The organism is Streptomyces sp. CB02009 (assembly GCF_001905825.1).
Classification (GTDB): Bacteria; Actinomycetota; Actinomycetes; order Streptomycetales; family Streptomycetaceae; genus Streptomyces.
This window is the reverse complement of record NZ_LIVV01000002.1, coordinates 1-55,395: the sequence shown is the minus strand read 5'-3', so window position 1 is coordinate 55,395 and position 55,395 is coordinate 1. Positions and strand designations below refer to the sequence as shown.

Sequence of the window (55,395 nt, the reverse complement as noted above, 5' to 3'; positions counted from 1 at the left end):
TGTCGGAGGAGAGCCGGACCCGGCTGCTCGCCGAGGTGGACGCGCACGGGCTGACCGCGATGCAGTTCACCGAGGAGGGCTCGCTGACCTACGACCGGACGCTCAAGCACTTCTCGTACCGCCTGGTCGTCGTCTCCGACGCGGAGGACGGCGACGAGATGGCGGGCGCGCTCGCGGAGGACCGGGTGGAGACCGCGCTCGGGAAGCTCGGCCACGGGTACAAAGGGCTGCGGTCGACGGTCACCGACCTCGACACGATGAAGATCAACTACAAGCGCTGAGCGGGGCCGGGGGCCGGCGGGGGCTGGGCCCTGGCGTCGGCAGACGGGCCGCTCGGCGGTGCCGGGGCCTCGCCCGACGAGCCGCTCGACAGTTCCGGGGCGTCGACCGAAAGCCCCGCTCGACGGTGCCTGCCTGGGCTCAGCGGCGTGCCGTACGTACCCGGGGCGGGCAGCTCTCACCCTTCCGTACGACTCCGATCATGACGGTGGTGCGGCGGTCGAGGCCCGTGCCCGCCGCCGGGTACTGGGTGACGACCCGCCATCGCGGCGGCCAGATCACCCGCCGGTCGCGCCCGCTCACGTCGTGGACGTCGAGCCGGGTGCGGCGGTCGAGACGGGTGAAGACCCGCCACAGACCGCGGCCGAGGAAGTCCGGCACCGGCCGGGTGCCGTCGTCGGCCCCGGCCGTCTCCTCCGTCGAGGTGACGGCGACGGCCGCGAGCGCGAGGACGGCACCCGCCCCCACGACGGCGCGCCGCCTCACTTCCGCCTCCGGGCCGCGGCGTAGCCGCCGCACGCGGCGCCGATGAGCGCGGTCGCGAGCAGGGCCAGATAGAGCGGCATGGACACCTCGGGGACGAGGAGCCGGATCTTGACCTCCCGGGTGTTCTGGAAGATGAAGACCAGGGTGACGATGGCGAGCACGGCCATCCCGATCCGGCCCGGGGTGAGGGCCTCGGCGAACCCGGACCCGCCCCCGCCCGATGCCCGTGACGTCTCGTTCGGACTCATGCCCGGCCCTCTCCTCCGTCGTACCGTCGGTCGTACCCGGCCGCAGCCGTGGGACCAGAATGAGGTGAGTGGCGCCTCACCGTGACGGCGAGGAGAGCCGAACGGGTGACTTGTCAGACAACGTGAGCCGACTACCGTGGTGCCGGACACCGTCGGAACCGCGGGAACATCCACCGGGACCGACCGGAATCGAGACGAGGAGCGGCCGTGGCGGTCAGCGGACAGCGGCGGCGCCCGGTCGTGGCGCTCTACGAGCGGATCGCGGACGCCGTCCACGACGGCACCTACCCGCCGGGCTCGACGCTCCCCTCCGAGCCGAAGCTCGCCGCCGAGCTGGGCGTGAGCCGGCCCGCCCTGCGCGAGGCCCTGCTGCTGCTCCAGGAGGACGGCCTGCTGACCGTACGCCGCGGGGTGGGCCGGACGGTCAACGACCGGCCGCCGCGGCGCGGGTTCGAGCACGTCCAGCCGCTGGAGGAGCTGATCGGCGCGGGCACGCCGCTGCGGGTGCGGGCCCTGCTGCGGACGGTCGAGGAACCGACCGACTTCACCACCCAGCACCTGCTCGCCCCGGCCCGCGCGGAGCTGCGGTTCTGGGAGTCCGTGCTGACCGGGGAGGGTACGGCGGCGGCGCTGAGCCACGAGTGGGCGGCGGCCGACGAGCTGCTCGACCGGGTGCACCCGGAGTTCGCCACGGCCCTGCGGGCGGCGGAGGAGCGCGCCGCGCGCGGGCCGGCCGCCTCCATGCTGTCGGTCCTGCTCGGGGCCTCGCGGGAGACGGCGCTCACCGCGCACAGCGGCATCACGGCGACGCTGCTCGGGCGGCGGCGGGGGGATCAGCTGGGGCGGCCGGCGGACACTCCGGCCGTCCTGGTCACCCAGGTCGTACGGGTCGGCGAGACCCCGGTCCTGGCCGCCAAGCACATGCTCCCGACGGGCGCCCCGGCCCTGCCCGTCCTGCAGTCGCACTAGGCGGGTCCGGCCAGGATCCACCGGACCGTCCCGCGGTCGCACCCCACCCCTGTCGGGCCCGTCACAGCGGGCCCGTCTCACGTGGCGTACACTTCCCCGCCATGCACTTGTCTGACAACCCTGCCACGCCTGCCGCCGCCACCGTCTCCGAGTGGATCCGCCGGGCCCCCAAGGCCGTCCTCCACGACCACCTCGACGGTGGGCTGCGCGCCGCGACCATAGTCGAGCTGGCACGGGAGTGCGGCTACACCGCGCTGCCGACCGAGGACCCCGCCGCGCTCGCGGTCTGGTTCCGGGACGCGGCCGACTCCGGTTCGCTGGAGCGCTACCTGGAGACCTTCGCCCACACCTGCGCGGTCATGCAGACCCGTGAGGCGCTCACCCGCATCGCGGCCGAGTGCGCCGAGGACCTCGCGGCGGACGGTGTCGTCTACGCCGAGATCCGCTACGCCCCCGAGCAGCACCTGGAGGGCGGCCTGACCCTCGACGAGGTCGTCGAGGCCGTCAACGACGGCTTCCGCGAGGGTGAGCGCCGTTCCGGCGGTCGTATCACCGTCCGCACCCTCCTCACCGGCATGCGCCACACCGACCGCTCGCTGGAGATCGCGCGGCTCACGGTCGCGCACCGGGACAAGGGCGTGGCCGGCTTCGACATCGCCGGCGGCGAGATCGGCAACCCGCCGGCCCGCCACCTCCCCGCCTTCCAGCACCTGAAGCAGGAGAACTGCCACTTCACGATCCACGCCGGCGAGGCCGTCGGCGCGGAGTCGATCCACGAGGCCGTGCAGGTCTGCGGCACCGAGCGGATCGGCCACGGCGTGCGGATCACCGACGACATCGCCGAGGACGGCACGCTGGGCCGGCTCGCCTCGTACGTCCGGGACAACCGGATCGCCCTGGAGGTCTGCCCGACGTCCAACCTCCAGACGGGCGCCGCGAAGGACTACGCCTCGCACCCGATCGACGAGCTGCGCCGCCTGGGCTTCCGGATCACGCTCAACACGGACAACCGGCTGGTCTCCGGCACCACCATGAGCGAGGAGTTCCAGCACATGGTGGACGCCTTCGGTTACGGCCCCGAGGTCTTCGAGGAGTTCACGGTCGCCGCCCTGGAGGCCGCCTTCCTGCCGCTGCCGGAGCGGCAGCGGCTGGTCGACGAGGTCGTCCGCCCCGGGTACGCGGCGCTCCGGGCCGTCTCGGTCTAGCCCACCCGTCCCTGGACCAGGGGCAGTTCGAGCGTCCCCGGGTTTCCGGGGGCGTCGACGACGGTCACCGGCTTGATGCCGCGGTTCCCGGAGTACGCCGTGTCGCTGCCCGCGATCACCAGCTCCAGCCGGTGGCCCGTCTCGTAGCGGTGGACGACGGCGGGCAGTTCGACCGTGAAGGGGCGCGTGACGTCCGGCACCCGGACCGGTGCGACGAGGCGGTTGACCAGGGTCCTGGTGCCGTCGGGGGCGATGTCGTAGAGCTTGGCGAAGAGCACGAGCTTGTCGGCGGCGTCGCCGGAGTCCTGGACGCGCTCGGTGGCCGGCGAGTCCACCTTCAGGGTGGCCCGCGGGGCGCCGACGAGGTCGACGGGCGCGGTGAGCGGGGCGCTGGTCCAGCCGAGGTGGGTGCCCGCGGTGTCGTACGGCCGGGGGTCGGGCAGCCCGATCATCCCGGCGAGCGACGATTCGGAATGGCTCGTCGGGAGGAGCCGGTTGCTGTACGTACGCGCGCCACGGGCGACCTTCGCGCGGTCGTCGACGAGCTTGCCGTCGCCGGAGAGGTACAGCCGCTGGCTCAGCGCCGGCACCTCGGCGGCGGCGCCGTAGCCGCTCTGCCAGTCCCGGTACCAGGCGAAGGCGGGTCCGGTGTCGGCGGCCCGGTTCTTCCGCAGGTACCGGTCGAACCATCCGAGGATCCGCTGTCCGACGTAGCTTCCCTCCAGGTTGCCCTGAGCCAGGTCGAGTTCGCCGGGCTTCTGGCCGCCGCTGTGTCCCCAGGACTGCCAGATCATCCGGGTGTCGACACCGCGCTCGCGGAGCCGGTCGTAGGTGGCGTTCGCCTCGTTGAGGGTGAACAGGCTGTCGGCCTGGCCCTGGACGATGAGCGTGGGGGCGGTGATCCGGTCGACGTACGAGACCGGGGAGACGCTGCGGGCGTAGGCCAGCATCTTCGCGGTCTCGGCCTTCGGGTAGCGGCCGGAGTTGAGGAGCCGCACGGTGCCGCAGGCGTCGGTGACGAAATGCAGGCAGCGGATCGAGTTGATCCGGCTGGGGTCGAGCGAGGGGACGAGCAGCGGCTGCCCCTCGCCGATCAGGTAGAACCCGTTCGCCCACTGCCACTTGAAGACGCCGGGGGTGGCGCGGTCGGCGGCGTTGGGGGCGAGGGAGTAGGCGAGGTCGTTCCAGGTGATGAGGGGGACGAGGGCGTCGATACGGGGGTCGACGGAGGCGGCGGCGAGCTGGACGGCGCCGCCGTAGGAGCCGCCGATCATGCCGACGCGCGGGTCGCCCGCTCCGTCGCGGGTGACGAAGTCGGCGCGGGTGCCGTCGTCGGCGGCGCGGTCGCCGGCGAGGAAGTCGACGAGCCGGGCGGCGGCGCGGCCGTCGATCTCGGGGTCGTCGAGGGAGATCAGGCAGCCGGACTTCCCGAAACCGAGCCCGGAGTAGACCAGGCCGACGTAGCCCCGCTCGGCGAAGGCCCTGCCGATGGCGTCGGTGGAACCGTCGCTCTTGCTGCCTCCGAAGCCGTTGGTGGCGAGCACCGCGGGCGCGGGACGCGCGGCGTCCACGCCGGCGGGCCGGTACAGGTCGGCGTCGACGGCGCAACTCCGCCCGCCGGCCTCGACGGTGAAGCGCAGCGGGGTGACGCTGTACGGGGCTTCGGCGGCGCTCGCGGGCGCGGCGAGTGTCAGCGGCCCGGCGAGCGCGGCGGCTCCGGCCACGAGCGCGAGGGCCTTGCGGGATCGGGGCACGGCACGGGACACAGAGACCTCCACGCTGAGGACGACGCCGAGCAGCCCACGACTCCTACCGACTGGTAGAGACCCGGGCAGCGCCCATGCTGTGACACGTGTAAGAGCCCGTCAATGCGCCGAACGAGGGTTGTTGACGGAGATTCAGTGAAGGGCCGTGTCGGGGAGGCCCGTACCGTCCCGGGCCTCTCGTCCGCCTCCCCCTCCCCCCACCTCGCGTCGCCGCCCGGCCGCCGCTCAGCGCAGGGCCGGGACGTCCAGGGTGAGGGTGTTCTTCTCCGTGTCCAGGACGGCCGACACGCCGAGCGGCATGGTCAGGGCCGTCTCGCTGTGGCCGAAGCCCAGTTCCTCCACGACCGGGACGCCGAGGTCGCCGAGGCGGTCCAGGAGGACCGCCCGGATCTCCTCGTACGGGCCGCACTCCGCCCAGGAGCCGAGGGCGATGCCCGCGACGCCGTCGAGCCAGCCGGAGCGGAGGAGCTGGGTGAGGATGCGGTCGAGCCGGTACGGCTCCTCCCCCACGTCCTCCAGGAGCAGCAGTCCGCCGCGAGCGGAGGGGCGGGCGTGCGGGGTGCCGAGGTCGGCGGCGAGGAGGCTGACGCAGCCGCCGAGGGTCACGCCGCGGGCGCGCCCCGGTGCCAGGGTCCGGGCCGTGTCCAGGCCGAGCGTGCGCACCGACTCGGGTGTGAACAGTGTGGCCCGCAGGGACTCCTGGGTGCGCGGGTCCGAGAGGAAGGTGCCCGCGGCGACCATCGGGCCGTGCAGGGTGGAGTAGCCGGCCCGGACGGCGAAGGCCTCGTGCAGGGCGGTGATGTCGCTGTAGCCGACGAACGCCTTGGGCCCGGCCTCCCTGATGGCCCGCCAGTCGACGAGGTCGACCATGCGCTGGGCCCCGAATCCGCCGCGCGCGCAGAGGACGGCGGAGACCGAGGGGTCGCACCAGGCCTCGGTCAGGTCGCGGGCCCTGGCCCGGTCGGCGCCCGCCAGGTGGTCGAGGACGGGGTGGGTGTCCAGGACGTGCGGGGCGACGACGGGGTCGAGGTCCCAGCCGCGGAGGATGTCGAGCCCCGCCCGCAGCCGCTCCTCGGGGACGGGCCCCGCGGGGGCGACGACGGCGACCCGGGCGCCGGGCCGCAGCCGCTCGGGCCGGGTGAGCGGGCCGGCCGGGGGCCGGGCCTCCGCCGGGCTGGGGAGGGCGGGGTCGGGTGCTGTCACGTGCGGTACTCCAGGTCGGGCACGTCCGTCCGGGTGATGCCGAAGGTCCGTACGTACAGGGAGAGTTCGGCCTCCAGGGCGCGGACCATCGTGTCGGCCCTGCGGAAGCCGTGTCCCTCCCCCTCGAAGGCGAGGTAGGCGTGCGGGACGCCCCGGCCGGCGGTGCGGGTGAGGAAGCGCTCGGCCTGCGCGGGTGGGCAGATGACGTCGTCGAGGCCCTGGAGCAGCAGGAAGGGCGCGGTGACGCGGTCGACGTGCTCGATGGGCGAGCGCTCCTTGTAGCGGGCGGGGACGTCGTCGAGGGAGCCGATGAGCCCGTGGAGGTACTGGGACTCGAAGTCGTGGGTCTCGTCGGTGGCCCAGCCCCGCAGGTCGAGGATGGGGTAGATGATCGTGCCGCAGGCGTACACGTCGGTGGAGACGAGGGAGGCGGCCGTCGTCCAGCCGCCGGCGCTGCCGCCGCGGACGGCGAGCCGGGCCGGGTCCGCGGTTCCCTCGGCGGCGAGTGCCGCGGCGACGGCCGCGCAGTCCTCGACGTCGACGACGCCCCACTGCTCGCGCAGCCGCTCGCGGTACTCCCGGCCGTAGCCGGTGGAGCCGCCGTAGTTGACCTCGGCGACGCCGATGCCGCGCGAGGTGAAGTAGGTGATCTCCAGGTCGAGGACGAGCGGGGCGTGGCCGGTGGGGCCGCCGTGGGCCCAGATCACATAGGGCGGGAGTTCGCCCTCGGGGCCGGCGAAGCCGGGGTGGTGCGGCGGGTAGATCTGCGCGTGGATCTCGCGGCCGCCGGGGCCGGTGAAGGTGCGGACGCGGGGTCGGGGGTGGTGGGCGGGGTCGACGGCGTCGGTGTGGGCGGCGCCGACGACCCGGGTGCGGCCGGTGCGGGCGTCGAGCTCGACGAGTTCGTAGGAGGTGTGCGGGGAGGCGGCGACGCCGACCACGCGGCTGCCGTGGGCGGCGAGGGTCGGGGCCCATTCGGTCCAGGGGCCGGCGGCGTCGACGAGCGAGCCGCGGTCGGGGTCGAGGATGCCGAGGGCGGTGGTGCCCTTGCCGTGGACGACGGCGACCAGACCGTTCTCCAGGGGCGTGAACCAGTTCAGCCCGATCTTCCAGAGCGGTCCGCCGAACTCCTCGGCGCGGGGGCAGAGCGCGGCCGGTTCCCCGAGGCCGCCGTCGGTGCCGACCTCCGCCCGGTAGAGGTTCCACCAGCCGGAGCGGTCGCTGACGAGGAGGAGCCGTCCGGCCGCGTCCCAGTCGACCTGCGGGATCGACTCGGAAGGCCCGCCCGCGACGGTCGTGGCCCGGTCGAAGGTGCCGTCGGGGGTGACGTCGGCGAGCTGCACCTCGGTGCCGTCCCAGGGCATCCGGGGGTGGTCCCAGCCGATCCAGGCCGCCCTGCGGCCGTCCGGGGAGAGCCGGGGACCGGTCACGAACCGGTGGCGCCCGTCGGAGAGTTCCCGGACGGCCGCGCGGTCGTCGGCGGCGGAGCCGTCGAGGGGTACGGCGACGATCACCCGGCGCACGTCCGTCGGGGCGGGGCCGGTGAACTCCTCCAGGACGCACCACACCTCGCCGCGGTCGGCGTGGACGACCGGGTCCGCCCAGCGCAGTCCGCCGCCGGTCGCGGAGACGGGGGTGAGGGGCCGGGGCCCGGCGCCGGCCGCGGCGTCGGGCTCGTAGGCGTAGAGCCGCTGGTCGGGGAAGTGGCAGAAGACGGCGAGGGGTCCGCCGGCCGGGCGCGGGACCGCCGCCCAGGGGAGGCCTCCGTACTCGATCACCCGGCTGCGGACGTTCCACGGGGCGGGCAGCAGGCTCTCCTCGGTGCCGTCGGCGCGCCGTCGCACGAGGGCGCGCCTGCCTCCCTCGGCGGGGCGTGGCGCGGTCCACCACAGCTCGTCGCCGACGACGCCGGGGTACTCGGGCCGCCCGTCGTGGGCGGCGGCGAGCGCCGCGTCGACGGGTGACGGCCAGCTGCCGTGGGCGGCGATCGTTTTCATCCCAGCTCCCCCTGTCACGGTGTGACGCGAAACGATGACGGTCCTTCGGCCTGTCCTAGGCCGACTTCAGGTAGTGGTCGAGCACTCGGACGCCGAAGTGCAGCGCGTCCACGGGGACGCGTTCGTCGACGCCGTGGAAGAGCGCTCCGTAGTCGAGTTCCGGGGGCAGCCGGAGCGGCGAGAAGCCGTAGCCGGTGATGCCGAGCCGGGAGAACTGCTTGGCGTCGGTGCCGCCCGACATGGTGAACGGCACGACGTGGCCGTCCGGGTCGAAGCGCTCGACGGCGGCCCGCAGCTTCGCGAAGGTCGGCGAGTCGACGGGGGCCTCCAGGGCGACCTCGCGGTGGTGGAACTCCCACTCCACGTACGGGCCGGTGAGCTCGTCCATGGTCGCGGCGAACTCCTCCTCGGTGCCCGGCAGTGTCCGCCCGTCGATGTGGGCGACGGCCTGGCCCGGGATGACGTTGACCTTGTAGCCGGCGTCGAGCATCGTCGGGTTGCTGCTGTTGCGGACGGTCGGCGCGACGAGGGCGGCGGCGGGGCCGAGCTTGCCGAGGAGGAGGTCCACGTCGAGGTGCGGCGAGTGGACGTCGATGTCGATCGCGTAGAGCGCGGCGAGTTCGGCGAGGGCGGCGCGGACGGTGGCGGTGAGCCGGACGGGCCAGGCGTGCGAGCCGATCCGGGCGACGGCTTCGGCGAGGCGGGTGACGGCGTTGGCCGTGTTGACCTTGGAGCCGTGCCCGGCGCGGCCGTGCGCGGTGAGCTTGAGCCAGGCGGTGCCCCGCTCCCCTGCGGCGATCGGGTAGAGGGTGGTGCCGGGCTGCGGGTGGAAGCTGAAGGCCCCGGACTCGCTGATGCCCTCGGTGCAGCCCTCGAAGAGCGCGGCGTGGCGGTCGGCGAGGAAGCCGGAGCCGTCCTCGGCGCTCGCCTCCTCGTCGGCGGTGTAGGCCAGGACGATGTCGCGGCGCGGCCGGATGCCCTGCCGGGCCCAGGAGCGGACGACGGCCAGGACCATCGCGTCCATGTTCTTCATGTCGACGGCGCCGCGGCCCCAGACGACCCCGTCGCGGACCTCGCCGGAGAAGGGGTGGGTGGTCCACTCGGCGGGGTCGGCGGGCACGACGTCCAGATGGCCGTGGACGAGGAGGGCCTCGGCCGAGGGGTCGGTGCCGGGGATGCGCGCCACCACGTTGGTGCGGCCGGGGGTCCGCTCCAGGAGGGTGGGTTCGATGCCGGCGGCGGCGAGGCGCTCGGCGACGTACTCGGCGGCGGGCCGCTCACGGCAGTCGCCGCCGCCCCGGTTGGTGGTGTCGATGCGGATGAGCTCGGAGGTGAAGGTGACCACCTCGTCGAGCGCTGTCGTGTCCGGGCCCCGGACCTCCTCAGCCATACTGCTCCTCCACCGCGGCCGAGACGATCGTCGTGACCGCTTTGAATGTGCGGATTGCCTCGTACATCGTCTCGCTCGTGTAGGCGACGCGCCGCTCCGCGCCGCGCGCCACGCCGGGAACCACCGTGGCGGCCGCGCCCAGATGCTCGGCGTCGAACTCCAGCTCCACGGTGAAGGGGCCGCCGTGGACCGGCTCGTGGCGGACGGCGAGCGCGGCGCCGGTCTTCGCGGCAGCGCGGATGTCGGCGGCGGTTCTGGCCGGGGTCCGGCACACCGCCGCGTACCGCGAGACGTAGTCCTTGACGGCGACCTTGGGTGCCTCCGGCGCGTAGCCGAGGGCGTCCTCGCAGGTCAGGTCGTCGCCGGTGACGAGGACGACGGGCACGCCGTACTCCGCGACCACATGGGCGTTGAGCAGGCCCTCGCTGGCCCGCTCGCCGTTGAGCCAGACGCCGGTGATCGAGTTGGCGAGATAAGTGTGGGCGAGGACGCCCTCGGTGCCGGCGCCGGTGTGGTAGCCGACGAAGGCGATGCCGTCGACGTCCCCGTGCTGGACGCCCTCGACCATGGAGAGGGTCTTGTGCCGGCCGGTGATCATCTCGGCCCGCTCGTCGAGCCGCTCCAGGAGCAGGTTCCGCATGGACCAGTGCGCTTCGTTGATGAGGACCTCGTCGGCTCCGCCGTCGAAGAAGCCGAGCACCGCGGCGTTCACGTCGGAGGTGAACATCGAGCGGCACCGCTCCCACTGGGGCGTGCCGGGCAGCACGTCGCCGGGCCAGGTCACACCGGTCGCGCCCTCCATGTCGGCGCTGATGAGGATCTTCATGACTGGCACCGTACGCGCAGCCCGGCGGCCGTACCACCCCTGTGGAAAACGTCATTGGCCTGGCCCATTGGCGGTCCTCGGCGCGTTCCGGTACGCGGTCCGGTCCGGGTTCCGCCACGGGGTCCGGTGCGGCTTCCGCGCAGGTGCGGGACAGGTCGGGACGTGCGAGGACCCCCTCCGGCGGGGGATTGCGGAGGGGGTCGTTCACGGGGCCCGCGGCCGTGGCGGCCGCGGGCCGCGGTCAGTGCGCCCGGGTGTCCGCCGGGGCGAGCCGCAGGTCGCGCTGGACGGGGACCGCGCCGACGGAGACGTCCGCCGTGTGCGGGGCGTGGTCGCGGGCCTCGACCGACACCACGTACAGGCCCTGCTCGGGAGCGGTCAGGACGTAACCCCCGTCCACGTGGGAGAGCACCCGGTCGGCCTGGCCGCCGTCGCTCGCGAGGAGGGTGATCGCGGCCCCCTCGACCGGGGAGCCGTCCGCCGTGTGGACGAATCCGTGGACGACGAGACCGTCGTGCCCGGTCCCGTCCTCCTCCGGCGGCTCGACGGCGAAGTGCGGCAGGCGCTTCTCGAGCCAGCCCGGCAGCCACCAGTTGGAGGCGCCGAACAGGTGCATCAGGGCGGGCACGAGCACGGTCCGCAGGATGAAGGCGTCCAGGGCGACCGCTCCGGCCAGGCCCAGGCCGAACATGGCGGTGGCCCGCTGGCCGCTCAGCATGAAGGCGCTGAAGACACAGATCATGATCACGCCGGCGGCGTTGATCACCCGGCTGGACTCGGCGAGGCCGACCCGCACCGCGCGCGCGTTGTCGCGGGTGTGGACCCATTCCTCGTGCATCCGGCTGACCAGGAAGACCTGGTAGTCCATCGAGAGGCCGAAGAGCAGGGACAGCATGATGACCGGGAGGAACGCCTCGATCGGTCCCGGCCGTCCGGCGGCGAGGAACTCGCCGCCCCAGCCCCACTGGAAGATCGCCACCACCACGCCGAAGGAGGCCGCGGCGGCGATCAGGTTCATGACCGCGGCGGTGAGCGGTACCACGATGCTGCGGAAGGCGACCAGCAGGAGCAGGAAGCCCAGGGCGACGATGGCGCCGACGAAGGCGGGCAGCTTGCCGGCGAGGGTGTCGGCGAAGTCCTCGCCGAGGGCGGTCCCGCCGCCGACGTACGCGCGCAGGGCGCTGCCCTGTTCCGCGGCGGGGACGACGTCCTCGCGGATCCGGTCGATCAGCTCCGAGGTCTCCTCGGACTGCGGGTTGGTGGTGGGCACGACCTGCACGATGGCGACCTTGGACGTCGCGCCGGTCGGGACCGGGACCACCTGGGCGACGCCCTCGGTGCTCCGCAGCCGCTCGACCAGTCCGTCCAGGGCGGTCCGGTCCTGCGGGCCGGGCACCTCGGCGACCACCTGGAGGGGGCCGTTGAAGCCGGGGCCGAAGCCCTCGGCGAGCAGGTCGTAGGCCTGGCGGGTGGTGCTGGTCTCCGGGTTGTTGCCCTGGTCGGAGGTGCCGAGGCGGAGCGAGAGGGCGGGCACGGCGATGACCAGCATGGCCGCGAAGGCGGCGGCGGCGAGGACGCGCGGGTGCTTCTCCACGTACAGCGACCAACGGGCGGTGAGCCGGGCCTTGTTCTCGGCCCGCGGGCCCTCGGCGGCGAGCCGGCGGCGCTGGCGGCGGCTGAGGACGCGCATCCCGAGGACTCCCAGCATCGCCGGGAGAACGGTGATGGAGGCGATGACGGTGATGACGACGGTGAGGGCCGCCGAGATCGTCACACCGTTGAGGAAGCTCATGCGCAGGGCGAACATGCCGAGGAGCGCGATGCAGACGGTTCCGCCGGCGAAGATGACGGCCCTGCCCGAGGTGTTGACGGCGGTGACGGCCGCCTCCTCCGGAGTCCTGCCCGCGAGGATGCCCTTGCGGTGGCGGGTCACGATGAAGAGGGCGTAGTCGATGCCGACGCCGAGACCGACGAGCATCGCGAGCCAGGTCGACACCTCGGGCACCGTGGTCACACGGCTCAGCAGCGCGATGGTGGCGGAGGCGGTACCGACCGCGAAGAGGGTCGTGATGATCGGCAGGAGCATGCCGAAGAGGGAGCCGAAGGCGAGGAAGAGGACGACGGCGGCGGCGAGCACGCCGACGATCTCGCTGAGGTGCGCAGGGGGCGCCTCGGCGAGCGCCACGGTGGCGCCGCCGACCTCGACCGCGAGCCCGTCGCCGGCCGGGGCCCTGGCCGTCTCGATGAGGGCCTTCATCTGCTCGATCTCGAGCTCGTTGCCCTGCTTGGTGAAGGTGACGCTCGCGTAGGCGGTGCGGCCGTCCTCGCTGATCTGCCCGGCGCCGGCCTCGCCGTAGGGGCTCGCGACCGAGCCGACGTCCGGCTGCGCGGCGACCTTCTCCAGGGCGGCGGTCATCCTCGTGCGGACCTCGTCGTCGCGGACGCTGCCCTCGTCGACCCGCCAGACGACGGTGTCGGTCTCGCCGGCCTGCTCGGGGAAGGCCTCCTGCATCAGCGAGATGGCCTTGGAGGAATCCGTCCCCGGCAGGTCGAACACATTGGCGTACTTGTCACCGAGCGAGCTGCTCGCGCCGATCGTGCCGACCAGCACGACGACCCACAGCGCGATCACCACCCACTTGCGCCGGAAGCACCATCGGGCCCACGTCCCCACGTCCATCACTCCTCGTCCGGTCGAACTCAGGTATTCCTGCCGTCTGTTGATCAGCCTGAGCGGCGGTGGACGGGTGGACCAGAAGCTCCTGGAGTCTCCCCGGGTTCTCACAGGGAACTCTCAACCAGCCGTCAGCCGTTTCCCCAGAAGGACGCGACGGGGCGGCCCGATACTGGGGGCATGGACCTCGACACCAGCAGACCCGCCACGGTGCTCATCGTGGAGGACGAGCCCGGCATCGCCGATGTACTGGGCATCACGCTCAAGTTCCACGGTCTGTCCGTACTCTTCGCCGAATCGGGCAGTCAGGCGCTGGAGTTGGCGGAGCGGCACCGCCCCGACCTGATCCTGCTCGACGTGATGCTCCCCGACGGCAACGGCTGGTCGGTGTGCCGCCGGCTGCGGGGCGAGCGGGAGAGGTCCTGGGACACCGCGATCATCTTCCTCACCGCGCGGGACGCCCCCCAGGACATCGTGAGCGGGCTGGCGCTCGGCGGCGACGACTACATCACCAAGCCGTTCAACGTGGACGAGGTGGTGGCCAGGGTCCGCTCGGTGCTGCGCCGCACCCGGCGGAGCAGCGAGGAGCGGGCCCCCCGGGACGTGCTCCGGCACCTCGACGTCGAGCTGGACGAGGCGACGTTCACCGTACGGCGGGCGGGCCGGCCCGTGGACCTCACCCCGACGGAGTACAACCTGCTGCGCTACCTGATGCGCAACGCGGACCGCGTGGTCACCAAGGAGCAGATCCTGCGCCACGTCTGGAGCTACGACTCGGCCGTGGAGTCGACCGTGGTGGAGACGTACATCAGTTATCTGCGGCGGAAGTTGGACCGGAGCGGCGACGCGCCCCTCATCGTCACGCGACGGGGTGTGGGGTACGGACTGCGGGCGGCGACGGGATGAACGGGGCCGTGAAGACCGCGGAGCCCGCCGCGGCCGCCGCGGTGACGTCGGGCCCGGCCGTCCCGGTGACCACGGGCCCGGCTGCCCCCGTGACCACGGGCCCGTCCGCCCCGGTGAAGTCGGGCTTACGCAGGCCGCGTTCGCTGCGGGGCAGCCTCACCCTCGTCAACGTGGCCCTGCTCGCCCTCGGCCTGATCCTCGCCATGGCCGCCTCGCTCGTCGGGGTGTGGACCATCCTGATAGGGCAGCTCGACGACACCCTGCGGCAGGACGTGCAGGACGTACGGGCATCCTCCTCGCCCTCCTCGCTCCCCTCCCCCGCGTCCGCCGCCCCCGACACCTGCGCCGCCGTGCCCTCCGCGGTCCTGCACCGCTCGGCGCCGTACGCGCTGCTCGACTCCCGCGGCCGGGTGGTCCGTTCCTGCGTACGGGAGTCGGACGGGCCCCGCCGGAACGCCGACGCCCTGGCCGCCTCCGTGTCCCCGGTCGCGCTCGCGGACCGGGGCGAGGGGGCCTCCGTACGGCTGGACGGGGAGGTGTACCGGGTGGGCGCCCAGCGGGTGGCCGGAGACGGCATCCTGCTCAGCACGGCGCCGATGGCCGGGATGATGGCCACGGTGAAGAAGCTCTTCCTCCTCGAACTCCTGGTGAGCGCGGCCCTGTTGAGTCTGCTCGCGCTGCTCACCCAGCGGGCCGCCCGCCGTCGGCTGCGTCCGCTGGAGGACATGGTGCAGACGGCCTCGGCGATCGCGGCGGGCCATCTCGGGAGCCGGATCCCGACCGCGGGCGGCAGCAGCGAGGTCACCGAGCTGCGGACGGCGCTCAACTCCATGCTCCAGCAGGTCGAGACGGCCTTCCGCTGCCGGGAGGAGGCGTCGGACCAGGTGAAGCGGTTCGCCGCCGACGCCTCGCACGAGCTGCGGACCCCGCTCGCCACCATCCGCGGCTACGCCCAGCTGTTCGACAAGGGCATGCTGGGGCCCGAGGAGCAGGAGCGGGCCATCGGCCGGATCGCCTCGGAGGCCGACCGGATGAACCGGCTGGTGGAGGAACTGCTCGCGCTGGCGCGCCTGGAGCAGCAGCCGCAGCCCCAGCGACGGCCGGTGGACCTCGCCCTGCTCGCGCGGGAGGCCGCGGTGGACCTGCTGGCGGTCCAGCCGGGGCGGCCGGTGACGGAGGCGGGGGCGCTCAAGCGGGAGGACGAGCCGGTGCCCGTCCTGGGCGACGAGGGACTGCTCCGACGGCTCGTGGCGAACCTGCTCAGCAACGTCTCCGTGCACACCCCGCCCGAGGCGCCGGTCACGGTGGAGGTGACCCGCGAGGACGAGGCCGTCCTGCTCCGGGTCCGGGACGACGGCCCCGGGATGCGGCCCGAGGACGCGGCGCGCATCTTCGACCGCTTCTTCCGGGCGGACCCCGACCGGGCCCGCAGGACCGGCGGCAGTGGCCTCGGCATGTCGATCGTGCAGGCGGTGGTGCAGGCCCACGACGGGACACTGCGGGTGGAGACCGGGCTCGGCGAGGGCATGACGGTCGAGGTCCGTTTCCCGGACGCCCAGCTCACGACCTGAGGCGGACGCCGGACACACGGCGCACGGCCCGACGCGGGCGGATCGACACGGACGGCGCGGTGCGGCGCGGGCAGGCCTGAACGGGGGGCGGCCCGCCCGCGCCCGCGTCACGGGGCCCGGTGCGGGCCCGGCGCGAGGGTGCCGAAGGCCCGGTCGTAGTAGACGAGGGGTTCTCCGGGGGCGAGCCGGACGTCGTCCACCCGCCCGATCATGATGGTGTGGTCGCCCGCGCGGTGGCGGGCGTGGAGCGTGCAGTCCAGCTGGCCGATGGCCCCGCTCACCACCGGCAGCAGCGCGGGCGTGTGGGCCTGTTCCCCGTCGGGGAACCGGTCGGCGCCGGAGGTCGCGAAGAGCCGGGCGACCGCCTCGTCCTCCCGGCGCAGGATGCTCACCGCGAACTCCTCGCACGCGTCGAAGTCCGGGAACGACGAGGAGGAGTGGGAGAGGCAGACGAGGACGAGCGGCGGGTCGAGCGAGAGCGAGCAGAACGAGGTGGCGGTGAAGCCTCGGGGGCTGCCGTCGGCGGCCCGGGTGGTCACCACGACCACGCCGGCGGCGAACCGGGCCATCGCGGCGCGGAAGTCGGCGGGGTCCACCCCGATCGAGGCGTCGCGGCCGCCGTCGCGCCCGGGGGCGGGGGCGGGAGCAGACGCGGGCCCGGGGGCGGAGCCCGTGGTGGGGGCAGCGGCGGTCAGAGCCTGGGGGCTTCGGCTGGTCACGGCAGCAGCACCACCTGTCCGGCGAAGTTGAGCCCGGCCCCGAAGCCGAGGAGCAGGGCCGCTTCGCCGCTGCGGGCCTCGCCCCGTTCGAGCAGGGCGTCGAGGGCGAGGGGGACGGAGGCGGCGGAGGTGTTGCCGGTCCGCACCACGTCCCGGGCGACGGCGGTGCGGCCGGTGAGGCCGAGGCGCTCGGCCATCAGCTCGATCATCCGCAGGTTGGCCTGGTGCGGGACGAAGGCCCCGAGGTCGGCGGGGGCGACGCCGGCGAGCTCCAGGGCGCGGGCGGCCTCGGGGGCGACCTGCTCCATGGCCCAGCGGAACACCCGGCGGCCGTCCATCCGCATCCAGGGCCGGCCGGTCTCCTCGGGGGCCTCGGCGAAGGCGTCCCAGCCCGCGGTCATGCGCAGGGCGTGGGCGTGGGCCCCGTCCGCCCGCCGGACGACCGGTCCGATGCCGGGGGTGTCGGAGGGGCCGACGACGACGGCTCCGGCGCCGTCGGCGAAGAGGAACGAGATCGTACGGTCCTCCGGGTCGACGATGTCCGTCATCCGCTCGGCGCCGATGACCAGGACGTGCCGGGCGCTGCCCGCGCGGACCGCGTCCGAGGCGACGGCGAGGGCGTGGCAGAAGCCGGCGCAGGCGGCGGACAGGTCGATCCCGGCGGCGCGGTGCGCGCCGAGCTCGTGGGCGACCCGGACGGCGAGCGGCGGGGTCTGGAGGAGGTGGGACATGCTGGCGAGGAGGACGAGATCGATGTCGGCGGCCGGCACGCCGGCATGGGCGAGTGCCTTGCCGGCGGCGGAGACGGCCATGACGTGCAGGGTCTCGTCGGGCTCGGCGAACCGGCGTTCGCGGATGCCGCTGCGGGTCTCGATCCACTCCTCGGTGGAGTCGATCCGCGTGCAGATCTCGGCGTTGCCGACCACCCGTCGCGGCCGGTGACCGCCGACCCCGAGGATGCGGCTGTGACCGTGCGCGGGGGTGCGCAGGCTGACTGGGGGCATCGTCGACTCGTTTCCGCGGCCGGCGCTCGGCCGGTTGCCGCTGTGCGGTGAGGTGCGTGCGTACGGCTCCGCCCGGATGCGGGGGGGGTGGGTCGGGGCCTCTCGTTCGGGTCGGGCCGGATCGGCTCTGATCCGGCCCGGTCGGGCGGGGGCGGGTCGCGTCAGGTCGGATCCGGGGTCCCGGCGTACCGGCGCAGTGCGGTGAGGAGTTCGGCCTGGCGCAGGACGGCCGGGTCGGGGGCGGACCGGTCGCGGACGGCGGCGACGAGCGCGGTGAGGGCGCGTTCGACCTGGTCGGCCGGGGCGAGGGGGATGTCACGGCTGCCGTCGGGGCCGTGCAGCCGGACGAGCGGGGTGAGGTCGGCGGGTGGGGTGTAGGCGCGGTCGACGGTGATCCGGCCCGTACTGCCGTGGAGCTCGTAGCGGGCCCGGTAGGCGTGGGCCATGCCGAAGGTGAGCTGGGCGGTGACGCCCTCGGGGGTGCTGAGCAGGGCGGCGCCCGCGGTGTCGACCCGGCGTCCGGTTCCGGCGGTGAGTGCGGCGCCGGTGACGGCGAGCCGGGGGCCCAAGAGGTGGAGGGCGGCGCGGAGCGGGTAGATCCCGACGTCCCACAGGGCACCGCCGCCGAGTTCCGGGCGGTGCCTGATGTCGTCGTCGGGTGGTTCGGGGACGGTGAACGTGGCGTGGAGGGAACGGAGTTCGCCGATGGCGCCGTCGGCGACGAGGCGTCGTACCGCCTCGTGCTGGGGGTGGTGGACGAAGAGGACGTTCTCGACGAGGGCGAGGCCCCGGTCGGCCGCGCGGTCGAGGAGCCGGCGGGTGTGCTCGGCGTCGAGCGTCAGCGGCTTCTCCGCGAGGACGTGCTTGCCCGCGTCGAGGGCGGCGGCGACCCAGGTCTCGTGGAGGGCGGCCGGGACGGGGGCGTAGACCAGGTCGACGTCGTCGGCGGCGAGCACGGCGTCGTACCCGGCGGCGGGCCGGCCGCCGAAGCGCTCGGCGACGGCCTTGGCCCGGTCCGGGTCGCGGCTGCCGATCACCGCGATCTCCAGGTCGGGGTGGGCGGCGACGGCGGGCAGCATCCGGCGGACGGCGATGTCGGCGCAGCCGAGGAGGCCGAGGCGCAGCGGCCCGCTCATCGCGGCTCCCGGGTGGCGTGCAGGCAGGCGAGCAGGGTGCGGGCCTGGACGTTGACGTAGTGGCCGTGCCGGACGAGGGAGGTGAGCTGGCCCTCGGAGACCCAGCGGAAGCCCGGCGGCGGGTCCGCGGCGAGGGTCGCCTCGTCGGCGTCGACGAGGAGGTAGCGGCTCTCCGCGTTGAGGAAGCGGCCGCCCTCCTCGGAGTGGACGGCCTCGTAGCGGATGCGTTCGGGGGCGGCCGCGAGGACCGCGTCGAGGAACGGGGGCCGGTCGGCTCCGGTCAGATGGGCGTGGTTGTCGGGGGTGTACTGGACGGTGGGGCCGAGTTCGACGGTGTCGAGGAAGCCGCCCTCGACGCGGGCGTGGGCGAGGACGTGGCGGACGCCGCCGGCCTCCCGGACGAGGAAGGCGGTGACACCGGTGGCGACGGGCTCGAAGAGGGGCTGGCTCCAGCGGGTCACCTCGCGGTTCCCGGCCCGTACGTCGACGGCGACGACGCGGAAGTAGCGGCCTTCCTCGTGGTCGATGGAGTAGGCGCCGCGGTGCCAGCCGGAGGTCTCGGCGAGCGGGATGCGCCGGGTGTGGACGTCGTGCCGGGAGCGTTCGGCGGTGAACCAGGACAGCAGTTCGACGTCGGAGTGGAGGGCGCGGGGGTCGCCCGCGTGCGGCAGGCAGGACAGGACGGTCCTGGCGTCCATGTTGACGGTGTTGGACTCGTGGAGGAGGGCGTTGATCTGACCGAGGGTCAGCCAGCAGAAGTCGTCGAGGAGGGGGACGTCGTCGACGGCCTCCACGATCATGTTGCGGTTGGACTTGCGCAGGAACCACGAGCCGTGTTCGGACTGGAGGACGTCGGCGAGGACCCGGCCGTGCCCGGGGCGGACGAAGTGGTCGATGTACTTCACGTCGGCGCCGCGGTGCACCTTGGTGTAGTTGCTGCGGGTGGCCTGGACGGTGGGCGAGAGCTGGAGCAGGGTGCGGTTGCCGGGCTCCATCTTGGCCTGCATGAGGAAGTGCAGGACGCCGCCGAACTCCTTGACGACGATGCCGAGGATGCCGACCTCGGGCTGGCTGATGATGGGCTGGCGCCACTCGGGGAACGGTCCGTCCTGGTGCGTGACGTGCATGCCCTGAACGGTGAAGAACCTGCCGCTGCGGTGTCCGAGGTCACCGGTGTCCGGGTCGAACGACCAGCCGTCGAGTGCGCTGAAGGGGATCCGCTCGACCCCGAAGACGGTGGCTTCGGCGCGTTCGGCGAGCCAGCCGGTGATGTCGCGGGGGCCGGGGGCCCGGCCTGTCCGTTCGCGGGCGGAGCGGGCCAGCCGGGCGGCGATGTCCGTGTCCTCGCGTGAGGTCAGGGGGGCGCCGTCGAGGAGGGTGCGCGGGGGGCGTGTCGGGGTGGCCCGGCTCATCCGCGGGCCTCCACGAACTCCTTGACGGAGTCCACCACGTAGTCGATCATCTCGTCGGTCAGCCCCGGGTAGACCCCGATCCAGAAGGTCTGGTCGGTGATGACGTCGCTGTTGACGAGCGAGCCGACGACCCGGTGCGGCTGGTCGATGTAGGCCGGGTGGCGGGTGAGGTTGCCGGCGAAGAGCCGTCGGGTGCCGATGCGGCGGCCTTCGAGGAAGTCCGTGAACTCCGCGCGGGTGAAGGGTGCTTCGACGTCGACGGTGAGGGCGAAGCCGAACCAGCTGGGGTCGCTGCGCGGGGTGGCGCTGGGCAGCAGCAGGTGGGGCACGCCGGCGAGGCCGTCGTGCAGCCGGCGCCAGTTCCGCTTGCGGGCGTCGATGAAGGCGTCGAGCTTGGTGAGCTGGGAGAGGCCGAGGGCGGCCTGGATGTCCGTCGCCTTCAGGTTGTAACCGACGTGCGAGAAGATGTACTTGTGGTCGTACCCGGCCGGCAGGGTGCCCATCTGGTACTGGAAGCGCTTGAGGCACTTGTCGTTCTCGCCGGGCTCGCACCAGCAGTCCCGGCCCCAGTCGCGCAGCGACTCCACGATGCGGGCGAGCGCCAGGTTCGAGGTGAGGACGCAGCCGCCCTCGCCCATGGTGAGGTGGTGGGCCGGGTAGAAGCTGACGGTGGTGAGGTCGCCGAAGGTGCCGGTGAGCTTGTCGTCGTAGCGGGATCCGACGGCGTCGCAGTTGTCCTCGATGAGGAAGAGCTCGTGCTCCTCGGCGAGTTGGGTGATCTCGGCGACCTCGAAGGGGTTGCCGAGGGCATGCGCGATGATGATCGCCCGGGTCTTGGGTCCGATGGCGGCGGCGACCCGGTCGGCGGTGGTGTTGTAGGTGCCGAGGTCGACGTCGACGAAGACCGGTACGAGGCCGTTCTGCAGGATCGGGTTCACGGTCGTGGGGAATCCGGCGGCGACGGTGATCACCTCGTCGCCGGGCCGCAGCCTGCGGTCCTCCAGGTGCGGGGAGGTGAGGGCGGACACGGCGAGCAGGTTCGCCGAGGAGCCGGAGTTGGTCAGGTGGGCCTTGCGGCGGCCGAGCCGGCGGGCGAAGGCCGACTCGAACTTGCGGGAGCTGCGGCCCGCGGCGATCCGCATCTCCAGCGCGGCCTCGACGAGCGCCAGCCGGTCCTCCTCGTCGAGGACGGCTCCGGACGGCCAGATCTCGGTGACGCCGGGCTCGAAGCCCCGGTCGGCCTGCTGCTCCTGCTCCTGGTGGTACTTGCGCACCTCGTCGAGCACAAGCGCCCGGTGGTCGCTCATCGCGTTGTCCTTCCTGCCGTGCCGTTGCCGGCGGATGAGGCCGCGAGGAGGTCCCGCAGCGCGTGGTCGAGGGAGTGGCCGGGGTGCCAGCCGAGCAGTGCGGCGGCACGGGTGATGTCGAGCTGCTGCCACTCCGTGTCGTGCCGGGCCGGCGCTCCGGGCACGGTCTCCTCGACGGTTCTGACGGGGAGCCCGCTGAGGTCGACGAGCCGTTGGACGAGCTCCCGGGTGTGGACGGCCGCTCCGCCGCCGATGTTGATCACGCGGCCGGAGACCCGGTCGAGCGGGGCGGCGAGGGTCCGCAGGACGGCGTCGGTGACGTCGCGCACGTCGACGAAGTCGCGCCAGGCCCGCAGCGGCGGCAGGCGCAGCTCGACCGGGGTCCGGCCGGTTCCGCCGTCCGGGGCCGCGTCGAGGGCGCGGGCCGCGTCGGCCAGCCGGGCGGCCACCGAGCCGAGCAGGCTGCCCGTGGGGGCGCCGGGCCCGGCCACGTTGGCGATCCGCAGGACCGTGCCGGGGACCCGGCCGGTCCCGGCGGCGGCGAGCACCGCCTCGGTGCCGAGGAGTTTGGTGCGCCCGTACGGGGTGACGGGGGCGGGCGGGGCGGTCTCCGGGGTCGGTGTGCCGGTGGTCCCGGCGCCGTACTCGTGGACCGTGCCGAGCTGGACCAGCCGGGGCGGACGGGCGAGGAGGGCGAGCGCCCGGACGATCCGTGCGGGGAGTTCGGCGTTGCCCGCGTGCATGCCCGCCTCGTCGGTGTTCCAGGCGCGGCCCGCGGCGTTGACGACGGCGCCGCCGCCGGTCCCGTCGGGGTCGCCGAGGGCGTCGGCGACGGCGGCGGCGATGCGCCCGGGTGGCGCCGACGCGAGGTCGAGTCCGCCCGCGCCGGTGCCGGCGAAGGACACCACGCGGTGGCCCGCGCCGGTGAGGCCGCGGTGGAGGTGGGCGCCGAGGAAGCCGCCGGCGCCGAGGAGGACGACGTTCACCCGGTGCCTTCCTCGGTGTCCTTGGCCGCCTTCCACCAGTCGGGGTGGTCCCGGTACCAGGCGACGGTCTCGGCGAGTCCGCGGTCGAAGGGGGTGCGCGGGGCGTAGCCCAGCTCTTCGCGGATCTTGGTCTCGTCGATCGAGTAGCGCAGGTCGTGGCCCTTGCGGTCGGCGACCCAGCGGATCAGGGAGGCGTCGGCGTCGCAGAGGTCCAGGAGCCGTTCGGTGATCTCGATGTTGGTCTGCTCGTTGCCGCCGCCGATGTTGTAGACCTCGCCGGCCCGGCCGCGGGTGAGGACCAGCTGGACGGCCCGGCAGTGGTCGTCGACGTGCAGCCATTCCCGTACGTTGCGGCCGTCGCCGTAGAGCGGCACGGACCTGCCTTCGAGGAGGTTGGTGACGAAGAGCGGGATGAGCTTCTCGGGGTGCTGGTAGGGGCCGTAGTTGTTGGAGCAGCGGGTCACCGAGAGGTTGAGGCCGTGGGTGCGCCAGTAGGCGCGGGCGATCATCTCGGCGGCCGCCTTGGAGGCCGCGTAGGGGGTGTTGGGCAGCAGGGGCCAGTCCTCGGTCCAGGAGCCCTCGGTGATGGAGCCGTACACCTCGTCGGTGGAGATGTGGACGACCCGGGGGACTCCGGTGCGCAGGCAGGCCTCCAGGAGGTTCTGGGTGCCCAGGACGTTGGTGCGGACGAAGTCGGCGGCGGCCTCCAGGGACCGGTCGACGTGGGACTCGGCCGCGAAGTGGACGACGGCGTCGTGGCCGGGGAGCAGCTCCATGAGGAGCGGCAGGTCGCAGATGTCGCCCCGGACGAAGTCGAGCCGGGGGTGGTCGGCGGGGAGGCTGTCCCGGTTGCCCGCGTAGGTGAGGATGTCGAGCACGGTGACGTGGGCGTCCTCGTACCCCTCGTATCCGCCGTCGAGGAGCGTCCGGACGTAGTGCGAACCGATGAATCCGGCGCCGCCGGTGACCAGGAGCCTCATGCCGCCACCTCCACGTGGGTGTGATCGCCGACGACGAGCCGCTGCCGGCCGGTCGCCTCGGCCGGGCCGACGGTGGCGGAGCGTCCGATGAGCGAGCCGTGGAGGCCGCTGACCCCGCGGACGGTGGCCCCGTCGAGCGTGATGGAGTACGCGAGCCGGGTGTCGCTCAGGACGCAGTCCCGGCCGATGGTGGTGTGCGGGCCGACGTGGCTGTTCTCGACGAGGGTGCCGGCGCCGATGACGGCCGGACCGACGACGTGCGAGCCGGTGATCCGGGCGCCCGCCTCGACGATCACGGCGCCGGTGAGGGTGCTGGCGGCGTCGACCTCGCCGTCGACGCGGCCGTCGAGTCCGTCGAGCATCCGGCGGTTGCACTCGAGGACGTCCTCGACGCGTCCGGTGTCCTTCCAGTAGCCCTCGTAGCGGCTCGCCCGGACGGCGGCTCCCCGCTCGACGAGCCACTGGACGGCGTCGGTGATCTCCAGCTCGCCCCGCGCGCTGGGCTCGATGGCGGCGACGGCCTCGTGGATGGCCGGGGTGAAGAAGTACACGCCGATGAGGGCGAGGTCGCTGCGGGGTACGGCGGGCTTCTCCACGAGCCGTTCCACGGTGCCGTCCGGGCCGAGCTCGGCGACGCCGAACGCGCGGGGGTCGGCGACCTTGTGGACGAGGAGCTGCGCCGCGGGGCGTTCGGCGGCGAAGTCCGCGGCGATCTCCTCGATGCCGTCGGGCAGCATGTTGTCGCCGAGGTACATGAGGAAGTCGTCGTCGCCGAGGAAGTCCCGGGCGACGGCCACGGTGTGGGCGAGGCCGCGGGGCGCGTCCTGGGGGATGTACGTGATGTCCAGGCCGAGCCGGGAGCCGTCGCCGATGGCGGCGGCGATCTGCGGCCCCCGGTCGCCGACGATGACGCCGACGTCGACGATGCCGAGCGCCCGGACGTTGTCCAGGACGTGTTCGAGCACCGGTTTGTTGATGATGGGGATGAGCTGTTTCGGCATGGAGTAGCTGAACGGTCGCAGCCGGGTGCCGGAACCGCCCGACAGCACCAGAGCCTTCATCGGAGTTCCTCTCATGGGGGTGGCGTCCTCTTCCGCCGGCTCGGACCACGATCCTGCGCCGGTCTGCTGGAGTCGGCCTCGAACGCGGCTCACACCGGCCGCGTGTCCCGCACCCGTCGCTCCAGGTCCTGGACGACGCGGGCGGGGCTGGGCATGTCCTCCATCTCGGCCCGCAGCTCGCGGGCCGCGGTCGTGTGCGCGGGCTCGCGCAGGAGGCGGTCGAGTGCCTTGTGCAGCTCCTCGGGATCGTCCTGGCGGGCCGCTTCGGCGAGGGTGACGGCGGCTCCGCGGGCGGCGAGCCGCTCCCCGGTGGCGAACATGTCCGCCAGCTGCGGCAGCACCAGTTGGGGCAGGCCGTGGGCGAGGGAGGTCATGGTGGTGCCGGCGCCGCCGTGGTGGACGACCGCGTCGCAGGAGCCGAAGAGCAGATGGAGCGGGGTGGGGTCGATGAGCCGGACGTGGTCCGGCAGCGGGCCGATGGCCTCGCGGTACTCGGGTTCGACGGTGGCGATCGCCTCGGTGTCGTCGAGGCCCTCGAAGGCCTGGAGGATGCGGCGGACGTGCGGGATCCCGCCGAGGGTGAGGGTGCGCAGGCCGAGCGAGACCGCGACCCGGCGGCGCGGCCGGTCGGTGCCCCATTCGCGGCGCCGCCACTCGGGGACCCGGCCGTTGCCGTTGAAGGGGACGGCCCGGATCGGGGTGCCGGGCTCGGCGTCCGGGAGCTGGAGCGACGGCGGGCAGGGGTCGAGGACGAGCGTCGGGTCGGGCAGCGCGTCGAGGCCGAGCGCACGGCAGGTGTCGAGGAGCGCGATCCGGGCCTGGGGGCGGACGAAGCCGGTGAGGAAGTCGACGCTCCAGCGGTGGCGGGCGACGGGGACGCCCAGGAGGGCGCCGATCACCGGGGCGGTGTACTCCAGGAGGTCGCAGACGAGCAGGTCCGGCCGGAAGGCCCGGGCGAAGTCGAGGTACTCGGGCAGCCTCGCGCTCTGGTGGCCGAACCAGAGCGCGAAGTAGTCCTCCATCACCTGGGGTTCCGGCTCGGCGTGGGTGTCGATGAGCCGTTCGTCCTCGCCGAGGTTCTCCCGGAGGACCTCCTCGACCTCGAACCGCTCGCCGACGCTGACGGCGTTCAGTCCGGCGGCGGCGGCCATCCCCATGATGTCCGGCTGGCCGATGACGAGCACCTCGTGCCCGGCCGCCCGCAGCGCCCAGGCCAGCGGGACCAGCGGCGCGAGGTGGCTGGAGACGGGGGTGCCGATCATCAAGACGCGCATGGGTCCTCCTGCGGTGGGTGGTTCGGTGGTGCGGGTCGGTGGTCGTCCGGGGCGGTGCTTCGGAGCGTTGCTTCGGGTCGGTGGCGCGGGCCGGTGGCGCGGGTCGGTGGTGCTCAGGAGACGGCGGGCTGCCACTCCGCGAGCAGTCCGGCGGCCGCGGCCTCGACGGCGCCGGGCGCGGCCGCGTCCTTGGGTGAGATGAGCGGGGGTTCGGTGAAGCCCCACGGCAGGGCGAGGTCGGGGTCGAGCGGGTCGATGTCGATCTGTGTGCCGGGGACGTGGCCGCTGGAGAGCACGTAGCAGATGGTGGTGTCGTCGGTGAGGGTGAGGAAGCCGTGCCCGACGCCCTCCGGCACGTAGACGCAGGCGCCGGAGTCGGCGGTGAGGTGGTTGACGGTGTACGTGCCGAAGTGCGGCGATCCCACGCGCAGGTCCACGGCGATGTCCCGCAGGGCGCCGCGCACGCAGGTCACGTACTTGGCCTGGCCCGGTGGCACGGTGACGCTGTGGATCCCGCGCAGGGTGTTGCGCCGGGAGACGGAGTAGTTGATCTGCTGGACCGTGAAGGGCCGCCCGACGACCCGGGAGAGCTCCTCGGTGCGCAGCGCCTCGAAGAAGGAGCCGCGGTCGTCGTGCAGGAGGTGCGGCTCGGCCAGCCAGGTGCCGGGAACGGCCAGTTCGGTGAAGCGCATGCCGGTTCACCGCCTCCCGGCGCGGTGGTGGGCGGTGAGGGCTTCCAGCGCGGGCACGGCGTCCAGGGGGCTGGGGCTCGCCAGGCTGTCGGCGTGCAGGGCGTCGGCGGCGGTCTGGAAGGAGGCCTCGCCGAGGAGGCGTTCGAGGTTCTTCCAGAGCTCCGGTGCGGTGAAGCCTCCCGTGCCCATGGAGAGGCCGGCGCCGCGGTCCTCCAGGTACCGGGCGACGACGACGCCGTCCCCGCCCTCGACGGGCACGATGAGCTGGGGGACCCGGTAGGCCGCGGCGATGCCGAAGGTGCCGACGCTGCCGTGGTGGACGATGGCGGAGCTGGTGGGGAGGAGCTGGTCCAGCGGGACGTAGTCGATGGTGCGGACGTTCTCCGGGATGCTGCGGACGGAGGCGAGCTGGTCGCGGTCGAGGGTGGCGACGAGTTCGATGTCGCGGCCGGCGACCATCTCCAGGAGTTCGGAGATGGGGAAGCCGGCCTCCTCGGCGAACATCTTGCGGGTGCTGACGCCGAGGGTGAGGACCACGCGGGGGCGCTCGGCGGGGCCGTGGAGCCACTCGGGGACGGCGCCGCCTCCGGTGTACGGGATGCGCCGGACGGGCTGGTAGCGGACCTCGTCGGTGATCCGCATCCCGGTGGGCATGAGGTCGACACTCCACTGGCCGAGCAGCAGCTCCTCGTCGAACTCCAGCCCGCGGCGCTCCAGTTCGGGTCGCATGGCGGAGGCGACCGGATCGCCCCCGGGGAGGGCGGCGGCGCGGCGGCGGTTCTCGGCGGAGCGCATCCAGCCGAAGTAGTCGATGCCCCAGAGCAGTCGGGCGTGGGCGGCGCCGGCGGCGCGGGCCGCGATCGGGGCGGCGAAGCTCAGCGGGTCCCAGAGGACGAGGTCGGGCTTCCAGGCGCGGGCGAAGGCGACGAGGTCGTCGGTGGCCGAGCCGCGCGCCGGGTCGCCGGCCGCCCCGGCGGCGGGCGGGGCGGGGTGGTAGAGGGAGAACCCGGCGAGCATGTAGTAGCGGATGACGTTGCGGCGGTTGCCGGGGTCGCCGTCGGCGATGTCGAGGGCGCCGGTGATCCGGTCGAGCCGGTCGTCGCTCGCGCAGGCGCCGACCAGGGCGGGGACGTCGACCCGGTCGCCGATCTCGACGGCCGCGAGACCGGCGGTGGTGACGGCGCCGGTGAGCTCGGGGTGGCTCGCGACCCGTACCTCGTGTCCGGCCGCGAGCAGGGCTCGGGCGAGCGGGACGACCGGGTAGAGGTGGGCGGCGCCCGGGAAGAGGGTGAACAGAACCCGCATGGGCTCTCCTTTCGGGTGGGCCCGTGCCGACGCGCGGCTCAGGCGTTCCTGACGTCGATACGGCCCATCTGTCCGGCCGAGGAGTGCCCGAGCTGGTGGCAGTGGTAGACGTACTGGCCGGTGTAGTCGCCCCAGGTCATGGCGATGCGTACGGTGTCGCCGGGGGCGATGACGACGGTGTCCTTGAGTCCCGCCTCGCCGGGGCCCACGGGCACGCCGTTGCGGTCCAGCACCCGGAACTGCACGAGGTGGGTGTGGAAGCTGTGGTGGACGTGGAAGTTCGGGGGCGGGATCGGGGCGTCGCCGTTGCGGATGGTCCAGATCTCGGTGCTGCCGACCACGGTCTCCACGTCGACCCGCTCGGGGTCGTACTGCAGTCCGTTGATCTGCGGCCGGGGCACGAGGTCGAGCACGAACGCGCGCTCGGTGCCGGAGGTGGGGACCGGGGGGAGCTCGCTCAGCCGGCGGGGGACGCGGCTGAGGTCGGGCGCCGTGCGGACGATGTCGAAGCGCAGCACCTCGGGCCGCTCGGTGGAGGTGGTCGCGGTGTTCTCCAGGACGAGGGACGAGCCGACCCGGTAGCGGGAGAAGTCGACGACGATCTCGGCGCGCTCGGCACCCGCGAGGGTGATCTCGGTCCGCTCCACGGGTGCTTCGAGGAGGCCGCCGTCGGTGGCGATCTGCTGGAAGGCGGAGCCGTCGGCGAGGCGGAGGGTGATGTGCCGGTTGACGGAGACGTTGAAGAGCCGGAAGCGGTACCTGCGGGCGGCGACCTCGAAGTACGGCCGTTCCTTGCCGTTGACCAGCAGGTGCGGGCAGAAGTCCGGCCGGGTGTAGGTGAGGGTGCCGTCCGCCTCGACGCGGGCGTCGCGGATGACCAGCGGCACGTCGTACCGGCCCCGGGGCAGCGGGAGCGCCGACTCCTCCGCGTCGCCCAGGAGGTAGGTGCCGTGCAGTCCGCGGTAGACGTTCTCCGCCTCCAGGTGGTGGGCGTGGTCGTGGTACCAGAGGGAGGCGGCCCGCTGGGTGTTGGGGTAGCGGTACTCGCGGTACGCGCCCGGCTCGATCACGTCCATCGGGAGGCCGTCGTGGGCGGAGGGCACGTGACCGCCGTGGAGGTGGACGGCGGCGCGCACGGGCAGGTCGTTGTACTGGCGGATGATCACCTCCCGGTCGCGGAAGGCCCGGAGGGTGGGCCCGGGGAGGCTGCCGTCGTAGGTCCGCACCCGGGTGCGGACGCCCTTGACGAGTTCCGTCTCCGCCTCGCGCATGCGCATCGCGTAGACGTCCGCCCGCGCGGTGACCGAGACCGGTCGCAGCACCCGGGGCAGCGGCATCGGATGGGCGAAGACCTCGGACTCGGCGAGGGCGCCGAGGGCCGCGGGCGCCTGCTGACCCGCCGCGGCGTGCTCCCCGGCGCCCGCGTGGCCGCCGTGGCCGTCGGCTCCGGCGTGGCCGGACACGGTCTGCCCGCCCTCTGGTCCGCCGATGGCGAACCCGGCGGGGACGAGGGCGACGGCGCCGCCCGCCACGGCGGCTTTCAGGAGGACTCTGCGATTCGGTTCCACAGGGCGGGAAGTTAGGCAGTAGCCCTCAACTGCCGCTCGACAGGCACTAGAAGAGCGCCCACCTGGTGCGTACCGGGGTGGTCCCGGCCTCTTGACGGGAGCCTGCGTCGGACCCCTTCGCCAGACGCGCCGGGCTGATTATGATCACCGGGTGAGAAGGGGGACTCATGATTCGCATACTCCTCGCCGAGGACATGCACATGGTGCGGGGCGCCCTGGCGGCCCTGCTGAGCCTGGAACCCGATCTACTGGTCGTGGCCCAGGTCGAGCGCGGTGACTGCATCGTCTCGACGGCGGAGCGGCACCGCCCCGACGTGGCCGTGATCGATGTGGACCTGCCGGGGCTGGACGGCATCGCCGCGTCCGAGGAGCTGCGGGAGCGGCTGCCGTCCTGTCGGACCCTGATCCTGACGAGTCTGGACCAGCCGGGCACCCTGCGGCGGGCGATGGCGGCCGGGGTCGGCGGCTATCTGCTGAAGGACGCCCCGCCCAGCGAACTGGCGGCGGGCGTACGGCGGGTGGCTGCCGGACATCTGGCGGTCGCGCCGGAGCTGGCGATGTCGGCGTGGGAGAGCGGTGGGCAGCAGCCGCTGACACCCCGGGAGACGACGGTGCTGCGGCTGGCCGCGGACGGCGCGGACGTGACCCAGATCGCCGAGCAGCTCCATCTGTCGGCGGGCACCGTCCGCAACTACCTGACCTCGATCGTCTCGAAACTCCACGCGCGTAACCGCCTGGACGCGGTGCGCATCGCGCGCGCCGCCGGCTGGCTGTAGAGGCAGGCTGCCGGAGGGCGCCCCCCGGGGGGGGCGGGCGGAGGGCGCCGGAGGGCGTCCCCGCCCGCCGGGCGTCTCAGCAGGCGCCGCGGGCCAGCGGCGGGGCCGGCATCCTCGGGGCGGCGTCGGCGGGGCTCCCGATGGGGCACTCGGCGATCAGATGGAACCATCCCTCGCCGTCCTGCGAGGAGTTGAGGGTGCCGTCGACACCGGCCAGACGCTCGGCGAGGTTGGCGAGGCCACTGCCGTTGCCCCCGTCGAACGGCACCGCGGCGAGCCCGCGGCCCGGGTGGGATCCGTCGTTGGAGACGGTGAGGGCGACGGCACCCCTGCGCCGGCGCAGGGAGATCCGGCAGTGCCGGACCGTGGAGTGCCGCAGCATGTTGGTGACGGCCTCCCGCAGGACCGTGGCGAGGACCGCCTCCCGCCTCTTCCCCAGTTCGCCGACGAAGGACTTCTCGACCGTGACGTCCACGTCGGCGGTGGTCAGGACCTTCTGGACGGCGACGAGTTCGTCGTCGAAGACCATGTCGCGGTAGCCGCGCGCCACCGTCCGGACGTCGGCGAGGGCCTCCCGGGAGATGTCGAGCACCTCGACGATCTCGTCCCGGGCGCGGTCGTCGTGCAGGCCGATGAGCCGGTGGACGAGCTCGCTCTTGAGGGTGATCGCGGAGAGGCTGTAGCCGAGGAGGTCGTGCAGGTCGCGGGCGATGCGCAGGCGCTCCTCCGTGGCGGCGAGCCAGGCGGACTCGGCACGCTTGCGTTCGAGTTCGATGATGAGGTCGACCAGCCGGGAGAGGCAGAAGACGATCAGCCCGGTCAGCAGGGTGGAGATCACGATGTACGTGAGGTCGACCGGCCCGTAGCCGGAGGCGAGGGCGCTCCCCCCGTTGACGAGGGCGACCGAGACGAAGAGCGCCCAGGCGAGCCTCCCGCGCACCAGGAGCAGGATCGAGCCGGCGAGGAAGCCCGCCATGCCGCCCCACATCACTCCGTAGAGGGGCAGCGGGCCGAAGGTGAGGACCGCCTGGAGTCCGAGCGTGAGTCTGCCGTACCGCTCCCGCAGCGCCCGGGTGCGCTGTGCGGAGTGGAACAGCTGGAGTAAGAAGAGGCAGCCGAAGGTCGCCAGTGAGGCGCCCAGGACCCCCTCGCTCTGGTGGGCGTCGAGGATGTTGAGCATCCCCATCACCCCGAAACCGGTCAGCACCGCCATCAGCATGCCGATGGCGAGGCGCTGCGGCAGGTGCTGCCATCTGGTCGCCGGTGGCTCCCCGCTCACGTCTCCCCCGGACCGCCTGTGGCCGCCGATCATGTCGCCCCCTCGACTCGATGGTGTTCCCGGTCGAAAGCCTAAGCCCCCGCGATTGAAGGGAGGTTACGGATTTCGAGCGCTCCGGGACGCCTCTCCGCCGGGCGGCGACAGGCCGATCGCCCGGCCTTGCAGACCGGGCGATCGGAGTCAAACAAACAGAGGAATGGGATTGAGTTCGTCGAACCGGGTCGGTTCGGACAGCCTGCCGAGCGACACGGGGATGTCGAAAAGGCGACCTGGTGCGAAACGGGCCCAGAAATGTCTCATTCCGGGGACCACGACTTTCACCACCGGCAATCCGATATCCGGACGGGTCTGGTCGAGGACGAGAAGATCGAGGCCCCTGGCCCGGACGGTTTCCTCGGCCCATGTCACGTCCGCGCGGAGATCCGTCGTGCGAATGGCGGGAAAAGCTCCTGGACGGGCCGGTTCCGCGTGGCGGTCGGGGAGCAGGTACGGCTGGTCGGCCACCGTCGCGCCGCCCCACCAGCGCAGCAGCTCCGGGTCCCGTACCGCGTACCCCTCGCCCTCCCCCGCCCCGGCCACGGCCGGCATCAGCTGGTTCATCTCCGTGAGGGCCCGGCGCAGCGCGATGTGCGGGTCCCGGTGGGCCCCGAAGCCGAACATGATGTCCTCGGACCTCTTGTCGGTGCGTCTCGACAGCGCGGCGAAGACCGGGACGCCGAAGTCCGAGGTGAGGTCGAGGGCCCAGACCTCGCGGCGCAGCTCCCGGTAGACGCCGATCAGTTCCTCGGCCCACCGGTCGCCGAACGAGGCGATGTCGACGGCGGGCATCCGGGTGCGGTTGTACCACCACAGGGCGACCGCGTCCCGCTCGACGACTTCGAGGAAGCCCTGGAGGATCGCGTCCTCCAGGCTGCTGCCGGCCGCGCTGCCGTTGGAGTCGGCGCGGACCGAACCGCTCCCGGCGACGGGCGCCACCCCGGCCTCCGTACCGGGGTCGAAGTAGAGGAGCCCGGTGGGCAGCAGCCGGTGGCGGCGCTCGGTGAGCGACCAGACGGGCGTCCAGTCCGCCGGGGCCGCCGGGTCGAAGGGCTCGGGGATCTGCTGGAACGCGCCCTGCCGGGCGTTCCACGCGTGCCGGTCGCGGTACTGGCGGGGGTCGAAGAGCAGCACGCGGTCCGGAGTGACGGCCTCGTCGCCCAGCGCGCGGGCGCTGTCCCTGACCCGGGCCTCGTCGCCCTGGAGCGTGCCCGAGTACCGTTCGAGCGCCTCGCACAGCGCGCTGACCTCGGCCTCCAGGGCGGTCGTCCCCTTGCCGCCGCTCACCGCCCGCAGCCCGGCGCGGAGTTCGGCGAGCCGGGAGCCGCCGAGCGCCAGGTTGCGGCCGGAGGTGTAGCAGTGGAGGAAGGAGGGCGCCCGGGTGTCCCGCCGGATCTCCTTGACCACTCCGGTCACCGGGCTGACCAGGTGTCCCCAGCGGTCGAGGACCTCCTGGGGGCCGAGGGCGCGGTGGCCGCCGCCGCTGAACGCCGCCTTCGGCCGGGGGCGCGGCTCGACCGGGCGCCGGGCCAGCGCCGCGACGAGGCCCGCGTCCCCGCAGGACGGGCACTGCGGACGCCGTGCGACGGCGTGGTCGGCGGTGCTGAGCGCCAGTCCGTCGAGGGTGCGGACGGCGGACTGGCCGGCGGAGCGGTGTCCGGCCAGCCACTTGGCGGCCTCCAGCGCGACCAGCTGGAGCGCCGCGCCGCGGAAGGCCGGGTGCGAGACGCGGGGCCGGGGCACCGGCCCGGCGAGGCCGAGGGCCCGGCGCACGGGCTGCTCCGACATCCGGTGGGCGCGCAGCCGGTGGGCGAGGCAGTGCCAGCAGGGGCCCTCGTCGGGCCGGAGGACGGGCCCGAGCCAGGCCGTGGCGCCGTCGGGGCGCGCGAGGAGCCAGGGCAGGCCGAGGCGCCTCGACCGTGCGTCCACCTCGGCGAGTTCGGGCGCGAGGTAGTCGTCGGTGACCACGACGAGGAGGCCGGAGTCCGCGTCGGTCGCCGCTCCTCCGCACGGGTCGCTCACCCTCAGTCCCGCGGTACGGAGGGCCTCGCGCAGCCCCCGGTCGTCGGCGCCGCCCACGGCGAGCACCGCGACCGCGGCCGGGGTTCCGTCGGCCGTCACTCCGGCCAGGTCCCAGTAGGCCGCCTGCTCGGGGGCGGGCGCGGAGCCGCGGGCGGGCCGGTCGTCGACCAGGCCCGCCCGCCGCAGGGCCGCCACCAGGGTGGCGACCTCGTCCGCCGTGAGGGCCGCCGTCAGCTCGCGCTGCAGGGCGGCCAGATCACGGGTGCCGTCCAGGAGCGGGGCGAGGGCCTCGAGGCCGGGGGCTCTCAGGGCCGTCACCTCGCGCTCGGACAGCAGATAGGTGGCGTCGTCGGGCACCACCTCGACCCTCATGTGGCGCTTGAAGCCCAGGGGTCGGGGAGTGGTGCCGTCCGCCGTGGGGGTCGTCACACTCCGGCCGGAGCACCGTCGTGACCGGGGACCGGGCCCCACGTGAAGGTGACGAGGGCGACGGCCTCGTCGCCGGCGCGGTCGAGGTGGTCGATCCGAAGACCGGAGGTGTCAGGAACCGAGTTCGCGGAAATAGCACTCTTGAAGGTGCCTGAATTTCTGTCCATGATAATTCTCCGTTAATTGTCGGACGCGCTCGGACGGTGCCGCGTACGGCACCGGTGCCAGCGATTCTTCCGGCGGGCGACACGGTGGGACCAGTGTCTCCGTCACGGCCTGTTCCATGAATTCCTCACCCCGCTGCCGGGGTATGAGGGCTTCATGCCCCAGGCCGTGAATCAGGCACTGGGGTGGCGGGGTTTCTCCGTGCGATGCTCCTGGTGCCCCATTCCCCTGCGGAGGAAGAGCATGGACATCGAAATACTGGGACCCCTGGACGTACGGATGTCCGGCGAGTCCATCGTTCCAACCGCCGGCAAACCCCGTCAGATCCTCACGCTCCTCGCCCTGCGGGCCGGCTCCGTCGTGCCGGTCGCCACGCTCATGGACGAGGTGTGGGGCGACGCCATTCCGCGCAGCGCCAACACCACCCTGCAGACCTACATCCTCCAGGTGCGGCGGCGCATCGCCCGGGCCCTGGGTCCGGACGCCGCGGCCTCCGCCAAGGACGTGCTGGCCACGAGCTTCGGCGGCTACCGTCTGACCGCCCGCCCGGTGCACTGCGACATGACCGACTTCCACGACCTGGTGGCCCGGGGCGACGCCCAGCTCGCCGAGGGCGACGCCAGGGCGGCCGCCGCAAGCCTGCGGCAGGCCCTCGCCCTGTGGCGCGGGCCCGCGCTCGTCGACGTACCCATGGGCCGGGTCCTGGCCACCGAGGTGCTGGGCATGGACGAGGCCCGCACCCGGGCCCAGGAGTTGCGGATCGAGGCCGACCTGCGGCTCGGCCGCCACACGGCCCTGGTGGGCGAGCTTCGGATGCTCGTGTCCCAGCAGCCGCTGCACGAGAACCTGCGCGGCCAGCTGATGCTCGCCCTGTACCGCTCCGGTCACGCCTGGCGTGCGCTGGAGGCGTACCAGCATCTGCGCGAGACGCTCGTGGACGAGCTGGGCGTCGACCCCTCGCCCCGGCTCCAGAAGCTGCACCAGGCGGTGCTCGCGGGCGATCCTCGCCTGGAGAGCCTGGAGACCACCGCGGCCGGGGACTTCCTGCAGCATGCCGTGGGGTGAGCGGGTCGCGGCGGCCGTCCCCACCGCTGCCGCGACCCGCTCGTCGGTGGGCCGGGTCAGTTCTCCCGGGCTATCCGCGCGTACCGCACGTCGATCGACGCGCCCTGGCCCCACAGGCGGCTCTCCGGCCGGCTCTCCTCGTCGACGAAGGTCTGCGGCGTGGGCGAGCCGACCCGGGGCGCGAAGTAGAAGTCCGGCGTGGAGTCGAGCTTCACCAGGGCCTTGCCCTGCGGGCCCGCGGCCGCGTCGAGGACGGTGAACAGGCCGAAGCCGCAGGTCAGCTGCTTCAGCTTGAGGCGCTCCTCGGTGCCGCCGTGGTCCAGGATCATGTACTTGCGGTCGAAGGCGCGGGTGCCGATGCGGTCCGTGGACAGCACGGTCTTCCCGTTGACCTTCCAGCTGACCCGGGTGCCGCCGCCCTCCAGCCGGACCTGGAGCGTGGCGTACTCGCCGGGGGTGCGCTCGGCGACCGGGATCGCGTACGAGTAGGCGGCGTAGGTCTTGCCGGCCTCGGGCAGCCGCTCGTAGATCGCGAAGATCCGGTTGTTGATCACCGAGAAGTCGAAGATCGCCTTGGTGTCGAAGTCGGCGGTGACCACGGCGGCGGAGGCGAGCCGGACGTCGGTGTCCGGATTCGCCACGGCGGCGCCGAAGGGGTGCCGCTCGGTGCCGTACGTCCGGCCGCTCACCCGGGTCGTGCAGGTGAGGGCGCCGGTCGCCGGGACGTCGAAGCCGGGGGTGCCCGAGCTGGCGGTGGCGCGCGGGAAGGCCAGCCACTTGCCGTGGTCGCCGCTGCCGTGCCCGCCGTCGTCCTGCTGGCCGGTGGTGGTGCGGAAGGCGGGCTCGCCGGTGACGGCGTTCCGGCCCCCCGGGGTGACGTCGAGTCCCGCGGCCGAGGTGGTGACGACACCGTCGCCCTGCGGGAACTCGCCGCCGGCCTCGCCCAGGATCTGCCAGGTGTTCGTGGTGTCGAAACCGGCGCGGAAGTCGTCGGAGAGGAGCGTCTGCACGCCCCGGTCCTTCGCCTGGGCCGCCGGGTTGAACACCAGCGCGACCAGCGCCGCCGCCGCGGCGGCGGCGGCCGCCCTGCTCCTGATCCGTCGTGCCATGTCATCTCCCGTGAGGTGCGTGGATGTCCGGCACATCCTGGGCAGCGGCCCCTGAATTTCGCTCGAGAGGGCGCTCGACGTGCACTCGACCGGGCTTCGAGGGTGCGGCCCGAGCCTGAGCACCGTCAGTCCCGGAGGTACGGAGAGACACGGAGAGGAACCCGGTATGGATTCGTTGCTCGAGGTCAGCGACGAGGTCGCCACCGCGCTCGCGGAGCGGCGCCCTGTGGTCGCCCTGGAGTCCTCCCTCATCACCACCGACCCGTCGTCGGAGACCGCCTCGCTCATCGAGAAGGCGGTCCGGGACACGGGTGCGGTCCCCGCGACGGTCGGTGTGGCCGGCGGGCGCTTCGTGGTCGGTATGGACGAGTCCGTGATCGAGCGGTTCGCCACCACGAAGGGCATCCCCAAGATCAGTGCGCGGGACCTGGGTTCGGCGCTGGCCGGCGGCGGTCTCGGCGCCACCACGGTGGCCGGCACGATCGTCATCGCCGAGCGGGCCGGCATCGAGGTGTTCACCACCGCCGGCATCGGCGGTGTGCACCGGCGCGCGCAGGAGTCCTTCGACATCTCGGCGGACCTGCTGCAGTTCACCCGTACCCGGATCACGGTCGTCTCGGGCGGCGCCAAGTCCATCCTGGACGCGAAGCTGACGGCCGAGTACCTGGAGACCGCCGGCGTACCGGTGTTCGGCTACGGCACCGACCGGCTGCCCGCCTTCGTGGTGCGCGAGGCCGACGTGCCGGTGACCCGGGTCGACGACCTGGCGGTGGCCGCCCGCGCGGTCGACTTCCACTGGGAGGTCAACGGCGACTCCACGGTGCTGCTCACCTCCCCGATCGCGCGCGAGGACGCGCTCGACGGCGAGGAGCTGGAGCGGGTCATCGCCGAGGCGCTCGAACAGGCCGACCGGGACGGGGTGGTGGGCAACGCCATCAGCCCGTACCTGATGAAGGCGGTCGCCCGGGCGACCGGCGGGTCGATCGCGGCGGCGGGCCGCTCGCTGCTGCGCAGCACGGCGCGGGTGGCGGGCGAGTTCGCCGTCGAGCTGAGCGCGGTGCGGGCGGGCCGCCGGTGACCGGTCCGGTGCGTGCCGTCCTGTTCGACCTGGACGGCACCCTGGCCGACACCCCGGGGGTCATCGCCCGGCTCACCGTCGAGGTGCTCGCGGGGCACGGCTTCACGCCCGGCGAGGACGAGGTCCGGGCCACCGTGGGCCGGCCGCTCGACCTGAGCCTGGCGCGGCTGACCGGGCTGCCCGCCGAGGACCCCGTCGTCCGCGACGCGATGGCGGAGTACGGCCGGCGCTTCGGCGAGCACGTGCGTGCGGCCGGGCCCGACCTGCTCTACCCCGGCGTGGCCGGGCTGCTCGACCGGCTGAGGGACGAGGGGCTGGCACTGGCCGTGGCCACCTCGAAGGTGTACGCGGCGGCGGCCGCGATCGTGAAGCTGACCGGTGTCGACGACCGCTTCGACGCCCTCGCGGGCGACGACACGGCGGCGCGCGGCAAGCCGCACCCCGACATGGCGCTGCACCTGGCCTCGGTGCTCGGCGTCGAGCCGGCCTCCTGTGTGGTCGTGGGCGACGGGCTGCCCGACGTGGAGATGGGCCGGGCCGCGGGCATGCGGGTGGTCGGCGTCTCGTACGGGGTGAGCGGGGCCGCGGAGCTGATCCGGGCCGGCGCGCACACCGTGGTGCACAGCCCCGCGGAGATCACGGCGGCCGTCCTCGGCCCGCCGTGAACCCCCGGCCGGGTCCGGGCGGGCGCGCAGCCCGTCCGGGCCGGCCTGTCCCCTGCCCGGCGTGAACCGTCCTCAGACAGGCATGAACCGCCTCGGGCGGCCGTGAATCCGAAGAACCTGCAGAAGGGTCCGTCATGGCGCGCAAGCGCATCCTCACCACACTGCTCCTGAGCGCCGCGCTGAGCGCGGCCACCCTGGCCGCGCCCTCCGCCCCGGCGGGCGCCGCCGAGACCGCGAAGGGCGGCCCGCACCCCTACCGGGTCGTCTGGGACGACTTCCGGCACGGCTTCCGCACCACGGGCGCGGACGCCCCCTGGTTCCAGGTCGCGGGCGGCGGCTACAAGGCCGACGACGGGATCGTCACCACCTCGGGCCGCGGCCTGCAGGTGCGCTCGCGGGGCGTCAACCCCCGTACCGGCGAACCCGCGTTCACCCAGACGATCCCGCAGATCACGCCGAGCGGGGCGCCCGGATCCGGCGACCACGCCAAGTGGCTCGCCTACACCAGCCACACCTCCTCGCACGGCTTCCCGGGTTTCGACGCGGTGCCCGGCCAGGTGCTGTCCTGCGAGACCACGCTGTCCGCCCGCACCTACGGAACCGCCGGCCATCCGTTCGGCGACGCGGTCGCGGACGGCGAGGACGACCCCCGGCTCGCCTCGGTGATGCTCAACACCATCGACAACGAGACGTCGACCGCCTTCGACTTCGTCGTCACCAACAAGCGGATCTACGCCTTCTACGGACGGCCGACGTTCGGGCGGGCGACGCTGGGCGACTACGCCTCCTTCGCCCACACGGTGCCGCTGGCGACCCGCAGGCCGGGCGCCGTCCACAAGCTCAGGATCGCCTACGACCGCTCGGCGGGGCTGGTCCGCTGGCTGATCGACGACCGGGAGGTGCTGCGGGTCGACCGGATCGGCTTCCGTCTGGACCGCCGGACGCTGACGCTCGACGAGGGCGGTGTCGAGGGCCGGGTCGCGCCGCGCCAGCTCAACTGCGGGATGGGGCTGCTGTCCCTGCTGGACGGCTCGTACCCGACGGGCAAGGGTCTCGTGCGGCTCTCCGTCCACACGAACTACTTCGAACCGTCGGTCGGCGAACCGCGCCAGGAGTCCTTCGTCGACGAGCGCAGCGCCGAGGCCAGCCGGATCTACGGCCAGGGCGGCGAGTTCCGGATGAAGAACCTGGTGGTGTCGAGCGTGAGGAACCGCCGGTGACCCCGCTGTGGGAGGACGACTTCCAGGATCCGGAGGCCACCGCGGGGCGCTGGGCGCCGATGACCCTGGGCCCCTTCGTGCCGGACGACGCCGACATCCACGTCACGCCGTCGGAGGGGCTCAAGGTGTCGGCCCGGGCCACCCACCCGGTGACCGGGGAGCCGGCTTTCGGCAACACCCTCGGGCAGGAGGACGGTCCCGGCGCGCTGCCCGGCGCCCTGGACGCCGTCAAGTGGCTGGTCTACGCGGACGTCACGACCCCGGGCGGACTGCCCGGCTTCGAGGCCCCCGAGGACGGTGAACTCCGTTTCGACGCCTGGCTCTCGGCCCGTACGTACGGCACCGGCGGGCATCCCTTCGGTACGGCGGTCGAGGAGCCCGGGGCCGACTTCCGGCTGGCGACGGCGGCGATGAACGCCGCCGACGTCGAGACCGGCCTCGCCTTCGACTTCTTCGTCACCGACCGGCGGATCTACGCGGTGCACGAGCGGCTCCCCATGCTGCGCCCGCACCTCGGCGCCTACGCCGCCTTCACGGCCGTGGTCCCGGTCGGCGACCGCGAGCCGGGCGACACCCACCGGCTGACCCTCGCGTACGACCGCTCCGCGGGCCGGGTGCGCTGGCTCGTCGACGGCGAGGAGCGGCACCGCGCCGAGCGGCTCGGCCGGGTGCCGGACCGCCGGTACGTCGTGCTCGACCACGGTGGCGAGGAGACCGATGTGACACCTCGTCAACTCAACGGCGGGCTCGGTATGTTCACCGCGCTCGACTGCGCCTCGCCGGACGGAGGCCCGGCGCTCGTCCGGCTCACGACGGCCGACGGGCTGTACCGCGCGACGGACGGCGGCGGCCGGCCGCAGGTCTTCCTGGACGACAAGAGCCTGCCGGGCAACCGGCTGTTCGGCCAGGGCGCGGCGCTGAACGTCCGCCGGTTCACCGTCTCCGCCGCCCCGGCGGACCGGTGACCGCCGTCGGGGCCGTGGACGTCGTCGGCGCGTGGACGCTCGTCTCGTACCGGGACGTGGACGACGCGGGCGGCACCACGGACGGCCCGCTCGGGCCCGCGCCGAGCGGGCTGCTGCTCTACAGCCCCACCGGTCACATGTCGGTCAGCATGGGACGGCAGGACGCCCCGCCGTCCGGCGACTCCTTCATGGGGTACGCGGGCCGCTGGCGGCTGGCCGACGGAGCGATGGTCCACGAGATAGACGTCAGCTCGCACGCGCACATGAGGGGCACCACCCAGCTGCGGGACGTGTCCCTGGCCGGCGACCTCCTCACGCTCGGCGGGACGGCGCAGGTGGGCGGACGCCCCCAGCGGCGCGTCCTGACCTGGCGCCGCGGCTGAACACCACACCGTACGCAGAGAGTCGAGGAGGATCGGCATGCCCACGTACAAGGACGCCCCCGAGGGCTGGTGGCGCGAGTTCATCATGGCGGACCCGCCGCGGACGGCGAAGGCCGCCGTCGTGCGCAAGGACGGCAGCCCGCACGTCGTGCCGGTCGGGGTGATCCTCGACGGCGACGAGATCGTCTACACGATGCAGAAGGACAGCGTGAAGGGCCGCTCGCTCCAGCGGGACGGGCGGATCGCGCTGCTCTGGGACGACGAGCGGCCCCCGTTCTCGTTCGTGCTCGTCCGGGGCCGGGCGACGCTCGACGAGAACGTGGACGAGCTGCGCCGCTGGACGGCGCGGATCGGCGGCCGGTACCACGGCAAGGCGCGGGAAGAGGAGTTCTCCGACCGCTTCACCATCCCGAACGGGGTCGTGGTCCGGGTGAAGATCGAACAGGTCGTGGCCCGCGTCGACCTGTCGGACACGGTGAACGTCAAGCCGGAGGACTGACCGTCCGTACGCCGCGAAGGGCCGGACCCGCTGGAGAGCGGGTCCGGCCCTTCGCCGCGCGACGGCGGCGGGTCAGCCGCCGAACAGGTCGTCGGCCACGGCCCGGCGCACCGTGGTGCGCCGGTCGTCCGTCTCCCGCCAGCGGTCCCCGTAGATGGCGTCGGTCATCGCGGGGAAGCGGAGGAAGTCGTGCGGGAAGCCGACCGGGACACGGCTGGCCTCCTCCAGCTCCGCCAGGTGGGCGGCGTCCAGGGCGACCTCGCAGGCGGCGAGGTTGTCGACGAGCTGGGACTCCTTGGTGGCGCCGATCAGCGGCACGACCGTGCCGGGCCGGGAGCGGAGCCAGGCGAGCGCCACCTGCGCCGGGCTCCAGCCGCCCTCCTTGGCGATCCGTACGACCTTCTCGACGATCTCGTCGCCGGGTCCGCGCCCCTCGCCCCACGGCACGTGGTCGAGCCGGCCCGGCTCACCGGCCAGGTACTTGCCGGTGAGCCGCCCGTCGGCGAGCGGACCCCAGGCGAGCACCGGCAGGTCGAAGGCGTGCGCCATGGGGAGCAGTTCGCGCTCGGGAGTGCGCTCCAGGAGGTTGTAGCGGATCTGGAGCCCGGCGAAGGCGGACCAGCCGCGCAGCTCCGCGAGGGTGTTGGCCTGGGCCACCTCCCAGGCCGGCCAGTCGGAGACGCCGACGTAGAGCACCTTCCCTGCGCGGACCTGGTCGTCCAGGGCGCGCATCACCTCGGGGACCGGGGTGAGGGTGTCGCGGGCGTGCACCCACAGCAGGTCGATGCGGTCGGTGCCGAGCCGGCGCAGCGAGGCGTCGAGCGAGGCGACCAGGTTCTTGCGGTGGTTGCCCGCCGAGTTGGGGTCGCCCGGCCGCATCTGCATCGTGTACTTGGTGGTCAGGACGAACTCGTCCCGCCGCCCGGCCAGCAGCTCGCCGAGGGTGGTCTCGGCGGAGCCCCGGCCGTACTCGTTGGCCGTGTCGAGGACGTTCCCTCCGGCCTCGGCGTACCGGTCGAGGATGCCGGCGAGGGTCGTCCTCGGCAGCTTCCAGTCGTCGCCGAAGGTGAGGGTGCCGAGGGCGATCTCCGATATCCGCACCCCGGTCCTGCCCAGCAGTGTGTACCGCATCAGTCCGCCAGGCGCCGCACGGCGACGACGGGGATGCGGCGCTCGGTCTTCGACTGGTAGTCGGCGAGGGCCGGGACCTTCTCCGCGGACTCGGCGTAGAGCCGGTCGCGCTCGGCGCCCTCGACGACGACGGCGGTGGCCCGGTAGACCTCGGTGCCCGTCTCCACGGTCACCTCGGAGTTGACCAGGACGTTGTGGTACCAGGACGGGTTCTGGGGGCCTCCGGCGTTGGTGGCGAAGACGAGGGTGCGGCCCTCCTCCTCCACGTACATGACGGGGCAGACGCGGCGACGGCCGCTCTTGGCCCCGGTGTGGGTGAGGAGGACGAGCGGCGCGCCCTCGAACATGCCGCCGACCTTGCCGCCGTTGGTCCGGAACTCCTGCACGACGGGGATGTTGTAGTCACCGGGCTCGCCGGCGACGGGGGTGATCAGCTCTGTGTTCGACATGACGTCTTCCTTTTCAGGAGCTCGCTGGTTCTCGGAGGTTGTGCCACAGGAGACTCGAAGGTGACTCAAGCCGGGGTCTCGACGGGTGTCTTCCCGGCCGGTTCGGGGGCCCTGACGGCAACCAGGACCGTGACGGCGACCCCGGCGACGAGCAGGGTGCCGACGCCGGCGCCGAGCCGGAAGCCGGCGGTGCCGCTGTCGGCGGTGGTCCAGACGAGGGCGCCGAGGGCGGAGCCGAAGGCGACGCCCAGCTGGCGGACGAGGTTGGTGGTGCCGGCCGTCATGCCGAGCCGGTGGGGCGGTGTGCTGCTCATGGCGAGCACCTGGTTCTGGCCGTTGAACAGGCCGAACCCGAAGCCCAGGACGGCGAGTCGCCAGGCGAGCGACACGGCCCCCGAGGAACCGTCGACGGTCAGCATCAGGGCGGCGCCCGCGGTGGTCAGGAGGGCCCCGGTCAGCGCCACTCCCCTGGCTCCGAGCCGGTCGGCGGCCCGGCCGCCGAGGAGGCCGGCGACGGCCGTGGACACGGCCAGCGCGATCAGCGCGAGCCCGGTCGTGCCGGCCGTGACGCCGAGGGTGTCCTGGAGCAGGAACGGCACCATGAACATGATCAGGAAGATGCCGAGATAGGCCAGGATCAGGGCCAGATGGGGTCCGAGGACACCCGGTGAGCCGACCAGGCCGCGCACCGCGGCGGACTCCCTCTGGCGGCTCCAGGCGATGACCAGGGGCACCGCGAGCAGGGCCAACTGCCCCCAGGCCGCGCCCCGGTCGACCGCGAAGGTGAGACCGAGGAGGACGGCGACGGCGGCGCCGCCCAGGGTGAGCGCCTCGATCAGCCAGCGGCGCTCCGGCCAGGGCAGCCGCTCCCCCCGGGGGAGTTCGCGGGCGGCCAGGGCGATGACGAGCGCGGCGGCGGGGACGCCGAGGTAGAAGATCCAGGGCCAGTCGGCGTGTTCGACGATCTGGCCGCCGAGGACGGGACCGGCGAGGCCGCCGAGCGTGCCGAAGAGCATGACGAGGCCGAAGGCGCGGCCGCGCGCCTCGGGGGCGACGGCGACCGTGGCGAGGACCGGGGTCAGCGCCATCATCACGACCGCGAAGCAGCCTTGGACCACCCGGGCGGCGATGAGCCAGCCGATGCTCGGGGCGAGCCCGCAGGCGACGGAGAAGAGGGCGAAGCCGCCGCAGGCCAGGGTGAGGGCGCGCCGCGGGTCCGCCAGGTCGACCCAGCGTCCGGCGCACAGGCTGAGGCCGATGAGCGGGACGGCGTAGGCCAGCGAGACCCACTGGACGATCTCGGTGGTGGTACCGAGGTCCGAGCGGATGGTGGGCGCGGCGACACCGACGACGGAGGCGTCGAGCTGGGCGACGAAGACGGCGAGACCCGCGGCCGTCACGAGCCACCAGCGGCTCGGCGCGGGCGCGGCGGGCGTACTCATGGGGCCTCCTCGGACCTGGCGGTCGGTTGCGGGGGGGGAGCCGGAGCGTGCGGACGGGGTACGGGCGGAAGGCGCGGGCGGTACGGGCGAACGCCGGGCGGCGGTCGGCGGTCGGGGTCGGCGGTCGGTGCAGGGCTGCGGCTGCGGCTGCGGCTGCGGCTGCGGCTGCGGCTGCGGCTGCGACTGCGGCTGCGGCTGCGGCTGCGGCTGCGAGGCGACTGGACGACAGGCGACCAGCAGCCGACGGCCGGCAGCCCTTCGGAAGGACCGCCGGTCCGGCCGACGGTCCGGCCGACGTCCGGCCGGGCGGGCCGTCGGCCGGAGCACACGCCTCAACCAGCCCGGCCGCCTTGAAACGGAGCACCCTCCGCTTACGAGCGTATACGGAGGCTCCTCCGCTTCACAACTCGAAACGGAGAACTCTCCGATATGCTCGGGCCATGACCGAGCCGACCCCCGAGAGAGCCGACGCAGCCCGCAACCGCCGCAAGATCCTCGACGTCGCCGCCCGCATCGTGGCCGCCGACGGCGCGGCCGATCTCTCCCTCGACGCCGTGGCCAAGGCCGCCGACGTCGGTGTCGGCACCGTCTACCGCCGCTTCGGCGACCGGGCCGGACTCGTCTTCGCCCTCCTGGAGGACCGCGAGCGCCGGTTCCGCGAGACGCTGTGCGGCCCCCCGCCGCTGGGTCCCGGAGCACCTCCCCTGGAGCGGGCCCGCGCCTTCCTGCACGCCCTCGTCGACCTCGTGGTCGAGCAGCGCGAGCTGCTGCTGCTCGCCGAGGCCAGCGCCCCGGCCGCCCGCTACGCGAGCGCTCCGTACGGCGCCCAGCACGCCCACCTCGCCGGGCTCCTCGCCGAGCTGGCCCCGGACCGCGACGGCACCTTCCTCGCCGACGCGCTGCTCGCCCCCTTCACGCCCAGCCTGATCGCGTACCAGCTCGACGAACGGAGCCTGGGCACCGACCGGATCAAGGCCGGCCTCGACGACCTGCTCCGCGGGCTCGCGCCCGGCTCCTGACGCCCCGGCCGCGAATCGATCCCTCCTCGAGCCCTGCGCGACCGCCTCCCGCCACCGTGGGCAGGACTGTGCGCAAGGCCGAAAAGGAGGCATCGACGATGCTGGACAATCTGCCCCCACACCCGGAGCCGTCCCGCGACACCGGGGTCGCGATGAGCGCCGTGCGCGCCGCCGAGGTGGCGGGCCGCCTCGCCGCCGAGACCGAGAGCCTGCGGCGGCTCCACCCCGAGGCGATGCGGGCCGTGCTCGACGCCGGCTTCGCCCGCCACTTCGTCCCCGTCGAACACGGCGGCCGAGCGGGGAACTTCGAGGAGCTGACCCGCGCCGTCGTCACCCTCGGCGAGTCGTGCACCGCCACCGCCTGGTGCGCCTCGCTCGCGGCGAACCTCGCCCGGATGGCCGCCTACCTGCCCGCCCAGGGCCGCAAGGACGTGTGGGACGAGGGGCCCGACACCCTCGTCGTCGGCTCCCTCTCCCCCTTCGGGACCGCCCAGCGCGCGCCGGGCGGCTACCGGCTGACCGGCCGCTGGCCGTACATCAGCGGTGTCGACTTCGCGGACTGGGCGCTGCTGTGCGGCACCCTCACCGGCGACGGGGCGCCGGTGCCGCTGGTCTTCGCCGTGCCCCGCGCCGAGTTCGAGGTCGTCGAGAGCTGGGACAGCGTCGGCATGAGCGGCACCGGCAGCAACACCGTCGCCGTCGACCGGCTCCTCGTGCCGGCGGAGCGCACCTTCCTCCGCGCCGACCTGCTCTCGGGCCGGCCCACGGACTCCGAGGCCCCCTGTCACACCGTGCCCCTGGAGGCGGCGAACGGGCTGTCCTTCGCCGCCCCGCTGCTCGGCGCGGCCCGTGGCACCCAGCGGGCCTGGACGGAGCACGTGGCGGCGAAGACGGCGGCGCTGGCCGGCCGGACCGGAGCCCCGGGTCCCAGCCGCGCGTCGTACGCCGACACCCTCGCCCGTTCGGTCGCCGAGATCGACTCCGCGCAGCTGCTGCTCGAACGCTGCGCCGCCGTCGCCGACCGGGGAGCGGCGGTGACCCGTCTGGAACGGACCCGGAACCTGCGCGACTGCGCGTACGCGGTGGAACTGCTCGTCTCCGCCGTCGACCGGTTCTTCCGCACGGCCGGGACGAGCGGTCAGCTCACCGACCGGCCGATCCAGCGTTTCTGGCGGGACGTCAACTCCGGTTCGACGCACATCGCGCTGCAGTTCGAGGCGGCGGCGGGAGCGTACGCGGAGCAGCGGCTGTGAGCAGCACGAGCAGCAGGCCGTCCGCCGCGGCGTAACCGCCCTCCAGCAGCGGCAGCCCCGCGGCGCCTCCCGGTGCGGCGGGGCTGCCGGGCGATGGCGACGACCCGGTCGGCGGAGACGGCGGCGGCGCCCCGGCCGCGGCGTACGGCCGGCCGCTCGCCCCCTCGGCGGCCGGCCGCACCCCGACCGGCCGGACGGTGACCGCCGAGCGCTCCGGGTGGAACCGGACCTCGGCGGAGTGGAAGCCCAGCGGGACGCGCGCCAGCGGATACCAGGCCTTGTACGCCGCCTCCTTGGCGCAGAACAGCAGCGTGTCCCACGGCAGGCCGGGGACGGACGGCAGCGCGGCGAGACCGGCGTGCTCCGCCGGGAGGGCGATCCGCCGCAGCACTCCCGGACGCAGCGCGACGGCCGGCTCGGCGTCGATGCCGAGCGCGGCCGTCGCACCTGCCGGACCCACGACCGCCGCGCGGTAGCCCGCGCGGTGGGTGATGCTGCCGACGACCCCGGCCGGCCAGAGCGGCTCGCCCCGGCCGCCCCGCAGCAGCGGGCCGGGGGCGGCGCCGAGTCCGAGGAGCGCCCGGCGGGCGCACCTCCGCGCGGCGGCGAACTCGGTCCAGCGCGCGCCGACGACGCCCTCGGCGAGCTGCTCGTCCTCCTCCGCGTACAGCCAGGGCTGCGGCCCGGGACCGAGCTCCTCGGCCCCGGCCGCCCAGGGGGGCAGCAGACCGGCCAGCGGCCCCGGACCACCGGCCGGAGCGGGTGGGCCCGCGGTGTTCACGCGTAGCAGGTGGGCAGCACACCGCCGTTGAACTCCACCAGCTCCCCGAAGATCCCCACCACGTCGAGCGGGCTGCCCAGGGGTTCGCCGGCCAGCTCCGCGTACGCCCGGTGGAGGTTCCCGACCAGCCGCTCCGGGTCCTGCCAGTGGCCGAACGGTCCGGGGCCGTGCTCCCGCGCGGTCTGCAGCGGGGTCAGTCCCCGGGCCCTGCCCTGCTCCGCGATCCTGCGGACCCGGCGCAGGTACTCCGCCGTCTCGCGCAGCACCTCGGGACCGGAGACCGGGCCGTGGCCGCCGACGATCGCCTGCGGGGCGAGTTCGCCGATCCGGTCGAGGGTGCGCAGGCTGCCCTCGATCGAGCCCATCAGGACGAACGGCGTGCAGCCGGGCATGACGACGTCGCCGGCGAAGAGGACCCGCTCACGGGCCAGCCACACGAGGGTGTCGTTGGTGGTGTGCGCCGGGCCCGGGTGGAACAGCTCGGCCTCGCGCCCTTCCCCCAGGTGGAGGGTGAGCCTGTCCCGATAGGTGAGGTGGGGCAGGGTCACCGACACGTCGCCCCAGTGCACCCCGGGCCACAGGCCGGTGAGGCCGAGACCGGCGGCGGCGGCCTCGTCGCGCAGCCGCTCGTGGGCGACGACGGCCGCCCGGCCGTCGCCGACGACGGCGTTCCCGAAGGTGTGGTCGCCGTGGAAGTGGGTGTTGACCAGGAGGCGGACGGGCGCCGTTGTGAGCGCGCCGACGGCCGCGCGCAGTGCGCGCGCCCGGTCCTCGGTGGCCGTGGTGTCGACCACGGTGACCCCGTCGTCGCCGATCAGCACCCCGGAGTTGCTCACGCACCAGCCGCCGTCGGGCTGGATGTACGCGTACACGCCGGGGGCGAGTTCCTCGGTACGGGGCGGCCCCGGGGCCGCGGCGGGCTCCTCGGTACGGGGCGGCCCCGGCGGCGCGGCGGGCGCCGACCGGTCCGGGGCCGCCCCGGGCAGGGTCTCCGTCACCGGACGGCCTGCCCGAGGCTCTCGACGTGCCGCCGCGCCTCACCGAGGGTGCGGCGGCTGTTGCCGCCGAGGGCGTCGCGGACCAGTCGGCGGGCCGACTCCAGGGTGGTGCCGGGGCCGAAGACCCCTTCCAGCGCGCCGGGGTCGAGCGCCACCTGGTGGCGGGCGGTCACCAGGGTGCCCGCCGGGGTTTCCTCGAAGAGCCACTCGCCGGTGTGGCCGAGCAGCCCGCGGGGCACGGTGGTCTGCTTGTAGACGATCCTGCGGTCGGCGAAGCAGAGCCGTACGGACTGGGTGGCGTGCACCGAACCGTCGGCGCCCTTCGTCTTCATGTCCATGGTCTGCACCTCGACCTCGGTGCCGGCCGGGGACTCGGGCGCGGTCTCCACGTCGAGCGCGGCCACGTGCGGCAGCCGGGCGGGCCACAGGTCGGCGCGGTAGAGGAAGTCGTACACCTCGCTCACCGGGCCGTCGACGAGCAGGGTGTCGCTGAAGGAGAAGATCAGCTCCTCGGGGGCCTGCGGGCGCTCGGCCCAGGCCTTGACCGCCGCGATCTCCTCCTTGCTGTTGTGGTCGAGCGCCGCCTCGATGCGGTCGCCGACCTCCTGGCCGCCCTCGGTCGCCCACGCGTGGTGCAGCGCGAGCCGGTGCGTTGCCGCGGGGCTGCCGGGCTCCGCGCCGAAGGACCAGTGACCGCTCATCCGGACGATCGGGGCCGCGGGCTCCTGCTGGGCGAAGTCCACCCGCAGCGCGGCCGGATCGAGGGTGCGGCGCGAGGTCCAGCTGCGCACTCCGCTGCCGACCACCGCCCACAGCCGGATGCGCTCGTCGGTGGCGCCCAGGCCCGCGAAGGGGCGCGGCGGCGTCCCGGCGGTGGAGGGCGAGGCGGGCTCCTCACCGGCGACGGAGGGTGCGGAGGGCTCGGCGGAAGGCGCGGCGGGCTCGGCTGCCCGCGCCGCCTCCGCCGGGGCCGCGTCGAGCACCTGCGACCAGATGCACGGCGAGAAGAGCAGCGGCCAGTGCAGCACGTCCGCGACGAGCCGGTAGGCGTTCTCCGGCGGGGCGTCCAGGTCGGCCGTGTGCACGGCGGAACGGGCGTCGGGTCCGGGCATGGGGGCTCCCATCAGTAGTTCCCCAGTCCGCCGCAGACGTTGAGCGCCTGCGCGGTGATGGCGGCGGCGGTGTCCGAGACGAGGTAGCCGACGAGCCCGGCGACCTCTTCCGGTTCGGTGTAGCGGCCGAGCGGGATCTTGGCCTCGAAGCGCTCCAGGACGGCTTCCTCCGTGGTGTCCCAGATCTGCGCGTAGTGGCGGCGGACGTTCGCGGCCATCGGGGTCTCGACGTACCCCGGGCAGACGGCGTTGACCGTGATGCCGCTCTTGGCGAGCTCCAGGCCGAGGGCCTTGGTGAAGCCGACGACGGCGTGCTTGGACGCCGAGTACGGGGCGCCGAAGACGACTCCCTGCTTGCCGCCGGTGGAGGCGATGCTGATGATCCGGCCGCTGGACAGCTCGCGCATCCGGCCGGTGGTGAGGACCTGCTTCGTCACCAGGAACACGCTGTTGAGGTTCGTGTCGATGACGTCGTACCAGAGCTGGTCGGGGATCTCCGCGGTGACACCGCCGCCGCTGCGGCCGGCGTTGTTCACCAGGACCTCGACCGGGCCGTACCGCTCGACGGCGGCCGCCACCCAGTCGCGCACGCTCTCCGGCGAGGTCACGTCGCACGCGGCGCCGTCCGCCTCGTAGCCGCGGCCGCGCAGGTCCTTGACGGTGTCGGCGACGGCGGACGCGTCGCGGGCGCAGAGGAAGACCGGGTGCCCGCGCTCGGCGAGCACCGAGGCGACCGAGAGGCCGATGCCCCGGGTGGCTCCGGTGACGAGGGCGACACCGCGTCCGCCGGGTGCTGATGTGGTCATGGCTGCTGCTCCTCGTACGGGGAGAGAGAAAGGGAGGTGGGGGGAGGCGGGGGCAGAGGAAGGACGGAGGGGGGAGGCGACGCCGGCCCGCGTTCGGCGCGCCCGCCGCCGCGTTCCCGTCCGCACAGTCCGGGAACGCGGCGGCGGGCTTCACGCGGCCGCGACGGCCGCGCCGCGCCGGGCGTCACGCGGCGGTGGGGGTCACCACGTTGACGCGGTCGAGGAACTCGCGCGGCGTCACGATCGACGTGACCTCGTCGTCGGTGAGTTCGGCGCCGAAGCGCTGCCCGGCGAGGGCCGCCGCCTCCAGCAGGGCGAGGGAGTCGTAGCCGAGGTCGGTGAACGGGGTGTCGAGCGCGTCCGCCGCCAGGCCGGTCGTCTCGTCCTCCCCCGCGCACTCGGCGAGGATCTTCTTCAGGTCGTCGAAGGTCATCAGGCTCATGTCGGACCTCTCTGCGGTCTGGTCGGATCGGGAAACGGTCGGAACAGCGGAACGGTGGGGTGGTCCGGCGGATCGACGGGGGGGGGTGGTTCAGCGGGCGGAGCGCGGCGCGCGGACCACGACGGCCGCGTTGAAGCCGCCGTAACCGCGGGCGAGGACCAGGGCGGTCCGCACCCGCGCCTCGCGCGGCACGTCCCGCACCAGGTCGAGGCGGTGCCGGGCGACCGGGCGCTCGATGTGGAAGGTGGGCGGCAGGACGCCGTCGCGGATGGCCAGCAGGGCGGCCGCCACGTCCAGCGGGGGGCCGCCTCCGGTCAGCCGGCCGGTGAGGGTCTTGGGCGCGGTCACGGGCACCCCGTACGGCCCGAAGATCTCCTCGACGGCGGCGGCCTCGGCGTCGTCCAGTTCGGGGACGGCCGCCGCGTCGGCGAAGACCACGTCCACCTCGCCGGGGGTGACACCGGCCTGGTCGAGGGCGGTCCGGGCGGCGCGTCCGAGACCGGGCGGCCGGCCCGAGCCCGGCTTCGGGTCGAAGGTCGCCCCGTAGCCGGCGATCTCGCCGTACGCGGTGGCGCCGCGGGCGGCGGCGGAACCGGCGTCCTCCAGGACCAGGACGGCCCCGCCCTCGCCCGGCACGTACCCGGCGGCCCGGGTGTCGAAGGGCAGGTAGGCGGCGCGCGGATCGGTGGCGCGGGAGAGCCGTCCACTCGCGATGTGCGCGACCAGGCCCCACGGGTCGAGCGCGGACTCCACTCCCCCGGTGACGGAGAGGACGCCGCCGCCGCGCAGGGTGCGGCAGGCGTGCCCGATCGCGTCGAGGCCGCCGGCCTGCTCGCCGACCAGGACGCCGCTCGGACCGCGCAGCCCCTTGCGGATGGAGATCTGGCCGGTGTTGACCGCGTAGAACCAGGCGAAGGACTCGTAGACGCTGACCCGCTGGGGACCCTCCGTCCAGAGCTTGCGGATCTCCCGGTGGGTGAACTCGAAGCCGCCGGTGGCGTTGGAGGTGACGACCCCCATCCCGTACTCGGGCATCGCTTCGAGGTCCGCGCCGGACTCGGCGAGCGCGCGGTCGGCCGCGGTCAGCGCGAGCCGGGTCACCCGGTCCGTCTGGGGCAGCAGCCGGCCGGGCAGGTGCTCGGCGGCGTCGAAGCCGGTGATCCGGCCGACGAGGGTGGTGGGGTACGAGGAGGCGTCGTAGTCCTCCACGGTCCTGATCCCGTGCTCGCCGCTCAGGGTGGCCCGCCACCAGCTCTCGGTGTCGAGGCCGTTGGGGGCGATCACCCCGATGCCGGTGACGACGGGAGCGGACCGCTCCGCGCCGGTCGACGCGGCTGCCGTCGTGACGGTGTCGGTCGTGGCGGCGTCGGTCGTTGCGGCGTCGGTCGTGGTGGGAGCGCTCATCGGCCCGCCTCCTCGCGGGTGAGGACCATCGCGGACTGGAAGCCTCCGAAGCCGCTGCCCACGCTGAGGACGGCGTCGACCTTCCGCTCGCGCGCCTCGTTCGGCACGTAGTCGAGGTCGCACTCGGGGTCGGGTTCGTGCAGGTTGGCGGTGGGCGGGACCACTCCGTGCTCCATGGCGAGGGCGCAGGCAGCGATCTCGATGGAGCCGATCGCGCCGAGGGAGTGGCCGACCATCGACTTGATGGAACTGATCGGGACGTCGTACGCGTGGGCGCCCAGGGTCTCCTTGAACGCGCCTGTCTCGTGGCGGTCGTTCTGCTTGGTGCCGGAGCCGTGCGCGTTGACGTAGTCCACGCCCTGCGGGGCGAGCCGAGCCTCGTTCATGGCGTGCCGGATCGCCTCGGCCATCTCGCGGCCGTCGGCCTTGAGACCGGTCATGTGGTAAGCGTTGCAGCGCGTGGCGTAGCCGCCGATCACGCCGTAGATGTGCGCGCCCCGGGCCTTGGCGTGCTCGACCTCCTCCAGGACGAACATCGCGGCACCCTCGGCGAGGACGAAGCCGTTGCGCGTGCGGTCGAAGGGCCGCGAGGCGTGCTCCGGGTCGTCGTTGCGCGGCGTCGTCGCCTTGATCGCGTCGAAGCAGGCCGCGGCGATCGGCGAGATCGGGGTGTCTGCGGCGCCGGCGATCATCACGTCGGCGCTGCCCTCCGCGATCAGGTCGCGGGCGTAGCCCACGGAGTCGAGCCCCGAGGTGCAGCCGGTGGACACCACCGTCGCCGGGCCCTCGGCCCCGCACGCCCACGCGACCTCGGCCGCGAGCGAGCTCGGCACGAACGCGTCGTAGAGGTGCGGCGAGACGTATCCGCTGTCCACCTCCCACAACCGCCCGCTGTCGCTGAGCACGAGGTACTCGCGCTCCAGACCGGTCGTACCGCCGACCGCGCTGCCGACGCTGACCCCGACCCGGTGCGGGTCGAGTTCGGCGAAGTTCAGTCCGCTGTCGGCCAGGCACTCGTGGGCACTGACGACCGCGAACTGCGCGGCCCGGTCCATCCGCCGGATCTCTCGCGGCCCCAGACCGTGCCGCTCCGGCACGAAGTCCACCTCCGCCGCCACCTGGGAGCGAAAGCGCGAGGCGTCGAAGAAGGAGATGGTCCGCGTCGCCGTGCGTCCGGCTGTCAGCTGCTCCCAGAAGGCCTTCTTGCCCACACCTCCCGGTGCCACTACTCCGATGCCGGTGATGGCCACACGTCGGTTCACTGGACGAGCCCCCTCCTGAGTGGACGATGTCGACGACTGTGTGCGGGCGCCCTCAAAGCCCGCTCGAGTCCCGCTGGCGTGAACTGCACGGCCGGGCAGCCGACTTGGCGGGCCGGCCGCGGTACTCCCGCCCCCTCCAGCGCGGTTCCAGTCCCCGTCGAGGCGGCCCGGTGAGGCTGGGTCCGCCCCGCCGGGCCCGCCGGGTCCGGACGCCCGACCCGGGAGGCCGTGAAGTGATGTCCCGCCGCACCGTCCTGCTGCTGCCCGGCCAGGGCGCGCAGCGCGAACGCATGGCCGCCGGCCTGTACGAGGCGGTGCCGGAGTTCGCGGCGCCGATGGACTCCTTCCTCGCGGCCCTGGGGCCCGAGGGCGCCCGGCTGCGCGAGGAGTGGCTGCGGCCCGCGCCCAACCCGTCGCTCGACGACGCCCTGGTGTCGCAGCCCCTGCTGTTCGGGGTCGGATACGCGCTGGGCCGGTGCGTGACGGCGCTGAGCGGTCACGCACCCGACGTCCTGCTCGGCCACAGCGTCGGCGAACTGGCAGCGGCCGCCCTCGCCGGGGTGTTCTCTCCCGAGGACGCGGCGCAGGTCATGGCCGCCCGCCGCACGGCCCTCGCCGGCCGAACCGGCGGCGGCATGCTGGCCGTCGGCGCCGCCGTGGCCGACGTGGAGCCGCTGCTCACTCCGGGGGCGGCGGTCGCCGCGGTCAACGGACCGCGGCAGACGGTCCTCGCGGGACCCTCCGACGCCCTCGCCCGGACCTCCGAACGGCTCGCCGCGGCCGGAATGGTCGTCCGCGCGCTCCGCTCCGGGCACGCCTTCCACTCACCGTCCCTCGCCGGCGCAGCCGAGGCGTACGCGCGGGCGCTGTCCCACGTACCGCTGCGCGCCCCGGAAGGAGCGCTCCTCTCGACCCGTACGGCACGGTGGCTGCGCGAGGAGGAGGCGACCGATCCCGCGTTCTGGGCGGGGCAGTTGGCGCTTCCGGTGCTGTACTGGCCCGCGCTGCGGGCGCTGCTCGACGGCACGCCCGACGGACCGGGCACGGGTCTGGTCCTGCTCGACGCGAGCGCGGACCGCTCGCTGACCGCCCCCGCGCGCAGGCACCCGTCCGTCAGGTCCGGCGCGAGCGTGGTCGTCCCGCTGCTGGCCGGACCGGCCGGCGGCGACGACCCCGGCACGCTCGGGGAGGCACTGGACGTCCTGGCGAGCCACCGGGTCCGGACGCCGCCACACGTCCGGACCCGCGCGGCTCAGGCGACCGCGAGCTGATCGGAGACGTACGCGATGAGCGCGGCGGGCGTCTTCAGCTCGTCGAGCTTCTCGTCGGGGACGGTGACGGGGAAGTCGTCCTGGATGCGCACCACGATCTCGTAGACCGTGAGCGAGTCGTAGCCGAGGTCGGCGAACTCCGTGTCCAGGACGGACTCCTCGAGCGCGGCGGCCTCGGCGCCGTCGAAGCAGGCGTCCACGATGACGCGGAAGTCGGCGAGGGTGAAGGCGGCGGTCATGGACGGTCCTCCAGAGAATGGGTGACGACCGGTCGGGCGACCGGTCGGCGGTCAGAGGTGGGCGGCGGTCAGAGGTGGGCGGCGATCAGGGGTGGGCGGCGATCAGGGGTGGGCGCCGACCGGAGCGGGCGCCGATCAAGAGCGGGCGCCGACCGGCGCGAGTCACGGTCGCCGAACCCCCTCGAAGCGGGCTCGAACAGGGCTCGGACGGGCGGGGAGGACGGGGCGGCGGGGCGCGGAGGTCCGGGGACGGCGGGGCGAGGTGGTGCCTGCGGACGGGCGGCGAGCGACCGGGGGCCGGCGGGGCAGGGGCGGGCCCTGAGGCGAGCGGGGCGGGGGCGGGCCCGAGGGTGGGCTCAGCCGTCGCTCGATCACCTCTCTAGGCCGTCGGGGCACGCTCGGGGCCCACGTCGAGCACCGCACCCGAGGGAGCCCGCCCCATGGCCGAGACCGTGACCACGCCCGTGACCGCCGATGTGTACGTGGAGGTCCAGCAGTTCTACGCACGGCAGATGCGGCTGCTCGACGGCAACGACTTCGCGGGCTTCGGCGCCACGTTCACCGAGGACGCGGTGTTCACGCCCGCCGGTGTCGGCACCCTGGAGGGCCCCGCGTTGATCTCCAAGGCCGCCGAGGCGGCCGCGGGCCGCTTCGACGGCGGGCAGCCGCGCCACTGGTTCGACATGCTCACGGTGGAGAGCGGCGGCGACGCCGCCCTGCACACCGCCTACTACGCCGTCGTGAGCATCACCGCCGCCGACGGCTCCAACCGGCTGGAGCAGAGCGTCACCGTCCAGGACGTCCTGGTCCGCACCGAGGCCGGGCTCCGCACCGGATCCCGCGTCATCCGCCGCGACGACCACCGCGCCGCGGAGGCGGCCGCCTAGGAATCGCGCGTCTCCACCGTTCTCCCCACCCGCACCGCAGAAAGGCCCTCCGTGAGCTCCTCGCACCCTGCCCCCACCGCGAATGCCATGCGCCGTGCTTTGAAGCGGGCGCGGGACGGGGTTGCGCTTGATGTCGGTGAGGCGGCCGTGTTGTTGCGGGCGCGGGGGGATGATCTGGCGGATCTGGTGGCGTCGGCGGGGCGGGTGCGGGATGCCGGGCTTGCGGCGGCGGGGCGGCCGGGGG

General features: G+C 73.8%; 53 protein-coding genes (1 of these 53 only partly in view). 18 read left to right on the top strand and 35 right to left on the bottom strand.

The window, feature by feature from the left end; all coding sequences use genetic code 11:
* Nucleotides 1-281, top strand: partial view of a DUF6204 family protein gene (locus tag AMK27_RS07665; protein ID WP_073904168.1) — the 3' portion only. It extends 52 nt beyond the left edge of the window; only the last 281 of its 333 coding nucleotides appear in the window; its start codon lies beyond the left edge, outside the window; its stop codon occupies nt 279-281.
* 139 nt (nt 282-420) lie between these two features.
* Here AMK27_RS07665 and AMK27_RS07660 read toward each other — a convergent pair whose 3' ends face one another.
* The gene (locus tag AMK27_RS07660) at nt 421-765 is read right to left on the bottom strand and encodes a hypothetical protein (RefSeq protein WP_073904167.1); all 345 of its coding nucleotides are present in this window, start codon (nt 763-765) and stop codon (nt 421-423) included.
* Entirely contained in the window at nt 762-1,013 is a 252-nt protein-coding gene (locus AMK27_RS07655) for a lipopolysaccharide assembly protein LapA domain-containing protein (protein WP_073904166.1), read from the bottom strand. The genes AMK27_RS07660 and AMK27_RS07655 overlap by 4 nt, the downstream gene beginning before the upstream one ends.
* A gap of 207 nt (nt 1,014-1,220) precedes the next feature.
* Here AMK27_RS07655 and AMK27_RS07650 point away from each other — a divergent pair, with 207 nt between their 5' ends.
* Nucleotides 1,221-1,982 (top strand): GntR family transcriptional regulator, encoded by a 762-nt coding sequence (locus tag AMK27_RS07650; RefSeq protein ID WP_073904165.1) that lies wholly within the window; start codon nt 1,221-1,223, stop codon nt 1,980-1,982.
* Nucleotides 1,983-2,083: 101 nt separating this feature from the next.
* Complete coding sequence (locus AMK27_RS07645; protein ID WP_073904164.1) at nt 2,084-3,187, top strand: adenosine deaminase; 1,104 nt, start codon at nt 2,084-2,086, stop codon at nt 3,185-3,187.
* Here the strand turns inward: AMK27_RS07645 and AMK27_RS07640 are convergent.
* From AMK27_RS07640 to AMK27_RS07615, 6 genes are all read right to left on the bottom strand, one after another.
* Nucleotides 3,184-4,953, bottom strand: a complete 1,770-nt coding sequence (locus AMK27_RS07640; RefSeq protein WP_241847380.1) for a CocE/NonD family hydrolase — start codon at nt 4,951-4,953, stop codon at nt 3,184-3,186. The two genes, AMK27_RS07645 and AMK27_RS07640, sit on opposite strands and share 4 nt — an antisense overlap.
* Nucleotides 4,954-5,178: 225 nt before the next feature.
* Nucleotides 5,179-6,156, bottom strand: coding sequence for a S66 peptidase family protein (locus tag AMK27_RS07635; RefSeq protein WP_073904162.1), 978 nt, complete (start codon nt 6,154-6,156; stop codon nt 5,179-5,181).
* Nucleotides 6,153-8,153, bottom strand: a complete 2,001-nt coding sequence (locus AMK27_RS07630) for a S9 family peptidase (RefSeq protein ID WP_073904160.1) — start codon at nt 8,151-8,153, stop codon at nt 6,153-6,155. The genes AMK27_RS07635 and AMK27_RS07630 overlap by 4 nt, the downstream gene beginning before the upstream one ends.
* A 55-nt stretch (nt 8,154-8,208) precedes the next feature.
* Nucleotides 8,209-9,543: a M20/M25/M40 family metallo-hydrolase gene (locus tag AMK27_RS07625; protein ID WP_073904158.1), complete on the bottom strand. Its 1,335-nt coding sequence runs from the start codon at nt 9,541-9,543 to the stop codon at nt 8,209-8,211.
* The gene (locus AMK27_RS07620; protein WP_073904156.1) at nt 9,536-10,369 is read right to left on the bottom strand and encodes a M55 family metallopeptidase; all 834 of its coding nucleotides are present in this window, start codon (nt 10,367-10,369) and stop codon (nt 9,536-9,538) included. The genes AMK27_RS07625 and AMK27_RS07620 overlap by 8 nt, the downstream gene beginning before the upstream one ends.
* Nucleotides 10,370-10,610: 241 nt before the next feature.
* Nucleotides 10,611-13,049, bottom strand: coding sequence for an MMPL family transporter (locus tag AMK27_RS07615; RefSeq protein WP_073904154.1), 2,439 nt, complete (start codon nt 13,047-13,049; stop codon nt 10,611-10,613).
* Nucleotides 13,050-13,223: 174 nt separating this feature from the next.
* On the opposite strand from AMK27_RS07615, the gene AMK27_RS07610 reads away from it, so the two are divergent.
* Nucleotides 13,224-13,949, top strand: coding sequence for a response regulator transcription factor (locus AMK27_RS07610; protein ID WP_073904152.1), 726 nt, complete (start codon nt 13,224-13,226; stop codon nt 13,947-13,949).
* An 8-nt stretch (nt 13,950-13,957) separates the two neighbouring features.
* Entirely contained in the window at nt 13,958-15,520 is a 1,563-nt protein-coding gene (locus AMK27_RS07605) for a sensor histidine kinase (RefSeq protein ID WP_241847379.1), read from the top strand.
* Nucleotides 15,521-15,627: 107 nt separating this feature from the next.
* Here AMK27_RS07605 and AMK27_RS07600 read toward each other — a convergent pair whose 3' ends face one another.
* The 12 genes from AMK27_RS07600 to AMK27_RS07545 all read right to left on the bottom strand — a co-directional run bounded on the left by AMK27_RS07600 (nt 15,628) and on the right by AMK27_RS07545 (nt 28,964).
* Complete coding sequence (locus AMK27_RS07600) at nt 15,628-16,239, bottom strand: flavin reductase family protein (protein WP_241847378.1); 612 nt, start codon at nt 16,237-16,239, stop codon at nt 15,628-15,630.
* Nucleotides 16,236-17,243: a beta-ketoacyl-ACP synthase III gene (locus AMK27_RS07595; RefSeq protein ID WP_073904150.1), complete on the bottom strand. Its 1,008-nt coding sequence runs from the start codon at nt 17,241-17,243 to the stop codon at nt 16,236-16,238. Before AMK27_RS07595 ends, AMK27_RS07600 begins: the two co-directional genes overlap by 4 nt.
* 161 nt (nt 17,244-17,404) lie before the next feature.
* Complete coding sequence (locus tag AMK27_RS07590) at nt 17,405-18,379, bottom strand: Gfo/Idh/MocA family protein (RefSeq protein ID WP_073904148.1); 975 nt, start codon at nt 18,377-18,379, stop codon at nt 17,405-17,407.
* Nucleotides 18,376-19,791, bottom strand: coding sequence for an NDP-hexose 2,3-dehydratase family protein (locus tag AMK27_RS07585; protein WP_079188288.1), 1,416 nt, complete (start codon nt 19,789-19,791; stop codon nt 18,376-18,378). Before AMK27_RS07585 ends, AMK27_RS07590 begins: the two co-directional genes overlap by 4 nt.
* Entirely contained in the window at nt 19,788-21,098 is a 1,311-nt protein-coding gene (rfbH, locus tag AMK27_RS07580; protein WP_073904146.1) for a lipopolysaccharide biosynthesis protein RfbH, read from the bottom strand. The genes AMK27_RS07585 and rfbH overlap by 4 nt, the downstream gene beginning before the upstream one ends.
* Entirely contained in the window at nt 21,095-22,084 is a 990-nt protein-coding gene (locus AMK27_RS07575) for an NAD-dependent epimerase/dehydratase family protein (protein WP_073904144.1), read from the bottom strand. Before AMK27_RS07575 ends, rfbH begins: the two co-directional genes overlap by 4 nt.
* Nucleotides 22,081-23,064 (bottom strand): dTDP-glucose 4,6-dehydratase, encoded by a 984-nt coding sequence (gene rfbB, locus AMK27_RS07570; RefSeq protein ID WP_073904142.1) that lies wholly within the window; start codon nt 23,062-23,064, stop codon nt 22,081-22,083. The genes AMK27_RS07575 and rfbB overlap by 4 nt, the downstream gene beginning before the upstream one ends.
* Entirely contained in the window at nt 23,061-24,125 is a 1,065-nt protein-coding gene (locus AMK27_RS07565; protein WP_073904140.1) for a glucose-1-phosphate thymidylyltransferase, read from the bottom strand. Before AMK27_RS07565 ends, rfbB begins: the two co-directional genes overlap by 4 nt.
* A gap of 89 nt (nt 24,126-24,214) precedes the next feature.
* Nucleotides 24,215-25,399: a nucleotide disphospho-sugar-binding domain-containing protein gene (locus AMK27_RS07560; RefSeq protein ID WP_073904138.1), complete on the bottom strand. Its 1,185-nt coding sequence runs from the start codon at nt 25,397-25,399 to the stop codon at nt 24,215-24,217.
* Between the two features lie 113 nt (nt 25,400-25,512).
* Nucleotides 25,513-26,091, bottom strand: a complete 579-nt coding sequence (locus AMK27_RS07555) for a dTDP-4-dehydrorhamnose 3,5-epimerase family protein (protein ID WP_073904136.1) — start codon at nt 26,089-26,091, stop codon at nt 25,513-25,515.
* A 6-nt stretch (nt 26,092-26,097) separates the two neighbouring features.
* Nucleotides 26,098-27,396 carry a nucleotide disphospho-sugar-binding domain-containing protein gene (locus AMK27_RS07550; RefSeq protein ID WP_073904134.1) on the bottom strand — a complete coding sequence of 433 codons (1,299 nt, stop codon included), beginning with the start codon at nt 27,394-27,396 and terminating at the stop codon, nt 26,098-26,100.
* 38 nt (nt 27,397-27,434) lie between these two features.
* Nucleotides 27,435-28,964 carry a multicopper oxidase family protein gene (locus AMK27_RS07545; RefSeq protein WP_107425510.1) on the bottom strand — a complete coding sequence of 510 codons (1,530 nt, stop codon included), beginning with the start codon at nt 28,962-28,964 and terminating at the stop codon, nt 27,435-27,437.
* A gap of 167 nt (nt 28,965-29,131) precedes the next feature.
* Between AMK27_RS07545 and AMK27_RS07540 the strand changes: the two genes are divergently transcribed.
* Nucleotides 29,132-29,740, top strand: coding sequence for a response regulator transcription factor (locus AMK27_RS07540; RefSeq protein ID WP_073904132.1), 609 nt, complete (start codon nt 29,132-29,134; stop codon nt 29,738-29,740).
* A gap of 76 nt (nt 29,741-29,816) precedes the next feature.
* On the opposite strand, the gene AMK27_RS07535 is transcribed toward AMK27_RS07540, so the two are convergent.
* The 3 genes from AMK27_RS07535 to AMK27_RS42675 form a co-directional block, all read right to left on the bottom strand.
* Nucleotides 29,817-31,019: a sensor histidine kinase gene (locus AMK27_RS07535; RefSeq protein WP_158076911.1), complete on the bottom strand. Its 1,203-nt coding sequence runs from the start codon at nt 31,017-31,019 to the stop codon at nt 29,817-29,819.
* A 180-nt stretch (nt 31,020-31,199) separates the two neighbouring features.
* On the bottom strand, nt 31,200-33,449 hold the full coding sequence (locus tag AMK27_RS07530) for a TOMM precursor leader peptide-binding protein (RefSeq protein WP_079188379.1): 2,250 nt from the start codon (nt 33,447-33,449) through the stop codon (nt 31,200-31,202).
* Nucleotides 33,450-33,502: 53 nt separating this feature from the next.
* Nucleotides 33,503-33,673: a hypothetical protein gene (locus AMK27_RS42675; protein WP_158076910.1), complete on the bottom strand. Its 171-nt coding sequence runs from the start codon at nt 33,671-33,673 to the stop codon at nt 33,503-33,505.
* Nucleotides 33,674-33,914: 241 nt separating this feature from the next.
* Between AMK27_RS42675 and AMK27_RS07525 the strand changes: the two genes are divergently transcribed.
* Nucleotides 33,915-34,736 (top strand): AfsR/SARP family transcriptional regulator, encoded by an 822-nt coding sequence (locus AMK27_RS07525; protein ID WP_073904126.1) that lies wholly within the window; start codon nt 33,915-33,917, stop codon nt 34,734-34,736.
* A 56-nt stretch (nt 34,737-34,792) separates the two neighbouring features.
* On the opposite strand, the gene AMK27_RS07520 is transcribed toward AMK27_RS07525, so the two are convergent.
* Nucleotides 34,793-35,845 carry a DUF6081 family protein gene (locus AMK27_RS07520; protein WP_079188286.1) on the bottom strand — a complete coding sequence of 351 codons (1,053 nt, stop codon included), beginning with the start codon at nt 35,843-35,845 and terminating at the stop codon, nt 34,793-34,795.
* Between the two features lie 166 nt (nt 35,846-36,011).
* On the opposite strand from AMK27_RS07520, the gene AMK27_RS07515 reads away from it, so the two are divergent.
* The 6 genes from AMK27_RS07515 to AMK27_RS07490 all read left to right on the top strand — a co-directional run bounded on the left by AMK27_RS07515 (nt 36,012) and on the right by AMK27_RS07490 (nt 40,655).
* Complete coding sequence (locus AMK27_RS07515) at nt 36,012-36,923, top strand: pseudouridine-5'-phosphate glycosidase (RefSeq protein ID WP_073904124.1); 912 nt, start codon at nt 36,012-36,014, stop codon at nt 36,921-36,923.
* A gap of 8 nt (nt 36,924-36,931) precedes the next feature.
* Nucleotides 36,932-37,588 carry an HAD family hydrolase gene (locus tag AMK27_RS07510; protein ID WP_073905795.1) on the top strand — a complete coding sequence of 219 codons (657 nt, stop codon included), beginning with the start codon at nt 36,932-36,934 and terminating at the stop codon, nt 37,586-37,588.
* A 134-nt stretch (nt 37,589-37,722) separates the two neighbouring features.
* Nucleotides 37,723-38,808, top strand: a complete 1,086-nt coding sequence (locus AMK27_RS07505; protein ID WP_079188284.1) for a DUF6081 family protein — start codon at nt 37,723-37,725, stop codon at nt 38,806-38,808.
* Nucleotides 38,805-39,773: a DUF6081 family protein gene (locus AMK27_RS07500; RefSeq protein WP_073904122.1), complete on the top strand. Its 969-nt coding sequence runs from the start codon at nt 38,805-38,807 to the stop codon at nt 39,771-39,773. Before AMK27_RS07505 ends, AMK27_RS07500 begins: the two co-directional genes overlap by 4 nt.
* Nucleotides 39,770-40,156: a lipocalin-like domain-containing protein gene (locus AMK27_RS07495; protein ID WP_079188283.1), complete on the top strand. Its 387-nt coding sequence runs from the start codon at nt 39,770-39,772 to the stop codon at nt 40,154-40,156. Before AMK27_RS07500 ends, AMK27_RS07495 begins: the two co-directional genes overlap by 4 nt.
* 37 nt (nt 40,157-40,193) lie before the next feature.
* Nucleotides 40,194-40,655, top strand: a complete 462-nt coding sequence (locus tag AMK27_RS07490; protein WP_073904120.1) for a PPOX class F420-dependent oxidoreductase — start codon at nt 40,194-40,196, stop codon at nt 40,653-40,655.
* Between the two features lie 72 nt (nt 40,656-40,727).
* Here the strand turns inward: AMK27_RS07490 and AMK27_RS07485 are convergent, their stop codons facing one another.
* From AMK27_RS07485 to AMK27_RS07475, 3 genes are all read right to left on the bottom strand, one after another.
* Complete coding sequence (locus AMK27_RS07485) at nt 40,728-41,786, bottom strand: aldo/keto reductase (protein ID WP_073904118.1); 1,059 nt, start codon at nt 41,784-41,786, stop codon at nt 40,728-40,730.
* Nucleotides 41,786-42,235: a nitroreductase family deazaflavin-dependent oxidoreductase gene (locus AMK27_RS07480; protein ID WP_073904116.1), complete on the bottom strand. Its 450-nt coding sequence runs from the start codon at nt 42,233-42,235 to the stop codon at nt 41,786-41,788. Before AMK27_RS07480 ends, AMK27_RS07485 begins: the two co-directional genes overlap by 1 nt.
* Before the next feature lie 65 nt (nt 42,236-42,300).
* Nucleotides 42,301-43,677 carry an MFS transporter gene (locus AMK27_RS07475; RefSeq protein WP_073904114.1) on the bottom strand — a complete coding sequence of 459 codons (1,377 nt, stop codon included), beginning with the start codon at nt 43,675-43,677 and terminating at the stop codon, nt 42,301-42,303.
* Between the two features lie 440 nt (nt 43,678-44,117).
* On the opposite strand from AMK27_RS07475, the gene AMK27_RS07470 reads away from it, so the two are divergent.
* Both AMK27_RS07470 and AMK27_RS07465 read left to right on the top strand, forming a co-directional pair.
* The gene (locus AMK27_RS07470; RefSeq protein ID WP_073904112.1) at nt 44,118-44,696 is read left to right on the top strand and encodes a TetR/AcrR family transcriptional regulator; all 579 of its coding nucleotides are present in this window, start codon (nt 44,118-44,120) and stop codon (nt 44,694-44,696) included.
* Between the two features lie 98 nt (nt 44,697-44,794).
* A complete protein-coding gene (locus AMK27_RS07465) occupies nt 44,795-45,949 on the top strand; it encodes an acyl-CoA dehydrogenase family protein (protein WP_073904110.1) in 1,155 nt (384 codons plus the stop codon).
* On the opposite strand, the gene AMK27_RS07460 is transcribed toward AMK27_RS07465, so the two are convergent.
* From AMK27_RS07460 to AMK27_RS07430, 7 genes are all read right to left on the bottom strand, one after another.
* Nucleotides 45,876-46,730, bottom strand: a complete 855-nt coding sequence (locus AMK27_RS07460) for a 4'-phosphopantetheinyl transferase family protein (RefSeq protein WP_241847377.1) — start codon at nt 46,728-46,730, stop codon at nt 45,876-45,878. The two genes, AMK27_RS07465 and AMK27_RS07460, sit on opposite strands and share 74 nt — an antisense overlap.
* Complete coding sequence (locus AMK27_RS07455) at nt 46,727-47,728, bottom strand: MBL fold metallo-hydrolase (protein ID WP_338014292.1); 1,002 nt, start codon at nt 47,726-47,728, stop codon at nt 46,727-46,729. Before AMK27_RS07455 ends, AMK27_RS07460 begins: the two co-directional genes overlap by 4 nt.
* Nucleotides 47,725-48,840 carry an aromatase/cyclase gene (locus AMK27_RS07450; protein ID WP_158076909.1) on the bottom strand — a complete coding sequence of 372 codons (1,116 nt, stop codon included), beginning with the start codon at nt 48,838-48,840 and terminating at the stop codon, nt 47,725-47,727. The genes AMK27_RS07455 and AMK27_RS07450 overlap by 4 nt, the downstream gene beginning before the upstream one ends.
* A gap of 11 nt (nt 48,841-48,851) precedes the next feature.
* On the bottom strand, nt 48,852-49,646 hold the full coding sequence (locus AMK27_RS07445) for an SDR family NAD(P)-dependent oxidoreductase (RefSeq protein ID WP_073904106.1): 795 nt from the start codon (nt 49,644-49,646) through the stop codon (nt 48,852-48,854).
* 184 nt (nt 49,647-49,830) lie between these two features.
* Nucleotides 49,831-50,088 carry a phosphopantetheine-binding protein gene (locus tag AMK27_RS07440; protein WP_073904104.1) on the bottom strand — a complete coding sequence of 86 codons (258 nt, stop codon included), beginning with the start codon at nt 50,086-50,088 and terminating at the stop codon, nt 49,831-49,833.
* A gap of 90 nt (nt 50,089-50,178) precedes the next feature.
* Nucleotides 50,179-51,492: a ketosynthase chain-length factor gene (locus tag AMK27_RS07435; protein ID WP_079188282.1), complete on the bottom strand. Its 1,314-nt coding sequence runs from the start codon at nt 51,490-51,492 to the stop codon at nt 50,179-50,181.
* On the bottom strand, nt 51,489-52,754 hold the full coding sequence (locus AMK27_RS07430; protein ID WP_073904102.1) for a beta-ketoacyl-[acyl-carrier-protein] synthase family protein: 1,266 nt from the start codon (nt 52,752-52,754) through the stop codon (nt 51,489-51,491). Before AMK27_RS07430 ends, AMK27_RS07435 begins: the two co-directional genes overlap by 4 nt.
* A 236-nt stretch (nt 52,755-52,990) precedes the next feature.
* Here AMK27_RS07430 and AMK27_RS07425 point away from each other — a divergent pair, with 236 nt between their 5' ends.
* A complete protein-coding gene (locus AMK27_RS07425; RefSeq protein ID WP_073904100.1) occupies nt 52,991-54,025 on the top strand; it encodes an acyltransferase domain-containing protein in 1,035 nt (344 codons plus the stop codon).
* On the opposite strand, the gene AMK27_RS07420 is transcribed toward AMK27_RS07425, so the two are convergent.
* Complete coding sequence (locus tag AMK27_RS07420; protein ID WP_073904098.1) at nt 54,007-54,264, bottom strand: acyl carrier protein; 258 nt, start codon at nt 54,262-54,264, stop codon at nt 54,007-54,009. The genes AMK27_RS07425 and AMK27_RS07420 overlap by 19 nt on opposite strands.
* Nucleotides 54,265-54,704: 440 nt before the next feature.
* On the opposite strand from AMK27_RS07420, the gene AMK27_RS07415 reads away from it, so the two are divergent.
* Nucleotides 54,705-55,151, top strand: a complete 447-nt coding sequence (locus AMK27_RS07415) for a nuclear transport factor 2 family protein (RefSeq protein ID WP_073904083.1) — start codon at nt 54,705-54,707, stop codon at nt 55,149-55,151.
* A gap of 51 nt (nt 55,152-55,202) precedes the next feature.
* The coding region (locus tag AMK27_RS43215; protein ID WP_143204832.1) for a hypothetical protein at nt 55,203-55,395 on the top strand (193 nt) is incomplete at its 3' end.

Coding starts and splice junctions, on each gene's coding strand:
- AMK27_RS07655 (WP_073904166.1), bottom strand. CDS start 1,013: ATGAGTCCGAACGAGACGTCACGGGCATCGGGCGGGGGCGGGTCCGGG.
- AMK27_RS07645 (WP_073904164.1), top strand. CDS start 2,084: ATGCACTTGTCTGACAACCCTGCCACGCCTGCCGCCGCCACCGTCTCC.
- AMK27_RS07630 (WP_073904160.1), bottom strand. CDS start 8,153: ATGAAAACGATCGCCGCCCACGGCAGCTGGCCGTCACCCGTCGACGCG.
- AMK27_RS07625 (WP_073904158.1), bottom strand. CDS start 9,543: ATGGCTGAGGAGGTCCGGGGCCCGGACACGACAGCGCTCGACGAGGTG.
- AMK27_RS07620 (WP_073904156.1), bottom strand. CDS start 10,369: ATGAAGATCCTCATCAGCGCCGACATGGAGGGCGCGACCGGTGTGACC.
- AMK27_RS07615 (WP_073904154.1), bottom strand. CDS start 13,049: ATGGACGTGGGGACGTGGGCCCGATGGTGCTTCCGGCGCAAGTGGGTG.
- AMK27_RS07610 (WP_073904152.1), top strand. CDS start 13,224: ATGGACCTCGACACCAGCAGACCCGCCACGGTGCTCATCGTGGAGGAC.
- AMK27_RS07595 (WP_073904150.1), bottom strand. CDS start 17,243: ATGCCCCCAGTCAGCCTGCGCACCCCCGCGCACGGTCACAGCCGCATC.
- AMK27_RS07590 (WP_073904148.1), bottom strand. CDS start 18,379: ATGAGCGGGCCGCTGCGCCTCGGCCTCCTCGGCTGCGCCGACATCGCC.
- AMK27_RS07585 (WP_079188288.1), bottom strand. CDS start 19,791: ATGAGCCGGGCCACCCCGACACGCCCCCCGCGCACCCTCCTCGACGGC.
- rfbH (WP_073904146.1), bottom strand. CDS start 21,098: ATGAGCGACCACCGGGCGCTTGTGCTCGACGAGGTGCGCAAGTACCAC.
- rfbB (WP_073904142.1), bottom strand. CDS start 23,064: ATGAGGCTCCTGGTCACCGGCGGCGCCGGATTCATCGGTTCGCACTAC.
- AMK27_RS07565 (WP_073904140.1), bottom strand. CDS start 24,125: ATGAAGGCTCTGGTGCTGTCGGGCGGTTCCGGCACCCGGCTGCGACCG.
- AMK27_RS07560 (WP_073904138.1), bottom strand. CDS start 25,399: ATGCGCGTCTTGATGATCGGCACCCCCGTCTCCAGCCACCTCGCGCCG.
- AMK27_RS07555 (WP_073904136.1), bottom strand. CDS start 26,091: ATGCGCTTCACCGAACTGGCCGTTCCCGGCACCTGGCTGGCCGAGCCG.
- AMK27_RS07550 (WP_073904134.1), bottom strand. CDS start 27,396: ATGCGGGTTCTGTTCACCCTCTTCCCGGGCGCCGCCCACCTCTACCCG.
- AMK27_RS07540 (WP_073904132.1), top strand. CDS start 29,132: ATGATTCGCATACTCCTCGCCGAGGACATGCACATGGTGCGGGGCGCC.
- AMK27_RS07530 (WP_079188379.1), bottom strand. CDS start 33,449: ATGAGGGTCGAGGTGGTGCCCGACGACGCCACCTATCTGCTGTCCGAG.
- AMK27_RS42675 (WP_158076910.1), bottom strand. CDS start 33,673: ATGGACAGAAATTCAGGCACCTTCAAGAGTGCTATTTCCGCGAACTCG.
- AMK27_RS07525 (WP_073904126.1), top strand. CDS start 33,915: ATGGACATCGAAATACTGGGACCCCTGGACGTACGGATGTCCGGCGAG.
- AMK27_RS07520 (WP_079188286.1), bottom strand. CDS start 35,845: ATGGCACGACGGATCAGGAGCAGGGCGGCCGCCGCCGCCGCGGCGGCG.
- AMK27_RS07515 (WP_073904124.1), top strand. CDS start 36,012: ATGGATTCGTTGCTCGAGGTCAGCGACGAGGTCGCCACCGCGCTCGCG.
- AMK27_RS07505 (WP_079188284.1), top strand. CDS start 37,723: ATGGCGCGCAAGCGCATCCTCACCACACTGCTCCTGAGCGCCGCGCTG.
- AMK27_RS07490 (WP_073904120.1), top strand. CDS start 40,194: ATGCCCACGTACAAGGACGCCCCCGAGGGCTGGTGGCGCGAGTTCATC.
- AMK27_RS07485 (WP_073904118.1), bottom strand. CDS start 41,786: ATGCGGTACACACTGCTGGGCAGGACCGGGGTGCGGATATCGGAGATC.
- AMK27_RS07480 (WP_073904116.1), bottom strand. CDS start 42,235: ATGTCGAACACAGAGCTGATCACCCCCGTCGCCGGCGAGCCCGGTGAC.
- AMK27_RS07475 (WP_073904114.1), bottom strand. CDS start 43,677: ATGAGTACGCCCGCCGCGCCCGCGCCGAGCCGCTGGTGGCTCGTGACG.
- AMK27_RS07470 (WP_073904112.1), top strand. CDS start 44,118: ATGACCGAGCCGACCCCCGAGAGAGCCGACGCAGCCCGCAACCGCCGC.
- AMK27_RS07465 (WP_073904110.1), top strand. CDS start 44,795: ATGCTGGACAATCTGCCCCCACACCCGGAGCCGTCCCGCGACACCGGG.
- AMK27_RS07450 (WP_158076909.1), bottom strand. CDS start 48,840: ATGCCCGGACCCGACGCCCGTTCCGCCGTGCACACGGCCGACCTGGAC.
- AMK27_RS07445 (WP_073904106.1), bottom strand. CDS start 49,646: ATGACCACATCAGCACCCGGCGGACGCGGTGTCGCCCTCGTCACCGGA.
- AMK27_RS07440 (WP_073904104.1), bottom strand. CDS start 50,088: ATGAGCCTGATGACCTTCGACGACCTGAAGAAGATCCTCGCCGAGTGC.
- AMK27_RS07435 (WP_079188282.1), bottom strand. CDS start 51,492: ATGAGCGCTCCCACCACGACCGACGCCGCAACGACCGACGCCGCCACG.
- AMK27_RS07425 (WP_073904100.1), top strand. CDS start 52,991: ATGTCCCGCCGCACCGTCCTGCTGCTGCCCGGCCAGGGCGCGCAGCGC.
- AMK27_RS07420 (WP_073904098.1), bottom strand. CDS start 54,264: ATGACCGCCGCCTTCACCCTCGCCGACTTCCGCGTCATCGTGGACGCC.
- AMK27_RS07415 (WP_073904083.1), top strand. CDS start 54,705: ATGGCCGAGACCGTGACCACGCCCGTGACCGCCGATGTGTACGTGGAG.